47 protein-coding genes (1 of these 47 running past the window's edge) are annotated in these 52,312 nt (G+C 42.4%); 19 read left to right on the plus strand and 28 right to left on the minus strand.

Translation table 11 applies throughout. From position 1 onward, the window contains the following. The 5 genes from ACOYVE_RS03780 to ACOYVE_RS03800 form a co-directional block, all read left to right on the plus strand. Positions 1-1,184 carry the 3' portion of a GNAT family N-acetyltransferase gene (locus ACOYVE_RS03780; protein ID WP_422880862.1) on the plus strand. It extends 280 nt beyond the left edge of the window, so only the last 1,184 of its 1,464 coding nucleotides appear in the window; the start codon falls outside the window, past its left edge; it ends in the stop codon at positions 1,182-1,184. A gap of 4 nt (positions 1,185-1,188) precedes the next feature. Continuing rightward, entirely contained in the window at positions 1,189-2,223 is a 1,035-nt protein-coding gene (pseI, locus tag ACOYVE_RS03785) for a pseudaminic acid synthase (RefSeq protein WP_422880864.1), read from the plus strand. A 54-nt stretch (positions 2,224-2,277) separates the two neighbouring features. Further along, positions 2,278-2,571: a nucleotidyltransferase domain-containing protein gene (locus tag ACOYVE_RS03790; RefSeq protein WP_422880866.1), complete on the plus strand. Its 294-nt coding sequence runs from the start codon at positions 2,278-2,280 to the stop codon at positions 2,569-2,571. Further along, entirely contained in the window at positions 2,568-3,044 is a 477-nt protein-coding gene (locus ACOYVE_RS03795; protein ID WP_422880867.1) for a HepT-like ribonuclease domain-containing protein, read from the plus strand. Before ACOYVE_RS03790 ends, ACOYVE_RS03795 begins: the two co-directional genes overlap by 4 nt. Before the next feature lie 68 nt (positions 3,045-3,112). Further along, a complete protein-coding gene (locus tag ACOYVE_RS03800) occupies positions 3,113-3,877 on the plus strand; it encodes a cytidylyltransferase domain-containing protein (protein WP_422880869.1) in 765 nt (254 codons plus the stop codon). Between the two features lie 40 nt (positions 3,878-3,917). Here the strand turns inward: ACOYVE_RS03800 and ACOYVE_RS03805 are convergent, their stop codons facing one another. The 6 genes from ACOYVE_RS03805 to ACOYVE_RS03830 form a co-directional block, all read right to left on the minus strand. Beyond that, a complete protein-coding gene (locus ACOYVE_RS03805) occupies positions 3,918-4,163 on the minus strand; it encodes an FmdB family zinc ribbon protein (RefSeq protein ID WP_422880871.1) in 246 nt (81 codons plus the stop codon). Positions 4,164-4,175: 12 nt separating this feature from the next. Then, the gene (locus tag ACOYVE_RS03810; protein ID WP_422880873.1) at positions 4,176-4,835 is read right to left on the minus strand and encodes a fumarylacetoacetate hydrolase family protein; all 660 of its coding nucleotides are present in this window, start codon (positions 4,833-4,835) and stop codon (positions 4,176-4,178) included. Positions 4,836-4,877: 42 nt separating this feature from the next. After that, on the minus strand, positions 4,878-6,368 hold the full coding sequence (locus ACOYVE_RS03815; RefSeq protein WP_422880875.1) for a serine hydrolase: 1,491 nt from the start codon (positions 6,366-6,368) through the stop codon (positions 4,878-4,880). A 79-nt stretch (positions 6,369-6,447) separates the two neighbouring features. Next, positions 6,448-6,912, minus strand: a complete 465-nt coding sequence (locus tag ACOYVE_RS03820) for a YbhB/YbcL family Raf kinase inhibitor-like protein (RefSeq protein WP_422880877.1) — start codon at positions 6,910-6,912, stop codon at positions 6,448-6,450. A 65-nt stretch (positions 6,913-6,977) separates the two neighbouring features. Continuing rightward, positions 6,978-7,727 carry an AAA family ATPase gene (locus ACOYVE_RS03825; protein WP_422880879.1) on the minus strand — a complete coding sequence of 250 codons (750 nt, stop codon included), beginning with the start codon at positions 7,725-7,727 and terminating at the stop codon, positions 6,978-6,980. 154 nt (positions 7,728-7,881) lie between these two features. Further along, positions 7,882-8,937, minus strand: coding sequence for an alpha/beta hydrolase family protein (locus ACOYVE_RS03830; protein WP_422880881.1), 1,056 nt, complete (start codon positions 8,935-8,937; stop codon positions 7,882-7,884). Between the two features lie 1,477 nt (positions 8,938-10,414). Here ACOYVE_RS03830 and ACOYVE_RS03835 point away from each other — a divergent pair. Continuing rightward, positions 10,415-10,759 (plus strand): gamma-butyrobetaine hydroxylase-like domain-containing protein, encoded by a 345-nt coding sequence (locus tag ACOYVE_RS03835; RefSeq protein ID WP_014855847.1) that lies wholly within the window; start codon positions 10,415-10,417, stop codon positions 10,757-10,759. On the opposite strand, the gene ACOYVE_RS03840 is transcribed toward ACOYVE_RS03835, so the two are convergent. Both ACOYVE_RS03840 and ACOYVE_RS03845 read right to left on the minus strand, forming a co-directional pair. After that, a complete protein-coding gene (locus ACOYVE_RS03840) occupies positions 10,753-12,195 on the minus strand; it encodes a pyridoxal phosphate-dependent decarboxylase family protein (RefSeq protein ID WP_422880883.1) in 1,443 nt (480 codons plus the stop codon). The genes ACOYVE_RS03835 and ACOYVE_RS03840 overlap by 7 nt on opposite strands. A 1-nt stretch (position 12,196) precedes the next feature. Then, positions 12,197-13,036 carry an alpha/beta hydrolase family protein gene (locus tag ACOYVE_RS03845; RefSeq protein WP_422880885.1) on the minus strand — a complete coding sequence of 280 codons (840 nt, stop codon included), beginning with the start codon at positions 13,034-13,036 and terminating at the stop codon, positions 12,197-12,199. A gap of 260 nt (positions 13,037-13,296) precedes the next feature. Between ACOYVE_RS03845 and ACOYVE_RS03850 the strand changes: the two genes are divergently transcribed. The 3 genes from ACOYVE_RS03850 (at position 13,297) to ACOYVE_RS03860 (ending at position 16,375) form a co-directional block, all read left to right on the plus strand. Continuing rightward, the gene (locus ACOYVE_RS03850) at positions 13,297-14,988 is read left to right on the plus strand and encodes a proline--tRNA ligase (RefSeq protein ID WP_422880887.1); all 1,692 of its coding nucleotides are present in this window, start codon (positions 13,297-13,299) and stop codon (positions 14,986-14,988) included. A 60-nt stretch (positions 14,989-15,048) separates the two neighbouring features. Then, the gene (gene rsmI, locus ACOYVE_RS03855; protein WP_422880889.1) at positions 15,049-15,726 is read left to right on the plus strand and encodes a 16S rRNA (cytidine(1402)-2'-O)-methyltransferase; all 678 of its coding nucleotides are present in this window, start codon (positions 15,049-15,051) and stop codon (positions 15,724-15,726) included. 103 nt (positions 15,727-15,829) lie between these two features. Further along, positions 15,830-16,375: a NifU family protein gene (locus ACOYVE_RS03860; protein WP_014855852.1), complete on the plus strand. Its 546-nt coding sequence runs from the start codon at positions 15,830-15,832 to the stop codon at positions 16,373-16,375. 720 nt (positions 16,376-17,095) lie between these two features. Here the strand turns inward: ACOYVE_RS03860 and ACOYVE_RS03865 are convergent. The 8 genes from ACOYVE_RS03865 to ACOYVE_RS03900 all read right to left on the minus strand — a co-directional run bounded on the left by ACOYVE_RS03865 (position 17,096) and on the right by ACOYVE_RS03900 (position 24,914). Further along, on the minus strand, positions 17,096-17,962 hold the full coding sequence (locus ACOYVE_RS03865; RefSeq protein WP_014855853.1) for a prohibitin family protein: 867 nt from the start codon (positions 17,960-17,962) through the stop codon (positions 17,096-17,098). A gap of 9 nt (positions 17,963-17,971) precedes the next feature. Then, positions 17,972-18,565, minus strand: coding sequence for an aminotransferase class IV (locus ACOYVE_RS03870; RefSeq protein WP_014855854.1), 594 nt, complete (start codon positions 18,563-18,565; stop codon positions 17,972-17,974). After that, positions 18,549-19,514 carry an aminodeoxychorismate synthase component I gene (locus ACOYVE_RS03875; protein ID WP_014855855.1) on the minus strand — a complete coding sequence of 322 codons (966 nt, stop codon included), beginning with the start codon at positions 19,512-19,514 and terminating at the stop codon, positions 18,549-18,551. Before ACOYVE_RS03875 ends, ACOYVE_RS03870 begins: the two co-directional genes overlap by 17 nt. After that, a complete protein-coding gene (locus tag ACOYVE_RS03880; protein WP_014855856.1) occupies positions 19,511-20,383 on the minus strand; it encodes a MauE/DoxX family redox-associated membrane protein in 873 nt (290 codons plus the stop codon). Before ACOYVE_RS03880 ends, ACOYVE_RS03875 begins: the two co-directional genes overlap by 4 nt. A 1-nt stretch (position 20,384) precedes the next feature. After that, positions 20,385-21,752 carry a DNA repair protein RadA gene (gene radA, locus ACOYVE_RS03885; RefSeq protein WP_014855857.1) on the minus strand — a complete coding sequence of 456 codons (1,368 nt, stop codon included), beginning with the start codon at positions 21,750-21,752 and terminating at the stop codon, positions 20,385-20,387. After that, positions 21,753-22,484 carry an ABC transporter ATP-binding protein gene (locus ACOYVE_RS03890; RefSeq protein WP_014855858.1) on the minus strand — a complete coding sequence of 244 codons (732 nt, stop codon included), beginning with the start codon at positions 22,482-22,484 and terminating at the stop codon, positions 21,753-21,755. Positions 22,485-22,604: 120 nt separating this feature from the next. Next, a complete protein-coding gene (locus ACOYVE_RS03895; protein ID WP_014855859.1) occupies positions 22,605-24,116 on the minus strand; it encodes a NapC/NirT family cytochrome c in 1,512 nt (503 codons plus the stop codon). 138 nt (positions 24,117-24,254) lie between these two features. Continuing rightward, on the minus strand, positions 24,255-24,914 hold the full coding sequence (locus ACOYVE_RS03900; RefSeq protein WP_014855860.1) for a hypothetical protein: 660 nt from the start codon (positions 24,912-24,914) through the stop codon (positions 24,255-24,257). A gap of 146 nt (positions 24,915-25,060) precedes the next feature. Between ACOYVE_RS03900 and ACOYVE_RS03905 the strand changes: the two genes are divergently transcribed. The 8 genes from ACOYVE_RS03905 to ACOYVE_RS03940 all read left to right on the plus strand — a co-directional run bounded on the left by ACOYVE_RS03905 (position 25,061) and on the right by ACOYVE_RS03940 (position 33,038). Further along, positions 25,061-26,560 (plus strand): sensor histidine kinase, encoded by a 1,500-nt coding sequence (locus tag ACOYVE_RS03905; protein WP_422880893.1) that lies wholly within the window; start codon positions 25,061-25,063, stop codon positions 26,558-26,560. Beyond that, positions 26,557-27,228: a response regulator transcription factor gene (locus ACOYVE_RS03910; protein WP_422880894.1), complete on the plus strand. Its 672-nt coding sequence runs from the start codon at positions 26,557-26,559 to the stop codon at positions 27,226-27,228. The genes ACOYVE_RS03905 and ACOYVE_RS03910 overlap by 4 nt, the downstream gene beginning before the upstream one ends. Positions 27,229-27,323: 95 nt before the next feature. Further along, positions 27,324-28,133 carry a tRNA pseudouridine(38-40) synthase TruA gene (gene truA / locus ACOYVE_RS03915; protein WP_014855863.1) on the plus strand — a complete coding sequence of 270 codons (810 nt, stop codon included), beginning with the start codon at positions 27,324-27,326 and terminating at the stop codon, positions 28,131-28,133. After that, entirely contained in the window at positions 28,130-28,783 is a 654-nt protein-coding gene (locus tag ACOYVE_RS03920; RefSeq protein WP_422880897.1) for a mechanosensitive ion channel family protein, read from the plus strand. The genes truA and ACOYVE_RS03920 overlap by 4 nt, the downstream gene beginning before the upstream one ends. A 20-nt stretch (positions 28,784-28,803) precedes the next feature. Beyond that, positions 28,804-29,052, plus strand: a complete 249-nt coding sequence (locus ACOYVE_RS03925; RefSeq protein ID WP_422880898.1) for a hypothetical protein — start codon at positions 28,804-28,806, stop codon at positions 29,050-29,052. Positions 29,053-29,061: 9 nt separating this feature from the next. Beyond that, on the plus strand, positions 29,062-29,922 hold the full coding sequence (locus ACOYVE_RS03930; RefSeq protein ID WP_014855865.1) for a DMT family transporter: 861 nt from the start codon (positions 29,062-29,064) through the stop codon (positions 29,920-29,922). A gap of 8 nt (positions 29,923-29,930) precedes the next feature. Next, positions 29,931-31,646, plus strand: coding sequence for an amidohydrolase (locus ACOYVE_RS03935; RefSeq protein ID WP_422880901.1), 1,716 nt, complete (start codon positions 29,931-29,933; stop codon positions 31,644-31,646). Positions 31,647-31,661: 15 nt separating this feature from the next. Further along, positions 31,662-33,038, plus strand: coding sequence for a M20/M25/M40 family metallo-hydrolase (locus tag ACOYVE_RS03940; RefSeq protein ID WP_422880903.1), 1,377 nt, complete (start codon positions 31,662-31,664; stop codon positions 33,036-33,038). A gap of 3 nt (positions 33,039-33,041) precedes the next feature. Here the strand turns inward: ACOYVE_RS03940 and ACOYVE_RS03945 are convergent, their stop codons facing one another. Genes ACOYVE_RS03945 through ACOYVE_RS03965 form a run of 5 tightly spaced genes read right to left on the minus strand, consistent with a single transcriptional unit; the run spans position 33,042 to position 42,236 of the window. After that, entirely contained in the window at positions 33,042-33,731 is a 690-nt protein-coding gene (locus tag ACOYVE_RS03945) for a potassium channel family protein (RefSeq protein ID WP_014855868.1), read from the minus strand. Between the two features lie 15 nt (positions 33,732-33,746). Further along, complete coding sequence (locus tag ACOYVE_RS03950) at positions 33,747-35,507, minus strand: TrkH family potassium uptake protein (RefSeq protein WP_422880905.1); 1,761 nt, start codon at positions 35,505-35,507, stop codon at positions 33,747-33,749. Next, complete coding sequence (locus ACOYVE_RS03955; RefSeq protein ID WP_422880907.1) at positions 35,504-36,508, minus strand: mechanosensitive ion channel family protein; 1,005 nt, start codon at positions 36,506-36,508, stop codon at positions 35,504-35,506. Before ACOYVE_RS03955 ends, ACOYVE_RS03950 begins: the two co-directional genes overlap by 4 nt. Beyond that, positions 36,508-40,995 carry a cation:proton antiporter gene (locus ACOYVE_RS03960; RefSeq protein WP_422880908.1) on the minus strand — a complete coding sequence of 1,496 codons (4,488 nt, stop codon included), beginning with the start codon at positions 40,993-40,995 and terminating at the stop codon, positions 36,508-36,510. The genes ACOYVE_RS03955 and ACOYVE_RS03960 overlap by 1 nt, the downstream gene beginning before the upstream one ends. Beyond that, positions 40,992-42,236, minus strand: coding sequence for a hypothetical protein (locus ACOYVE_RS03965; RefSeq protein ID WP_014855873.1), 1,245 nt, complete (start codon positions 42,234-42,236; stop codon positions 40,992-40,994). The genes ACOYVE_RS03960 and ACOYVE_RS03965 overlap by 4 nt, the downstream gene beginning before the upstream one ends. Before the next feature lie 221 nt (positions 42,237-42,457). On the opposite strand from ACOYVE_RS03965, the gene ACOYVE_RS03970 reads away from it, so the two are divergent. After that, positions 42,458-42,886 (plus strand): SufE family protein, encoded by a 429-nt coding sequence (locus ACOYVE_RS03970; RefSeq protein ID WP_014855874.1) that lies wholly within the window; start codon positions 42,458-42,460, stop codon positions 42,884-42,886. Here ACOYVE_RS03970 and ACOYVE_RS03975 read toward each other — a convergent pair whose 3' ends face one another. Next, positions 42,887-43,795, minus strand: a complete 909-nt coding sequence (locus tag ACOYVE_RS03975; protein WP_422880910.1) for a cation diffusion facilitator family transporter — start codon at positions 43,793-43,795, stop codon at positions 42,887-42,889. Between the two features lie 46 nt (positions 43,796-43,841). Between ACOYVE_RS03975 and dgt the strand changes: the two genes are divergently transcribed. Then, a complete protein-coding gene (gene dgt, locus ACOYVE_RS03980; RefSeq protein WP_014855876.1) occupies positions 43,842-45,107 on the plus strand; it encodes a dGTP triphosphohydrolase in 1,266 nt (421 codons plus the stop codon). Here the strand turns inward: dgt and ACOYVE_RS03985 are convergent. The 6 genes from ACOYVE_RS03985 to ACOYVE_RS04010 form a co-directional block, all read right to left on the minus strand. Beyond that, positions 45,080-46,315: a 4-hydroxy-3-methylbut-2-enyl diphosphate reductase gene (locus ACOYVE_RS03985; protein ID WP_014855877.1), complete on the minus strand. Its 1,236-nt coding sequence runs from the start codon at positions 46,313-46,315 to the stop codon at positions 45,080-45,082. The genes dgt and ACOYVE_RS03985 overlap by 28 nt on opposite strands. Position 46,316: 1 nt before the next feature. Continuing rightward, a complete protein-coding gene (locus tag ACOYVE_RS03990; RefSeq protein ID WP_014855878.1) occupies positions 46,317-47,156 on the minus strand; it encodes a DUF2911 domain-containing protein in 840 nt (279 codons plus the stop codon). Between the two features lie 150 nt (positions 47,157-47,306). Further along, complete coding sequence (gene pruA / locus ACOYVE_RS03995; protein ID WP_014855879.1) at positions 47,307-48,944, minus strand: L-glutamate gamma-semialdehyde dehydrogenase; 1,638 nt, start codon at positions 48,942-48,944, stop codon at positions 47,307-47,309. Between the two features lie 467 nt (positions 48,945-49,411). After that, positions 49,412-49,552 carry a hypothetical protein gene (locus tag ACOYVE_RS04000; RefSeq protein WP_157867312.1) on the minus strand — a complete coding sequence of 47 codons (141 nt, stop codon included), beginning with the start codon at positions 49,550-49,552 and terminating at the stop codon, positions 49,412-49,414. Positions 49,553-49,773: 221 nt separating this feature from the next. Continuing rightward, entirely contained in the window at positions 49,774-50,529 is a 756-nt protein-coding gene (locus ACOYVE_RS04005; protein WP_041355936.1) for a hypothetical protein, read from the minus strand. 208 nt (positions 50,530-50,737) lie between these two features. Then, complete coding sequence (locus ACOYVE_RS04010; RefSeq protein ID WP_014855881.1) at positions 50,738-51,367, minus strand: hypothetical protein; 630 nt, start codon at positions 51,365-51,367, stop codon at positions 50,738-50,740. Positions 51,368-52,312: the final 945 nt, after the last annotated feature.

Raw genomic sequence — 52,312 nt, forward strand, 5'->3', positions numbered from 1 at the left:
TTTGCGAACGTCTACTTATAATTGACGATAATCTCCGAATCGATTATCCCGAATCGATTATATTGAACGGAACAATCAATGCGGAGAATTTTCCGTATCAAAAAAAAACGGGCTACGATTTTCTTCTCGGTTCCGAATATATACCGATTAGAAAACCGTTCTGGGATTCCGCGCAGCGTAAATACAATAAAGAAATAAAAAACATTCTGATTACATTCGGCGGGCAGGATGTTAGGAATCTTACCATCCCCGTTGTGAAATTAGTCGGGGAAATTAATCCGGAAGCGGTAATTCATGCGGTATTCGGCAATAAAGAAAACGGCGAAATCGAAAAGTTGAAAGAGCTTTATAAAGACGTAAAATTTTATAACCTGCTGAACGCCCAACAGATTAAAGAATTGATGCTGACCGCCGATGTTGTTATTACCGCTGCGGGTCAAACATTATACGAGCTCGCCGTTACCGGAACTCCGTCAATCGCGGTTGTTGTTGCGGATAATCAGAAAAACAATATCCTCGAATGGAGCAAATCCGGCTTTCTGATTGAACCGATTTTTTACAATGAAATTAATTGTATGAAAAAAATTGCCGAACAGCTTCAAAAATTCAAGTCGATCGGCATCCGCAAAAAATGCGGCAGCGCCGGCAGAAAAAAAGTGGACGGACAGGGCAGCCGCCGGGTCGTTTCCTATCTTATCGAAAGAAAATGCGCTGTCGATAAATTTTATTTGAGAAAAGCCGTATCTGAAGATTCTGAAATTGTATACGAATTGTCGAACGATCCGTCGGTAAGGTTGCAGTCGATTAACAAAAAACCGATAGCGTGGGATGAACATACGATATGGTTCGACGGAAAAATAGACGATAATAATTATTTGTTTCTGCTGGCGTTCGACCGCGAGGATAATTTTATCGGACAGATTCGCTTCGAAATAGAAAACAATTCCGCCGTTGTAAGCATAAGCCTGACGGAAAATTTCCGCGGGAAAGGACTTTCCAAAAAAATTATTAAAGAAGGTTCGCGCAGATTATTCAATGAATATCAAAATGTAGGCTCGATAACCGCATACATACTGCCTCATAACAGCGCGTCCCTGCGGGCGTTCGAAGCCGCGGGATATAAACCCGACGGCGAAGAATTGATTAATAACGAACTGTTCAAAAAGTTTCTACTTGAGAGGTGACAAAGTGATTATAGAAAATTTCGACACGGATAAAAAAGTCTTTATCATTGCCGAGCTTTCCGCAAATCACAATCAGAATTTTCAGACGGCAATCGACTCAATCAAAGCAATCAAGGAGTGCGGAGCCGACGCCGTAAAGCTCCAAACGTACACGCCCGACACAATCACAATCGACTGCGACAACGAATATTTTCAAATAAAGCAAGGCACTATCTGGGACGGAACCACATTATATCAGCTTTATCAAAAAGCTTATACGCCGTGGGACTGGCAGCCGCATCTGAAAAAAATTGCCGGGGAACTCGGACTTATCTGTTTTTCGTCGCCGTTCGACAAAACGGCGGTTGATTTTCTTGAAGAGATGAATGTGCCCGCCTATAAAATCGCTTCATTTGAAATAACCGACATACCGCTGATCGAGTACGCCGCATCGAAAGGAAAGCCGATGATAATTTCGACGGGCATTGCAACCGAAGAAGATATAAGAGACGCCATCGACGCTTGTAAACGAATGAACAACGATCAGATTGCGCTTTTGAAATGCACTTCTTCCTATCCGGCTCCAATCGAGGATGCAAACCTGAATACAATTCCGTATATGAAAGAAAAATTCAATACGGCGGTCGGATTGTCCGACCACACGATGGGAACCGTTGCGCCCGTAGTCGCTGTGGCGCTCGGCGCCAGAATTATAGAAAAACATTTTATCCTGGATAGAAACTTAGGCGGTCCGGATTCGGCATTTTCGCTTGAACCCGACGAATTCAAAAAAATGGTTGAAGAGATCAGAAACGCCGAAAAAGCCCTGGGCAAAGCCTCGTTCGAAATTAATGAAAAAATAAAAAAAAGCAGAACGTTTGCGCGCTCGCTCTTTGTCGTAAAAGATATAAAAGCCGGCCAGCCGCTTACGGAAGAAAACGTCCGATCGATTCGTCCTTCCTACGGATTGCATCCGAAATATTTGAAACAAATTTTAGGAAGAAAAGCTAAAACGGATATAAAAAAAGGAACTCCTTTGAAGTGGGAGCTATTCGAATGAATGATTTGTCGTTTGTTTTGCTAAATTAATGGAGAACTAATTTTATCGAATCATATGCGCTTGAGCGAAAGAGATATTGAAATTATTAAAAAGGCAACGAAAAAATTTTTCGGAGAGAATGCTTCTGTCTATTTGTTCGGCTCGCGTACGGACGATTCAAAAAAAGGGGGCGATATTGATTTGTATATCGAAACAAATGTCTTTCAAAATATAATAGACAGAAAAATAAAAATGCTGGCTGAACTACACAAAGAACTGGGCGAACAGAAAATCGATATTATAATAAATAATTTTTCAAGTAAAAAATTTATATATCATGTGGCAAAAAGCGAAGGTATACGGTTGTGAGCAAAAACAAATTTATACTCGAATCCGTAATCAAAGAGTGTAATCTGCATCTTAAGAGAATGGATTATGCTTTTAGAAAGCTTAAACTGCGTTTTCCATATTCTACCGACAATTTGTCTCAACTTAACGACGATGAAATTGCGCTTATGGATCAGCTCATTTACAGGTTCACTAAATTGCAAGATGCAATTGGCAATAAACTATTTAAATGTGTTTTGATTATGCTGGACGAAGAAGTTGCAAATAAATCTCAGATAGATATTTTCAATCGTTTAGAACAATTGGAAATCATTAGCGATTATGAACGATGGAAAAGTTTGAGAGAACTAAGGAATGAATTATCGCATGAGTATGGAGAAAATGACAACGAATCAGCTGAGAAAATTAATTTATTGTTTGAAAAAATACCCGACTTGAAAAATTATCTCGATGAGATAATGAAATATTTGAATAAGAGGCAATTTTTGCAGTGAATATTTAGCGCAAAAATTTCCATACGATTCATATCCTAAATAAAGTGGCAAAATAAAAAAAGGAATTTATGAGAAGAAAAACCGTTACAAATTACGTGTGCGCCATAGTTCAAGCCCGCATCGGTTCTACGCGGCTGCCGGGAAAAATTTTCAAAGAACTCGAAGGCAAACCGATTTTATGGCACGTTGTTAATCGCCTTTCGCACTCGAAAAAAATTAAAAATATTATTGTGGCGACTACGGACTTGCCCGAAGACGACGCTACCGAAGAATTTTGTGAGAAAAATAAAATCGATTGTTTCAGAGGAAGTTCCGAAGACGTGCTTTCAAGATACTACCAGGCGGCTGTAGACTATGAAGCCGATACGATTGTTCGCGTCACTTCCGACTGCCCCGCAATCGATCCGGTCGTAATCGACAAAATGATCGATAAATATTTGCGTCTGAATGAGACTGAGAAAGTCGACTACTTGAGCAATACAATCAAAAGGACATTCCCGCGCGGATTGGACGCTGAAATATTTTCTTTTGAAGCGCTTGCCGAAGCTTTCAGGTGCGCCAACGAAAAATACGAGCGCGAACACGTAACTCCGTATATTTATCAGCGCCCCGACATCTTCAAAATAGTCAGTTACGAAAACGATCGGGATTTTTCTTTTCACAGGTGGACGGTGGATACCGCGGATGATTACGAACTGATGAAACAAATTTATAAAAATCTGTATAAGCCGAATAAGCTCTTTTATTTCGAAGACGTACTCAAATTATTTGAGAAGAAGCCGGAGCTGATTAAAATAAATCAAAAAGTGAAACAAAAGAGTCTGGGCGAATAACTTGAAAGGCTTCGCCGGATAAACGACGAAGCCTTTAAAATTAATTGAGTCCGCAAGTTCCAGTTGTGCAGCCGCCGAATGAAGGCACGCCGCAGCTGCCGTCGGAACACCCCGCCGAAGAGTCGAATGAAGCGCTTTCGGTTGAAGCGCTGAATGAAGAAAGGAGCTTTTTATAATTTTTGGAGTTGCAATCCGGGCATTCAACCTCGCCGGGATTGGTTATCGACTTATGAAAAATTTCATATTTTTTTCCGCAGTCATTGCACTTGTATTCGTAAACTGGCATGGATGATTCTCCTTATTTGATTATTTCCGTATCGATGGTTCCGATATTTTCGAGTTCTGCGTGAATTTCATCTCCCGGCACAACTCTGCCGACTCCTTCCGGCGTGCCTGTAAATATAAGATCGCCTTTTTCGAGAGTCATTTTAGACGAGATGTATTTTACTATTTTTACCGGGTCGAACATCATATTTTTTATGGATGAGTTTTGTCTTAATTCTCCGTTGACCGAAAGTTTGATGGTTTCGTCGCCTCTAAGTTTATAATCTTTTTTCAATACAAATTCCGACAGAACCGCGGCGGTATCGAAACACTTGGAAAGAGTCCACGGGTCGCCTTTCTCCATAAATTCTTTTTGAAGGTCTCTCAACGTCATGTCGAGTCCTGCGGCATATCCCGCTATAGCTTCTTCTGCGGCTGAATCGTCGGCATTTTTGACCGTATTACCGATTAAAAGAACAAGCTCCGCCTCATGATGAAGATTTTCGGAGTAATCGGGATGAATTACTTTCTCGCCCGAGTAAATTACATTCGATGCCGCTTTCAGAAAGATAACCGGAAATTCAGGCGCTTCATTTCCGAGTTCCAATGCGTGCGCTGCATAGTTTCTGCCTACGCAGACGATTTTTCCAATCGGAATTTCGTCGTTGCTGTTTTTGATTTTTAAATATTTCATGACTACCGTTAGATGATTGTTGATTAAATTGGTTTCAGCGTATTAATTTTTCTTTTCGAACAATAATTCCGTGAAAATAAAATCGGGGGAATTGGGAACTTCCAGAGTGAACCGCTTTACGTTTCCTTCGAAGTCCATGTCGAATTTTATCCAACCGCGCGTCAAAAATTCGTCTTTCCAATCGATAAAGAAAGTGTCGTAATGATAATGATTCAGAACGCCTCTGAAAGTAGGCGTGGGAATAAATTGCAAAAAGAGTTTGCCGTCTTTCATGCTTACTTCGGCTTCGCCGTACATTTTATCTTCGTATTTGCCGCAATATTTTTCGAGCGGAAGCGAAGGCGATGTGTTTTTAACTCTGACTTCTTCCCGTCTTTTGAGTTCGTCTTCGTACTTTTGAAGGCGTTCGTTCCATTTTTCTATCATAATTTTATTATAATCCTTCGGCTCTGCGCCCGTAAACAAATCGACTATATAATCGCGTATGGCGGATACCATTCCCGTTTCCATATTGCTCAATACGGCAAAGCCGACATTTTCTTCGGGTATTAGCGCCACGGTCGAAATCATACCCGGCATTCCGCCACCGTGATAGAGCATTCGTTTCCCGTTGCGGTATCTTATAAACCAGCCCAAACCGTAATTCATTTCGCCGAATGCAGTCTGATTCGACCACATTTCTTTCGACTGCTCTTCGCTAAATATTACGAGACTGTCGATTTTACCTCGATTAAGTTGAAGACGAATCCACTGAGCCAAATCGTTAACCGAAGAATTGATTCCGAGCGCCCCGCTTGCATTGTCTTTTTGAATGTCGGTATAAACTTTAATCTCGCCGTCTTTTTTGTAATGAGCCCTCGCTTTGTTTTCGGAAACGGCTAGTTCTTTGTACGACGTGTTTGTGTTGACCATTTTCAAGGGAAGCAGGAAATGCTCTTTTATAAAATCTCCCCACGAAGTATCGGTTACGGCTTTGATAATTTCCGCCGCCGTAATAAACATAATATTTTGATATCCGTATTTCGAACGAAAACTCGAAACCGGTTTAAGGCGCCGCGCTCGTCGAACGACTTCCTTCCGATCGTAATTCGAACCGAGCCACAAAAAATCGCCGCTGAATGTAGCCAATCCGCTCCGGTGAGTTACAAGATCGCGAATTGTAATTTCATTTGTAACCCACGGGTCGTACATCTGAAAATCGGGAAGATAGTCGATCACTTTGTCGTCCCAATTTATTTTCCCTCTGTCTACCAGAATTGCAAGCGCTGCGGTTGTAAATGCTTTCGAACAGGAAGCTATTACAAAAAGGGTGTTTTGATCGACTTTCTCGTCTTTGCCGAACTCTCTTACTCCGTATCCTTTGGCAAAAATAACCGAATCGTCTTTTACTATCGAAACCGCAAAACCGGGCATCTCCCAGTCTGCCATTGAATTTTGGATGTATTCGTCTAGTTGTTTCAGCTTGTCCGTTTGAGCATGTAAAACATACCCGGACAGAAAGAGGAGGATTAGCAGAAAGTTTCTTGTCTTCATTCTAGTTCCGATAAATTGTTCATTAGTAAGTGAAATATAAGAATAGCGTTACTTTTTTAGAAAGGGGATATTTAATTAATCAACGAGCTCGCTTGTATTTTCCCATCAGTACGGCTTCGCCTAAAATATGCCCTTTCATCAATCCGAGCAGTTTTTTCTTCGTCATTTTATCGTCGGCTGTTAAAACCGTATCGAGCGCGTAGATTTTGAAATAGTAACGATGAATTCCTGAAGGCGGACACGGACCTCCGTACAAATTGAGTCCCCAATCGTTCAGTCCTTCGACAGAATTCGGAGGAATTTGTTTCTTGTTCGAAGCTCCTTCGGGAAGATAATCGAGCTCGGGAGGAATATTATACAATATCCAATGTACCCAGTCGCCTGCAGGAGCGTCGGGGTCGTCGTTTATCAATGCAAGCGATTTGGCGCCTTCGGGTATGTTGTTCCATTTCAAGGGAGGCGAAACGTTTTCTCCGTCGCATGTATAACGAACGGGTATTGTGCCTTCGTTTTCGAAGGCCGGCGAAATCAATTCGAATTTCATTGCCACCTCCGTATTGTAATTGTCGCCGAGAAAGGCTGTTAAAATAATTGTTAGTAATTATTTCGTCATGCCGAGAGCGATAATATTTTTTCCTTAGAAAAGAAATTCGGAAATTTGCGCACGATGCACTGACCGATCATTTCGGCTATTTCGTCCGGGTTCATTAAATTGGTGTTAATAACTGCATGATAAAGAAGCGGGTCTTCGATATTTTTATGGAAGAATTTCCAGATATACTGTTTGCGCGCATCGTCTTCTTCGCGAATAAAATCCGACGCTTTTTTGTAATCGAGATTATAAAGGCGGCAGGCGTTTTCAATTCTGTAAGACAAAGGTGCAACCAGTCGAATGTGAAACGCGTTTTTTCTTTTGGCGGTAATGATGTTTGCGCCTCTGCCCACGATAATTACATTGCCGAAGTCGGCTAATTTTAATATTGTCTGGGATATTTTTCTGTGCAAAAGAATTTTCGAAGGCGTAACTCCTAGCAGTTCGCCGAACCACGTTTCGATTTTGGGAGGTTTTTCTTCGTGTAAATATTTTCTGAAATGATCGGGCAGTTGATGGTCTTCCATTATTTTTTCTATCAATGCTTTGTCGAAATACGCCCAATCGTCGTAACCCTCGATTGCTCTTTTGTTGAAATATTCCACGAGCTTTTCGCAGATTACCGCGGCTCCAACTCCGGTTTCCCTCGAAATTGTGATTGCCGGACCGGGATTTAATTTCCGGTGATGAATTCGCGCCTCTTCCGAATCCCTGTAATGCTTTTCAATATAAATGCGAGCTTTTTCGTATGCCCCGAGAACCTTCATTGTCCACCCCCTTGTTTTGTTGGAAATCAGGATGTGGAGAGTTCGCCTAAAATCTAATAAAAAGTCAGGTCAAAGTGAATAGAAATATCAAAGGATAAACGCACACTGTATCCCGAATATTTAATAAATATCAATAAAGCGGCATACGGAAAACTTACGGTAGATACGCCGCTTTGTTGATGTCCTCTAATCTTTTTATTTTGACCGGCGGATCGAGATATTTATCGAGAAAGCCGTAAATCTTAATTCTGATTTGGCGCGCAGCTTTTGTATCGAGTCGGTCAAACGAATGTCCTCCCGGCATATCTTTGAAAATTTCGTACTCGAATTTTTTACCGGCGGCTTTTAACGATTTAATAAGATGCTCCACCTCCAGAACGTTAACGTCTTCGTCGTTTGTATTCGTATGAATCAAAAGAGGCGTTTTTAATTTTTCCGCATTCCACGCGGGCGAACGTCGTCTGTATTCGTTAACGTTTTCATCGGCTGTTTGTCCGATATGATAGTCAGCCGAATAGAGAGCTCTGTAGCTGTCGTCTTTGTATCCCATGCGTGCAATCAAATCGCTTACGGGAACGCCCGCAAAGCAGACCTTATAATTTTCCGGATGCTCGAAGACGTTCATCAATGCAATCAATCCGCCGTGGCTCCAGCCGATAATACCGACGCGGTCTTTGTCCGCAAAGTCGTAATTTTCCAGAACAAATTGCCTGCTGGCGTTAACGTCTTCGATTTCGAGTCCGCCGTAATCGATTTTTTCATAAAAAGATTTTCCGTATCCGGTGCTGCCGCGGTATTCCGCAGCCACTACGATATATTTTTGATAGATCAATTCTCTAATGATATGCGTGTAGTAAGTGCTGAAATTTGCATGAACTCCGCCGTGCGGAAATACAATTACGGGATACTTTTTGGAATAATCGATTCCTTTTGGGATGAAGATATAAGACCAGAATTTAACGGGATTGCCGGCGCCCTGTCCTGTCGGATTCTTTTCTTTCCAAAGAGGAGGTCCGGTAAGGAAGACTTTATCGATAAACGCCACATCGCCCACTCGCTGGAACCATATAATATCGTCAATCTTTTTTTCGAGTACATCGAGACGATGATCCAACGATTCGCTGCTGCTTTTGAGAGCTTTCAGTTCTTCTTTGACATCCTGAGCGAATAACGTCGTAAATGAAATTAATATCATAAGTAAGATTTTCATGACTGCCCCTTTAAATAATTATTGGTAACAAATTAAAGAATTAATTCAAAAAAATGAAGGAGGGCTTTTCGTTCTGACGTTTTGGGGTTCAACGTTCTTGGTTTTGGGGTTCTTGGTTTGGGCGTTCAATGTTCTTCGTTTTGGAGTTGGTGGTTTGTCATTCAGAGTTATACAACAAAGAACGACAGTACTTCCGCACAACCGCACCTCAGCGCTTCTAACGCCCGCACCTCAGCGCTCCTAACGCCCGCACACCCGAACGACGAACGCCCACGTCTTTGCGACCCCAGAATGCGGGGGAAACAAACTCTAAACAAAACTTCGTCTTTGCGAGGAGCGAGCAAAGCGAACGACGAAGCAAACTCTGATGAATTCCAGTGAGATTACTTCGCCCGCTGAAAGCGGGGCTCGTAATGACAAATAGCGATACACCCACTACGGGAAAAAGAAAACTCTGAAAGGACAGCCAGCTGTCTTTGCGACACCGCAGAATGCGGGGGAAGCAAACCTAAATGAATACAAGTGAGATACTTCCCCCGCCTGCGGCGGGGTCAGTATGACAAAATAATGCATAGGAACATCGGGAAGGAAACGCAGTGAATTTAACAAGTCCCGCGCCTTGCACTGCGCCGCTTACGGTTAACGCCGCGGGGCGATGGCTCAAGAGCCGCCGTAAGGTCGGTAAACAAATCTATTGTTATACTTCATTAAAATCAAATAGAGGATAACTGAGAAGGCATTGCGATTTGCTTTCTCCCGACTATGCCGGTATTTATTCGGAATTAACTTTTAGACGTTATAACAAAGTATGCTCTGAAGGAATAAAACCAAGTGGGAGATTATTAAGCGTAGCCCTTTTGCAAGTCCCGCGCCTTGGGCTACACCGCTTACGGTTAACGCCGCGGGGCGATGGCTCAAGAGCCGCCGTAAGGTCGGTAAACAAATCTATTGTTATACTTCATTAAAATCAAATCGAGGATAACCGGGAAGACATTGCGATTTGCTTTCTCCCAACCTTGTCGGGATTTCTTTGACATACCTGTCCGTCTCTGACGGATTAAAACCAACCCAGCGCCTGATGAACATCTTTCTTCAAATAATGTTCTGGGTGTGATTGCAATAAACAATTCCGGAGAAGCTACATCAAAGAGTTCAATCGTTGTCGTAATCGCGGAAGGAGTCCGGTTCGCTCGGCTTGATAATTCTGTTAGCAATTTTAACGGCAATTATCAACGCTATCAAGAATAATACTGTTTCCATGTAATTCATTTTAAAAATCTGTCGGCAATACAAACGGATATAACTTTCGGTCGAATAATAGCAAACATTTCACGAAACATCCAGTAAAATTCCGCGTGTCTTCATAAAGCGTTTTTATCAAACATAAAATAAGCGCGTTTTACCGCCGCATATTGACACGGTAATTTTTTATTTCTATTTAATAACATATTTTTGTCTCAAACAAATTTCGGATAATATGAGACCATTAAGGATAGAATTACACAAGCAGGATTATTTGGAAATCGAGTGGGACGACGGAAAGATTCATAAATATCCCTTGAAATTTTTGAGGGACGAATCGCCCGACGCCGGCAATAAAGGCGAAACGATTTTATGGAAGCATTACGCACCGCCGCCGAAAGGTCCGGAAAAACCCGGAATGTATGAGATCGAAAGTATTACTCCCGTCGGCAATTACGCAATTCAAATAAAATGGAAAGACGGATACGACTACGGTATCTACTCGTGGGAAGCGCTGCGTAAATTCGGCGAATATCTCGAACTGAAAGACAATCTTCATCAGGATTTCGATAATCACTGATAATTCAAGAGTGTTTCGTATTCCCTCTTGATTATTTTGCGCGCTTCTTCGACGTGTCTTTCTTCCTGACGGATTCCCGAAACTACGAGTCGAATTGTAAATTTGTCGTTCAAAACCGTATGAGTAAGAAATAATTCGCCCGTAGAATTTATACGCTCCAGCAAAAGTTTGTTGAATTTGTTCAAATCTTCTTCTTTCAATCCCGGAGGAACCGCTCTGAAACAAACGGCGCTGAACGGAGATGGCGCCAGCAATTCGAATCCGGGCGACTCTCTTATCCAGTCGGCAAAAGATTGAGCCAGACGAATATGTTTTCTTAAAATTTCCTTCAATCCTTCGACGCCGAAATATCTGATTACGAACCAGAGTTTAAGAGCGCGGAATCGTCTGCCCAGTTGAATGCCGTAATCCATCAGATTTTCAACTTCCGCATCGACTTCCGTTTTGAGATATTCCGGCACAAGCGAAAACGCCCTCTTCAGTGTTTCGGGGCGTTTTGTATAAAACACGCTCAGGTCAATCGGAACGAAGAGCCATTTATGAGGATTCGTTACTATCGAATCGGCGTTTTCGATGCCCTTGAAATGTATTTTCATTTCCGGCAGCATGGCGGTTACTCCGGCATAGGCGGCGTCGACGTGAAGCCACAAATCGTACTTACGGCATACCGAACTTATTGCATCGACAGGATCGACGCTCGTTGTGGAAGTAGTGCCGATTGTGGCAACGACGCAAAAGGGTTCGATCCCCATTGCAATGTCTTCGTTGATCGCTTTTTCCAGTTCTCCGGGAATCATTTTGAATTCCCGATCGACTTTAATTTTTCGAATGCCGTCAATTCCGACACCGAGAGCAATCGCGGCTTTTTCTATCGAAGAATGCGCTTGTTCGGAACAGTATAATCTCATAGCCGGAAGCGAGCTCATTCCTTTTGTTCTCGATTCTGGAAATTTATAATCCCGCGCCGCGGCTATACCGTGAAAAGAACTTATCGACGCCGTATCGTAGATTATTCCTTTAAAATTCCCGGGCAATCCGAGCATCGAACGATACCATTCGAGCGTTTTTGCTTCCACTTCGGTAAGCGCGGGAGAAGATTTCCAGACCATTCCGTTCGAATTGAATGTCGAACTTACGATATCCGCCAGGATTCCCGGACCGCTGGCGGTCGACGCGAAGTACGCCATGAATTTGGGATGCTGCCAGTGCGTAATTCCGGGCATTACAATTCGATCGACGTCTTCAAGAATCTTATCAAACTCTTCGCCGAAGTCAGGCGGCGAGTCGGGCATCCGTTTTTTAATTTCGCCCGGTTTAATATCGGGCAGCACGCGATACATTTCGATATCTTTTAAATAATGTTCCGCCCATTCGATTACCCGTTTGCCGGCGGCGGAAAATTCTTCCGGCGTCATGTCCGATATTCTTTTGGGCATTCTAAAACCTCGCTTTTGTAAGCCAATTGGAAATTATTCTCGCCAGTTCAATTCTTCTGTCGGCAAACGAATGACCGCAGTGGAGAATATGTTCTTCAAGCAACTCGGCGCCCGTCATTTTCAGCGAGGCTATTAGCGGCAGGTGATGGATTTCCAACGGCGCCGTTGTATCGTACTCCGCTCCGATAATCAGAAGGTTTTTCAAGGAAAGTTTGCTCGAATATTTCAACAGATTCCAGTCGTCGATATGATTTATCAACTGATTTAGAAGACCTTCGGCCGATGCGTTATTAACTATCGTAGCGGCAAATTTTATTTTCTCGACGCTCAGATTGTAAATTTCCTTATTAATCTTAAGCAGCTCCCCGAATGCCCCGGCGTTAAATCCCGCCATCGAAATTACGTTTTTTATTTCATCGTGAAAAACCGAATAATAGAGCGAAGCAAAACCTCCCATGCTGTGCCCGGCGAGTATAATTTTGCCGGTATCGGCTCTTAATTTTTCATTACCCCGGTTCGTCTTTATGAATTCTATTGCGGCGTCAAGATCATCCGGCAGGTGTTCCCAGGAATAGTCGCCCTGACTTCCCCAGCATCCTCTGTAGTGGAACGTCAGCACGTTAAATCCCTGCCGCCTGAAAACATGAGCCAAATCAAAATTATTTTCGTTGCCCGGGAATCCGTGAAGCAGAACGATAACCGGATGCGGTCCTTTTCCCGCTGCCGTAAAATACGTTCCAAGCAGTCTGGAACCTTTACTCTCAAAAGCTACCGGAATCATCGACGAGGGATATTCCGGATCATAATGTTTCGGGTCGTTTATAACCGGGTCGAAATTCATAACAATCTTTCCGTAATTATTTTATCGCTAATATAATAATTGAGAAGGAAATAAACGGGTCCGTTTAACGGCGACTCAATCAAAATTACTATGACGCCGCGTCTGCCGGATTTATACTCTCCTCCCGGCTTATTAATAAATGTAACGCTTTGGCTCTCATTGCTTATGCTTCCTCAACGGATTTATTAAAAAATATTAAACTCCAATTTCCATTTATTTTTTATCTTTGCACTTAAGTTTTTCACAAGGAACGGAATAAAATGAAATTCAGCAAATCGTTTTTGCCCACATTGAAAGAAACGCCCGCCGAGGCGGTTATACCGAGTCATATTTTGATGATACGCGCCGGTCTTGTCAGACAGCTTTCAGCAGGCATTTATACGTGGCTACCGCTCGGATACAAAGCGCTCAGGAAAGTTATGGACATTATCCGCGAAGAGATGAATGCCATCGGAGGACAGGAGTTCCATTATCCGGCATTGAATCCGAAAGAGATATGGGAACAGACAGGCAGAGTCGAAGCTTTCGGCGATATTATGTTTCACATTAAAAACAGAGATTACGTGCTTGCGCCCACTCACGAAGAAATAGTAGCATGGCATGCCAAAGGCGCGGTCGCATCATATAAAGAACTTCCTCAAATCTGGTATCAGATACAGACGAAATTCCGGAACGAGCCCCGTCCGCGTAGCGGCGTTATTCGGGGCAGGCAATTTATTATGAAGGATTCTTACTCGCTCGACCGTTCTTTTGAAGACCTCGACAAGTCGTATGAAATGCACGACAAAGCATACAGAAAAATATTCGACAGGTGCGGACTGAAATACTTTGTCGTAGGCGCGTCGAGCGGAGCCATGGGCGGAAGCAAATCGGAAGAATTTATGGTGCGCAGCGACGCCGGCGAAGATACAGTCGCTTATTGCGAAAAATGCGGATATGCGGCAAATGTGGAAGTGGCTCAATCGATAGCCGCGCCTGCCAAACGCCACGAAGAATCGAAAGAAATTTACGAAATTCATACGCCCGGCGTTAAATCGATCGACGAACTGTGCGAGTTCCTGAAAATCGACGAACACGAAACCGCCAAATCGAGAATTTATATCTGCGACGGCAAACCCGTCCTGGTATTAATGCTCGGCAACGACGAAGTTAACGAGACCAAACTTCAGGCTGCGCTCGGCGGAAACGTACGACCGGCTCATCCCGAAGAACTCAAAGAGATAACCGGCGCCGATGCCGGCTCGATAGGACCGGTCGGATTCAAACACAGAATCATTGCCGATAATTTGTTAAAAGACGCCAACAATTTATACAGCGGAGCAAATAAAAACGATTATCACATCGGCGGCATCGATCTTAAACGCGACGTTCCTCAAATAGAATATTTCAATCTGCGCACGGTCGAAAGCGGAGAAAAATGCGTCCGGTGCAATTCCACTCTCGAAGTCTTTAAAGCAATCGAGCTGGGCCACATATTCAAACTCGGCACAAAATATTCCGAAGCGCTCGGCGTGAATTATCTCGACGAAAACGGAAAAGAACATCCGGTTGTAATGGGAAGCTACGGCATCGGAGTCGAACGAGTTCTGGCTTGTTTCCTCGAACAGAATTATGACGAGCGCGGTATCATCTGGAAAAAACCTCTCGCTCCTTTCGACATACATCTTATCGGATTGAATATGAAAAACCAGACCGTGTCGGAAACTTCAGAGCAATTGTACAACGAACTTTCAAGCATGGGCTACGAAGTGCTTTTCGACGACAGACTCGACGCCAGCGCGGGATTCAAATTCAACGACGCCGACCTGCTGGGTATGCCCGTTCAATTAATCGTAGGCGAGAAGAATTTGAAAAATGGAAATGTGGAAGTGAAAATTCGTCAGTCCGGCGAAAAAATTATTGTTGAATTAAGCGAACTGAAGGATAAATTAAAAGAATTGCTCGACAAATAAATTTTATTGCGGGAAGATTAATGCGTCTTCCCGTTTTCCCTCTCCCGTTCAAAAGGCAAAATGAAACCGAAATTATATATTGTTTCGACACCTATCGGCAATTACGAAGACATTACGCTTCGCGCGTTGAAAATACTGCGCGGCTGCGATTTTATTATATGCGAGGAATACAGGGAAGCCAATCGACTTCTTTCGGAATATGACATTAAGAAAGAACTTTATTCGCTAAACGAACATAACGAAGAAGAAAACTCATATACGCTTTTGGAGAAAATACGGCAGGCCGAATCGGTTGCATTAATTTCCGATTGCGGTACGCCTTTGTTTTCGGATCCCGGAACTTTACTTGTTCAGCTTGCAATAAAAAACGGAATCGAAGTTATTCCCGTACCTGGCAGCAATTCTCTTATGGCGGCATTGGTCGGTTCCGGATTCGACTTCAAAAAATTTTATTATGCGGGCTGGATTTCGCCCAAAAAAGATTTACGCCGTCGCGATTTGATGAGATTGAAAGAAATAAAAGAATTGATAGTTTTGATGGATACTCCTTACCGCCTGGTTAAAATACTGGAAGATGTAAAAATGCATTTCGGGAGTTCCAAACAGGTCGTACTGGCGTATAATTTAACTCAAAAAGACGAAGAGTTTATAAGAGGCACTGCAGGAGAAACGCTGAATGTCGCCAAATCGCGTAATCTCAAAGGCGAATTTGTCTTGATTATTGATAACAGAAGATAATTCCTTGAATAGGTGTCCGATTTTTCATATGATTGCAGTTAACGAAATGAGAACTTTCGCACAATTGCGGATGTTTATTTAGTATAAAAAACGGAGAGATAAAATGTTAATGGTTCAGGACGTCGATTTAACGCCGAATCCGCAAGCGCTTAAATTCATATTGAATGAAAAACTACTTCAAAAAGAAACGCGCAGTTTCCAGAGCAAAGAAGAAGCCGAGAACGACCCGCTGGCAAAGGGGATATTCGAAATTCCGGGCGTCGTTTCGGTCTTTTATATGGATAAATTCATTACTATCGAGAAAGAGCCTTCGGCATCTTGGGGACAAATCCAGAAACCGCTGGTTGAATTCATCAAGAATTTCGACAAATCCCTGATTCCGCCGGAATCGGAATTGCCGGGAGTTAGTTCGGAAGAAGAAACCGAGCTTTTGAAAAAAATTAATGATGTAATCAACACGCGAGTTCGACCCGCGCTTGCAGGCGACGGCGGAGGATTAGAAATAAGAGGATTGGAAGGTTATACGCTTAAAATCCGTTATCAGGGCGCTTGCGGCAGCTGCCCGAGCGCAATTCGAGGCACTTTGATTGCAATCGAAAACTTACTCAAACGAGAAGTCAATCCCGCAATCGAAGTCGTTTCCGACTGATAAATTTCAAATACAGAATTAATAAAAAGTCCCGCTCTAGCGGGATTTTTTATGCCATTCAATTTTGCCCGATATTTGACTCGTCTCTGTAATGTAATCGAATTACTGAAGTAATACACGCAGACGGAATAACGAAGAATCCGCACGACAGATTTTTGAGATTCTTCACCCGCCGTTGGCGGGTTCAGAAAGACAGCGCGTCATATTATTTTAGTTTTGGCGGATTCAGAAAGACTGTGTCCTTGGCGTCCTTGGCGACCTCAGCGGTTAATTAGAGTTTGCTTTTTTCAGTAGCTGGCGCCGGCATAATTTCTTTTCGCTATTTGTCATTACGAGCCCCGCTTTCAGCGGGGCGAAGTAATCTCTGCTGACATTAATTTGAGTTTACTTCCCACATACCACTCGTCCGTAAAGACCTACTCGATCCCTAATTTGTCATACTGACCCCGCGTTCTGCGGGGTCGCAAAGACGTGGGCGTTCGTTGTTCGGAGCGCTGATGTTCAATGTTCTTCGTTAAAAAGAGGCGCATATTATACGTCAAAACTATCAGCCATTGTATATCTACATATAACAAAGAAAAAATAATTTCTGGCCAAGAATCCCTAACCACTAATTCCTAATCCCCGCCTCCTAATTACACAACGAACGTTGAACTCCAAAACCAAGAACATTGAACGCCGAACCGAACAATCCTAATATACTTCTTGTCTTAATTATAATTACGGATTCAAAATTACAGGAAGTCCCGATTTACCCGAGCCGATAATAATAATTTTGGAATTTTGAGATTTCGACAGGTTTTCCGTAGCTTCGATTCCTTTCCATTTCAACAATTGATCGCTGATGCCGCGCGATACGATATCCTGAAAGTCAGCTATTCCTTTTGCTTCGATTCGTTTGCGTTCGGCTTCCTGTTCTTCGCGTTTGAGTACGAACTGCATCCTCTGGCTTTCCTGCTCGGCTTTTAATTTTTCTTCAATAGCGGCTGTAAGACCGGAGGGCAGGACTATCTGTCGCAGCGGAGAAGCTTCTATCCTTATTCCGCGGGGAGTAACGAGTTTTTCGAGTTCGTTTCTAATTTCCGTTGCAAGAAGCTCTCTCGAATCCGTATAGAGGGCTTTGGCTTCGTACTTGGCTGTAATTGCACGGACAACCGATCTGAACTGAGGAATCAAAATTATATTCGTATAATTCTCTCCTACGGTACGATAAATTTTCGACGCGTTTTCAGGATCGAGACTGTAAAGCAAACTTATTTCGAGTTGAACGGTCAAACCTTCTTTTGATGGCACGTTCATCAGCTCTTTAATTTCCTGAGTTTTAATGCTGAATTTAATTACGTTAGCCAAAGGATTGACGAAATTTACTCCCGCTTTCAGCGTTTTTTCGCTTACGTTTCCGAGGAAATCGACTACGCCGACTGTGCCCGCGGGTATGACGGTGAACAATTGCGAAAATGCAATTACAATTCCGAGCGCAAGCGCTCCGAGTGAAAATCGCGATTCCTGGTAACGGCCTGTCTTGCGCATGCTTTGGTAGACAAAAAACGAAGCGGCTGCGATTAATAATGAAATTACAAATAACATTTTTACCTCCTATTGTTTAACCGACTCTGCCGATACCGTAACTTCGTTCAGATCGGTCAGAGCGTTTATGAAATGAATTCTTTTAAATCCGGATATGTCATCCGGCTCTATATCGCTTTCAATCAAAAATCCTTCTGCGAGCAATTTTTCTCTCTTTGTTCCTTTCAAAAGCGGTTGAGCGGGAGTATATAATTTTGCTCCGTCGTCGAATACAAGGTTATATATCGAAGCGTCGGTAACTTTGTTGTTCTTTACGACTATAATTTCGTCGCTTTCGGCATTTTTCAAAAGCGCGTTGAGCCCGCTTCTGTCTTCGTATTTTAATTTATAGTCGATATCGTCATTGAAGATTATTTTGACGGTATTAATTGCCTTCCTTTTATACGGAATATATTCTACGGAATGAATTTTATCCGAATAAACAATTCGGCATTTATATAAGCCATCGGTAATATCTTCCGGTATAGTCAAAATTTCCTCAAGATATATTTCGTTCTTAATGCCAAAGAGAAAATACCGAGAGGAATTAAATCGCCGGTTGTGGTAATCGATATTGAAAAAATTCTTTTTATATACTTTTATGGTTTCAATTAATCGGGACATAAATTTTCTTTAGTAATTCCTCGTATTCCGATTCAACATTGCTCAAGTGAGTAATGCCCCCGCCGCTTTTATAAAATAGTTTTCCGTCGATCGATTCGATAAACCGGATTAAAACGCAACTGTCGAGCGATTCTCCGTCAAATATACCAAATATTCCGGTATAAAAACCGCGTTTGTAGTTCTCTGCCCGTTTAATTATATCCACGGTTCGCTTTTTAGGCGCCCCGGTAACCGAGCCAGCGGGCAAAAGAGAGAATATTATGTCGCCTAAACGGCGTTTGTAATCGGGCGGCAATTCTCCCGTAATTTCCGAACTCACCTGCAAGAGCGTCTTGTCGTGTGTTTCGATTATATCGATGTAACGGAATTTTTCAACGCGTACGTTCTTAGCCGTAATCGACAGGTCGTTTCGGATTAAATCGACAATCGTATTGTGTTCGGCGGTTTCCTTTTCGTCGCTTAATATCAATTCTTCAGCATTCGGAATCGATGCGTCGATTGTGCCCTTCATCGGATAAGAAGAAATCTTGTCGTCTTTAATTTTTACGAAGATTTCGGGCGAGAAGCAAACAAAGCGGTCTTTAAGCAAAATTTTATACTTGGCGCGGCTCAGTTCGTAAATTTGATCCAGACTCAAATCCGTTTTAATCAGAGTGGGAAAGGTAAGATTCAACAAATAAGTGTTGCCGTCGTAGATTTCCTTGAATACAATGTCGAATGCTTTTTTGTAATCCCCGAAAGAAGGCGGAAATTTTTCGAGTTTTATATTTTCTGATAGTGCGTCTCTTTCTTGTTTTTCATTTATGGAATATTTTAATCCGAATTTATCGGCTTCTTCCGGTTTGCAGACAATGGTATTATTCATATCGAAATCGATCAGAAAAACGAATGGTTCGGATGCGCCTCCGTACATGTTCATTAATTTAATAGCTTCGCTCTTGCACTTCATTTTTGTAAGGTTTCTATGAATTCATCGAAATTATCGTCCAGGATATCTTTTACAACTCCGTTGCGGATGACATAAATTCTCGGCGGGGAAGAACCGATTAAGTCGAAAAATTCATCGGCGTCGATTAATCTGTACGGATAATCGTAACCGGTCAATGTTTTAAATGAATCGACGTTTACCTCGCCTTCTGAATAAAAGAGAGTAAAAAGTTTCGAAGCGAATTTGCGGTCTTTGTCCGAGCCGGCAATCTCTCTCGCCAATTCCTGGCAGTGTTCGCATTCCGTATTAAACACCGCTACAAATTTATCGCCGCTCGAAAGGTCTGCTCTTCCCGCGCCTTCGAAATGCGTGTAATTAGAGAATGGGAAATCGTCCGCAGATTTAACGGGAACCGCAATGAATGTAACCGCGACGGCAATAATTAACGCGGCTGCGGGCACCATAAGATTTTTCCGGGATGTCTTCTCATGTCTGTGGACGATATAAACGAGAATAAGCAGCGCAGCATTTTTAAATGCCGATTCAATGGGCGACATTGCAATCGTGCTGCCGAAACATCCGCAATTTTGCGAGTCGCCGAGGACAAATTCCGTATAAAGCAAGTAGAAGGTAAAAACAGTCAGAAACAGCGCGGCCAGGGGCAGAGTGAATCTTTTGATTTCGTACGGAAGAAAGAATAAAATACCGAGCCCGAATTCAAATCCTATTAAAATGCGAGTAAGCGCCGCTGCAATTTCGCGGCTGTCCGTTAGTCCGTGGTCAATAAGAATAATTTCGATTAAGCCGGGTCCGACGGCTTTGGAATAAGCGGAGAACAAGAACACAACGCCGAGCAGGTATTTAATCGCAACGGAGATTTTATTGTTCATATTATCTCTCGAAACTGTGTTGAAGAGCTTTATTCAAATCGTCAGTAAAATTAATTTCTAGTTTGTCCCTTAGATCGGAATTTAGCGAAGAAAAATTCTTTTTATTTCCCGCCGGGAGAATAATTTTGCCGAATCCCAGCTTAGCCGCTTCGTTAATTCTTTTGTCGATATGGGTAACGCTTCTGATTTCGCCGCCGAGTCCCACTTCTCCGATAATTACGAGACCGTTTTTTGCAATTCGGTTCTGGAAGCTCGAAACAATTGCGACGCATACGGCCAGGTCGATTGCCGGTTCGTCAATTCTCAGACCGCCCGCAATATTCAGAAAAACGTTCTGCGAGAATAGTTTCAGTCCGGCTCGTTTTTCCAGAACGGCTAAAAGAATCGCAAGGCGGCGATAGTCGAAACCTGTGGCCACTCGCTGAGGATTCCCGTAATATGACGGTGTAACCAAAGCCTGGACTTCGATTAATAGGGGTCTGGAACCTTCTATGCTTGCCGTTACTACAGTTCCGCTAATGTCGGTGCTTCGTTCGTTCAAAAAAATTTCGCTCGGATTTTTAACTTCCTGCAGACCTGTCTCGAGCATTTCGAATATCCCGATTTCGTTTGTATTGCCGAAACGATTTTTTTGCGAGCGAAGAATCCTGTACGAGTGACTCTTTTCGCCTTCGAACTGCAATACCGTATCAACAATATGTTCGAGAATTTTGGGTCCCGCAATAATTCCTTCCTTTGTAACGTGTCCGATCAGAACAACCGAGCAATTTTGTTTCTTGGCGACGTTCATCAACTCGGAAGCGGATTCGCGGATTTGAGTAACGGTTCCGGCGGTATTGTCGAGTTCGGGTTTGTATACCGTTTGAATCGAATCGACGATAACAACATCGGGTTTTTCTTTTTCGACGGCAGTAAGAATATTTTCCAGGTTTGTTTCGGTAAGAACGGAAAGGGAATCCGAGTTGATCCCGAGTCTTTTTGCGCGCTGGCTGATTTGATTAATCGATTCCTCGCCGGTAACGTATAGCACATTACCGTTTATCCGGGACGCCGCCTGAAGAACGAGCGTCGACTTTCCGATGCCCGGGTCGCCGCCTATCAGAATAACGGAGCCCGGCATCATGCCTCCGCCCAGAACGCGGTCGAATTCATTAATGCCTGTCTTGATGCGCTTCTCGCTTTCGGCGATTGTTCTGCTCAATTTAAAAGTCTTATAACTGCCGCTGTGTTTTTCTTTCCGGTGTTTGCCCGTTTCAATTATTTCTTCGGTAAACGAATTCCAGCTTTCGCATTCGGGGCATTTCCCGATCCATCGAATCGTTTCGTATCCGCAATTGGAGCAGACGTATTTTGTTTTCTTTTTACTCATTTAAAATCCAGTCCTTTTAACGAAATTCTTTATTACCGGATCGTTCAATCCGAGCATTTCTTCAATGTCGCCGGAAAAATAAATTTTTCCTTCGTGTATCATGGCAATCCTCTCGGCGGTCTTTTTTACGCTGAACATGTCGTGCGTTACAATAATCGAGGTGACGTTCAATTTAGCGTTGAGCTCTTTGATCAACTCGTCGATTGAATCCGATGTAACCGGGTCGAGTCCCGTTGTCGGTTCGTCGTAAAGAATATATTCGGGATTTGTAATCAACGCTCTGGCGAGTCCCACGCGTTTTTTCATACCGCCGGAAAGTTCGGAAGGTTTTAAGTTTTCCGTTCCCGGCAAGCCTACGAGAGAGAGTTTTTCTTCGACCAGTTTTTCGATTTCTTCCCCGGTAAAGTTATAATTGTTTTCCACAAGCGGCAGGCTTACATTTTCGAATACGGTCATCGAGTCGAATAGCGCGGCTCCCTGAAAAAGAAATCCGAAACGCTTCCGTATATCGTACAATTTTTCTTTCGGGAGATTAGTTACGGAATTACCGTCGACAATAATATCGCCTTCGTCGGGCATTATCAGTCCTACAATATGTTTTAACAGTACCGATTTGCCGCATCCGCTCTTGCCGATTATGGCAATCGACTCGCCCGTATTGATAGTCAGGTCGATTCCTCGAAGCACTTTATTACCGCCGAATGATTTGTGCAGATTTTTTATTTCAATCATAACAATAAGAATTATTAACCGAATTGAAATATATAAAAGTATGTCGAGTTTATCGAATGGCGACGGGTAAATGTAGGCTGCGCCGGCGCAATGAACGACCGGCGCAGGGTGGAGTAAATTTTATGGATTCAAACCGGTATGGCAGTCGACGCACAACATCTCTTTCCATTGGTCGCCGACGTCTTCTCCCGGATGTCTGAATTCGAGCGAAGAATTTACCGCTGCAACTTCGAGATTGTCGGGCGGGCCCTGTGCGTTAATCGAATGGCAGATGTTGCAGTCCTTGCTGATAAGCTTGCCCGCGTCGGTTTTGTGACGGTCGTTGTGACAGCGGAAGCACCCCATAAATTCCAGGTGTCCGATGTTGTTGGGATAAACCGACCATTTGACTTTCATTTCCGGAAAAATGTTTTTGTCAAATGTTTTCAGTATTCCGTTTAAGGCTTTATCTATTTTATCTTTTTGATTGGCATATACTTCGGGATAATTGTCCTTGTAAAAAGTATAAATATAATCCGTTATTGCTTTGTGAGCCGAATCCGTCGTCGGAAAGTCTTCGCCGAGAATATCCATCGATGCGAATTTAATCATCGGTAAATCCCGGGGTATGTCGCCGGCCGTAATTGCATCGTTAATGAAAAACGCAGGCGGTCTGTAATTGTGCGAAGGTCGATTGTGACAGTCCATGCAATCCATTGTACGGGTTTCAAGAGTATCGAGTTCCGATTGAGAAAGCGGATTGTCTTCGTCTTTATAAATAAATACTTTGCCGGTTTTTTTGTTCGTGTATTTCACCCACGGAATCGACTGGCGTTTTTCGTCCGCTGCTTTATATTCGATTTTAATGTCGGGATTAATATGCCAGTGTATGCCTTCCTGCAAGCCGAGCGCGCTCAGATTGGCTCCAATTTTCATTGTAAGAGTAATATCCCATTCGGAATTGTTATAATCCGAAAGATAATGCCGTTCGTTGCGGAGTTTACGGGCGTAGAATTTCTGAGGCCAGTGGCATTCCTCGCAGGTTTCTCTTGCGGGTCGTAAATTTTTAATCGGCGTTTCGATAGGTTTCGGAACGGCGCCCAATGTAACGGCGTAGACCTGATAGAGTCCGGACATTTTGGATCGCACATACCAGCTGGCTCCGGTTCCCACGTGGCATTCGACGCATGCAACCCGAGCGTGGGGCGAATTTTGATAGGCGACATATTCCGGTTTCATAACCGAATGGCACACCTTGCCGCAAAACTCGACCGATTCGGTGTAGTGAAACGCTTCATAGCTCCCGACTGCGGAGGCCAGCAGAAATATTGCCGTGCCTACGGAAAAAATCATAAAAGCGTTTCTCGTTCGTAAATCGTTAAAATCGATTGTCGGCCAATCCTTGGTTTCTTTTACCCCGTAGCGCTTTTCCTTTCGTATCTTTAACCACATGCCGACCGGAATCAAAATCAATCCGAATACGAGTACTGCAGGCAAAGCTATATATATTATCAGACCGAGGTAAGAATTATCTTTCCCGATAATCGAACTGACGGTGAACAGAAAGACTATCATAAAAAAACTGATTAGAGCAATGGTGGCGCCGACAAGCGAAACCCAATTCTGGGTCGAATGAGGAAGTTTTAATTTCATAAACCCGCTCTTTTTATCCTATTATGAAGTGAAAGTTAAAAAAATCAATTGTATTTGAAAAGAAAAAAATGGGACTGTCCGAAAAACGGCGGGAATTAATTCCGGACAATCCCATTATAAGGAGTAAAGATGCGTTAATTATTCTTTTTCTTTTCTTTCTTTTTCGATGATTACCTTCTTGTTAATTTTTTTCGGATTCGGTACGATATGGTCGTGATGCCGACAGCAACAGCATTCGCATCCGCCCATGAATGGAGGTTCGCCCAATCGAATTCGGAATCTCTTTTGCATGTTTTCTTTCAGGAAATCTTCGGCTTCTTCGCCTTCATAAACTTTCGTCGTTTCCTTGCCGTCTTTTTTTGTAGTAACTGTTACTTTTTTTACTCCGTCTTTAATTTCAATCTTGACGTCTTTGTCGGTCTCTGCCTCGGATGAATCGTCAGAATACCAGAACATCATGCGTCCGGGCAGGTCGATGTCGATATCCGGCTCAAAATCGAAATCGAATTCGTCGATTCCTTCCCATTCGAATTCATTTGGATCGATATTGATTTTAATCTTCTGCGGAATCATGCCCATCAATCGTATTCTGTCTGCAAGCATTTGCGCTTCGTCGCCTTCGAATACGACTTTCCCTTCGTCGGTTTCTACCGTAATGCGTTCCACTTCGCCTTTGAGCTTTTTTAATTTGGAACGGAGTTCATCTCCGGTGTCCTGGGCTTTTAGCGTTATTCCCAGAAGACCGAACAATAAAAGTAAAACGATTAAAAATAATTTTTTGTTGTTTTGCTTTTCCATAGAACAAATCCTCCTTGTTGAATGTCTAATGCGCTGTATGATACATCATGTGTCCGTTAAATGATTCTTAAAGAATGTTAAAAAATGTTAAAATCGTTTAATTTTTTGATTTCTTCGATTATTATAGACGTATGAAAGAGAAAAAAGTGAAAATATTGATTGCCGTGATGACCGCTTCGTTAATCGGAGTGGCGTTTGTACAATTTTATCTTATCGGGAAGTCTCTCAAAATTGAAGAGGAAAAATTCGACCGCAACGCCAGTTATGCGCTAATGAGAGCGACGGACAAACTTGAAAAAAGACATGCGGCCGAAGCGGTTATAAAAAAATTCGACGACGATCATTTTATCCCTCCTCCCGATTTCGGAAGAGATACGGCGTTCGTTTTCGAACACGGAGATGACTTCGACTTCGATATAAACGTGATAGTGAAAGACGATTCGAACAGAATTAAGATAAATGCAAGAAACATCCGGAAACTTCCCGCGCCTCCTACCGCCCTCTGGATTCAAAAAGTCGATACCATTATTCAAAAAAAACTCGTAGCGAACGTCTTGAAGGATTTGCTGGCAGACAGGGACAGTATCGAAAATAAATTGAACAAGGATGAAATAGAAAAATCTCTTAAAGAAGAATTATCGGACGGTTCGATCGAAACGGATTTTTATTTCGGCGTTCATAAACTTAACGAAGACAGGTTAATTCTTGTTAAAGAAGGCGCGGACACGACCGAACTGATAAAAAGCAAGTACAGAGCGCCTCTGTTCCCGCGCAGAATCTTTGCCTCGCCGTACGAATTGATTGTATATTTCCCCGATAAAGATTATTACATTTTCAAATCCCTCGCTTTAATGCTGGCGATGTCTTTTGTTTTCATTGCGGTTATTGCGTACGCTTTTTATCTAACAGTGCGTATGTTCATAAGGCAGAAGAAATTAACCGAAGTAAAGAACGATTTGATAAACAATATAACGCACGAATTCAAAACGCCGATATCGACAATTTCGATTGCGTGCGAGGCGCTGGGCGACCCCGAACTTGCCGTTAACGAAAAAATAGTAATAAGATATTCCGGTATTGTAAGAGAGGAAAACGAACGTCTAAAGAGACTCGTCGAAAGTTTGCTTACTACCGCAGCGCTCGAAAAAAACGGAGGTTCGTCATTAAACCTCGTTAAGAAAGAAGTCTCCATCGACGACGTCGTCAACGAATGCGTAAAGAGTTTCAGAGAAAGAGGACGCGCGGATAATTTCTCAATCGAAACGATAGGAATTCCTTCCGGTATTACTATTAACGGCGATAAGTACCATTTGATTAATGTAATCGGAAATCTGATCGATAATGCGATCAAGTATAATTTGAGAGCCCCGGATATTAAAATATCGGTTTCGACAAACGGCGATTATTGCAAAGTGGAAGTCAAAGATAACGGTATCGGCATACCGCGAAATGAAATCGATAAAATCTTCGAGACATTCTACAGAATTCCCACAGGGAATATTCATAATGTAAGGGGAAACGGACTGGGTCTAAGTTATTGCAAAAATATTGTGGAACTTCACGGCGGGAAAATTAAAGTGGAAAGCAAACCGAACGAAGGAAGCGCGTTCATTATTTTATTGCCAATAGCAGGAAAGAAATCATGAAAAAAATTCTTCTCGTCGAAGACGACAATAATCTAGGCGCCATTCTTTCGGAATTCTTGGCGTTCAAGGGCTTTGAGGTTAGTCGTCATATTAACGGGGAAGATGCATGGAAAGCTTTTAATTCCGATAAATACGATATCTGTATAATCGATATTATGATGCCAAGAATGGACGGGTTTACTCTGGCAAAGAAAATAAGAACCGCCGGCAATGTCCCTTTCCTTTTTTTGACGGCAAAATCGATGATCGAAGATAAAATAGAAGGATTCAAACTGGGCGCGGACGATTATATTACAAAACCCTTCAGTATGGAAGAGCTGATGATGAGAATTAATGCTATTTTGAACAGATATAATAATGCGGTCATTAACGGCAGCGCTACGCTCGGCAAGTATGTTTTTAATTACGACGAACGCATTCTGAAAACGGAAGACAATATCAAAAAACTGACTGCAAAAGAGGCGGACTTGCTAAAAATTCTTTTCGACAATAAAAACAAGGTAGTCGAAAAACAATTTATCCTGAAAAAAATATGGGGCGAGGATTCCTATTTTGCGGCAAGAAGTATGGACGTATACGTTTCCAAACTCAGAAATTACCTCAAAGACGACAATTCGATAGAAATTTCCACTCTATACGGAACGGGCATTAAATTGATTGTCAAATAAATTATTACATTTCCCGCCGCTCAAATCGAACGGCAAAGAATTCCGTTAATAATTAATCATCTTTCTGATTATATTGCCTTCAAAAAATAAAATTTATGGGCAGATTCAGACTCGATATAGAATACGCCGGCACGCGTTACAGCGGATGGCAAAAGCAGAAAAACGGCAGGACGATTCAGGGCAAATTGATCGAAGCGGCCGAAAAAATATTTAAGGGCGAAAGAATCGATATTCAGGGGTCGGGCAGAACCGACGCCGGAGTGCATGCGTTGAATCAAGTCGCTCATTTGGAAGTTAAAACGATGCTTGCGCCAGAAATAATAAAAATGAAATTAAACGATTTACTGCCTGCCGACATAAATATTCTGGAAGTATCGAAAGCCGGCAAAAATTTCCACGCGCGACACGACGCCGTTTCTCGCAGTTATATCTATCAAATATCAAGAAGAAGAACCGCATTCGGGAAACAATTCGTATGGTGGATTAAAGACGAACTCGATTTCGAGTATATGAAGCGTGTCGGAGGTTTGTTCGAAGGGATGCACGATTTCGCTTCTTTTGCCGATAAAGATTCCGAAGACAAATCCACTAAAGCGCTTATAGAATCGATTCAATTTAAGGAAGTGGGGGAGCTAATCCTGATTCGTATTGTCGGTTCGCATTTTTTATGGAAAATGGTCCGAAGAATCGTAGGGGTTCTTGCCGAAGCGGGACGGCATAAGTTAAACGAGAATGACGTAGAATCATATTTGAATGTTTTTTCGCGCGAACCGGCTAAGTATACCGCCCCGCCGTCGGGACTGTTTCTCGAAAAGGTGATTTATGAAAAAAATTATCAATGGGAAGAATTAGAACCTGTTATTAATCTCATACCGACAATAAAATTCGGAAGGAGGGAAAAATGAGCGAGGTTATTCACAGATATCTCGGAATAGACGCGGCTACTCAAATAAAACTTTTGAGTACGTTTATTTTATTTCTCATCCTTTCTTTTATTTACCGGATAATTTCAAAATATATTATAGGCAGGCTGGACGACGTTAAGCAAAAATATCAATGGCGGAAAATCGCTTTATATCTGAATGCGTTTATTGGTTTCTTATTGTTATTAAGAATTTGGTTCGGTACGGTTCAAGGATTAACTACTTATCTGGGACTCCTTTCGGCGGGCGTTGCAATTGCGTTCAAAGATCCGCTTGTAAATCTCGGCGGCTGGATTTTTATTGTAATAAGAAAACCGTTTAGGCTCGGGGACAGAATTCAAATAAACAATGTTATAGGCGATGTGGTGGATATCAGAATCTTTCAGTTTTCGGTGATGGAAATCGGCAATTGGGTGGACGCCGAACAGAGCACCGGCAGAATAGTGCATATTCCCAACAGCGTTGTTTTTACTACTCCGCAGGCTAATTATCAGCGGGGTTCGAATATATCTGGGACGAAATACCGGTTCTTGTCACTTTCGAAAGTAATTGGAAAAAAGCCAAGAAAATACTCGAAGATATACTCGACAAACATACCGAGCACTTCAGCGAAGCTGCGGAAAAACAGATAAAAGAAGCGGCAAAAAAGTATTTGATTTATTACACCAAACTGACTCCGATTGTTTATGTGTCTGTCAAAGACAGCGGGGTAATGCTTACTTTGAGATATCTTACGCGCACGCGCCAGCGAAGAGCTACGGAAAATGTCATCTGGCAGGCAATACTCGATCAGTTTGCATTGCACAACGACATCGATTTTGCTTATCCCACGCAAAGATTTTATAATAATCTGTTGGAAGGCAAACCCGGTACGAAACCAAGCAATCAATCAGGCGAGTAACTCAAAAAAATGAAATCGTATTGGAAACCCCTTGCGTCTGTAGTTATCTGGGGCGCTTCGTTTATTGCAACCAAATACCTGCTCGACAGTCTGAAACCCCTGACGATCATTCTGGCGCGTCAAATTCTGGCGGTTATGCTGTTGACCGTCATTGCATTGAAAAGAGGAAGAAGCTTCAAAATCAATCTTCGCGACCATTCGTGGATTTTTGCGCTCGCGTTGATCGCTTCTTTTCATTTGTGGATTCAGGTAACGGGAATGCAATTTACTTCAGCCTCCAATACGGGATGGATAATCGGTATAACGCCTGTTTTTATGGCGCTGCTCGGAATGATCTTCTTCCGGGAAAAACTTACCGGCGGGCAGTGGAGCGGTATCTTAATTGCATTTGCCGGTCTGCTTCTTTTGATAAGCAACGGGAAAATTTCATCCGTAAGTTTAATTGAAAATAAAGGAGATTTTTTAATACTTGCCAGCGCATTTACGTGGAGCGTCTATTCGCTTGTGGGAAAAAAAATTACTTTGAATTATCCCGCCTTGATGACAATTCTTTATTTATTCCTTTTTATGTCGCTTATACTTGCACCGTTTACGATTAACGCAGAAAATATTAACGCCATTGTTAATTTATCGGTTGAAAGTATTGCGGCTCTATTGTTTCTCGGATTCTTCTGTTCGGGCATAGCATACGTGCTCTGGGCGGAAGCTATGAACGAAATGCCTTCGTCGCACGTGGGAGCGTTTTTATATATTGAACCGTTCGTTACCGTATTCACGGCTTGGATTCTTCTTTCGGAAAGAATATCTTTATTAACGTTGATAAGCGGAATTATCATTATTATCGGAGTAATCATAGTCAACAGAAAATGAGAATGAGAATGATTAAAAATATTTTTGTATTATCCGTTTTGATCGGTTTGCTCTTTGCCAGCGGCTGCGGGGAAAATAAAAAGAACGACAACTGCGATCTGGTTCTCCTGAACGGAGAAATTTATACGGTCAACGATTCGATTCCCTGGGCGGAAGCCCTCGCCGTTAAAGGAGACAAAATCTATAAAGTCGGGTCGAACGAGGAGATTGAGATGTATATCGGCGATTCGACTGCGATAATAGATCTGAACGGCAGATTCGTTATGCCCGGGTTCATCGACAGTCACGCGCACTTGATTGGAATCGGCGAAAATTTGATCGATGTCGACCTAAGAGACGCCCAAAACTGGGACGAAGTGATTGCCGCCGTGGCAAAAGCAGCTTCGGAACGAAGACCCGGCGAATGGATTGTGGGACGAGGATGGCATCAGGAAAAATTCGATCCCGAGCCCGAGCCGAATGTGGAAGGCTATCCCGTTCATAATGCGCTGAGTAATGCCGTTCCTTATAATCCGGTTATGCTTGTGCACGCCAGCGGACACGCAGTCTTCGCCAATGCAAAGGCAATGGAAATTGCGGGCGCGGATACTATTACGTCAAACCCGCCGGGCGGCGTTATTGTGCGCGATTCTACGGGCAAGCCGATAGGAGTATTCGAAGAAAACGCTGAAAATATAATCAGAAGCGCATACGAAAGATATCTTAACGATAGAAGCCTGGATGAGTTGAACGCAGAGGTAATTAAGAAAATTAAATTCGCTTCCGACCTCTGCTTGAAAAACGGCGTAACTACTTTGCACGATGCCGGAGAAGATCTCGAGACAATAGAGCTTATAAAAAAATCGGTCGACTCGAATTATGTTAAAATCCGTCTCTATGTAATGATAAACGATGCTTTGGATAAATTGAAAGGTAAATTAAAAGATTATAAACTCGTCGGCTACGGGGAGAACCGGTTGACCGTGCGGGCAATAAAACAGTATATCGACGGAGCGCTCGGTTCGCGAGGAGCCTGGCTGCTTGAACCGTACTCGGATTTGCCGGACAGCTACGGCTCGAATGTTACTCCTATTAAAACGCTCGACGACTACTGCAGACTGGCGGCGGAAAACGGCTTCCAAATGTGTATTCATGCAATTGGCGACAGGGGCAACCGCGAGGCGCTCAACTTGTATGAAAAGTATTCAAGGCAATATGAAAATTTCGACCAAATGAGATGGCGTATTGAACATGCTCAGCATGTCACGCCGTTCGACATTAAGAGATTTGCGCGCCTGAATGTAATTGCCGCTATGCAAGGAATTCACTGCACTTCCGATGCGCCGTTTGTAATCGAAAGACTCGGGAACGAAAGAGCGGCTTCCGGAGCTTATGTATGGCGCAGCATGCTCGACCGCGGGGTTGTAATTTGCAACGGCACCGACGCTCCGGTTGAATCTGTTAATCCGATAGCTTCGTTTTACGCGTCGGTTACGAGAAAAAACAAAGACGGCGTCGGATTCTATACCAAACAAAAAATGACGCGCGAAGAAGCCATTAAAACCTATACGATTAACGGAGCCTATGCCGCTTTCGAAGAAAATTTGAAAGGCTCGCTCGTAGAAGGAAAACTTGCCGATATAGTCGTATTGTCGAATAATTTGATGAAGTGCTCCGAGGACGATATTCTTAAGACCGAAGTCCTTTATACGATTGTCGGCGGTAAAACTGTATATAAAAAATAAAGCCGGGAGGCAAAGATGAAAAAGATTTACCGTTTGATGATTTTGCCGGCAATTGTAACGCTGCTTACGGTACAGACAGCAACGGCTCAAAATGCTATTGTAAGGGATATGTCGATAACTGAAATGATAAACAAAATATCGGCGGACAGTCTGAGAGCTTATGTCGTACGATTGACGGAATTTAAAACGCGTCATTCTCTCAGCAGCCGCTCCAGTGAAAAGGAAGGAATCGGCGCCGCTGCAAGGTGGGTAAAAAATAAATTCGAACAGTTTTCAATGAAATCAGACGGTCGCATGACAGCCGAAATCGATTATTTTGAAGTTCTACCCGACGGCAGAAGAATAGATCGTAAAATAAATCTGATGAATGTTGTGGCTACGTTAAAAGGAGTTGACGCCAACGATAAACGTTTGATAATTGTGGGAGCTCATCTCGATTCGCGCGTGGCCGATATAATGGACAGCACGTCGTACGCTCCCGGCGCAAACGACGATTTGTCGGGAGTTGCCGCCGTGCTGGAATTGGCGAGGGTTATGTCTTCTTCAAAATTTCCCGCCACAGTAATGTTCGCAGCTTTTACGGGCGAAGAACAAGGATTATACGGCTCGAGTCATCTGGCAAACAAAATTAAATCGCTCGAAAAGGAAGACAAATATCGTTTGATTGCAATGCTCAATAACGATATGATCGGAAATACGGTTTCGAGTCAAACTAAATTGAAAGACAATATAAACGTAAGAGTTTTCAGCGAAAGCGTTCCCGCCGTAGAATCGGAAGAGGAAAAGAGAAATCGTATATTATCCGGCTCGGACTACGACGGGGTATCAAGACAACTGGCAAGATATATTAAAGAAATTGGCGAGAGATATGTCGACCAGATAAACGTAAAATTAATATTCAGACGCGACCGCTTTTTGAGAGGCGGCGACCATACTCCTTTTAATCGCATGGGCTTTGCCGCCGTTCGATTTTGTGAAATGAACGAAAATTATTTTCATCAACATGAATACGTTCGAAATGAAAACGGAATTCAGTACGGCGATCTGCCCGAATTCATCGATTTTGAATACGCGCGCAAAATAACCGCAGTTAATTGCGCTGTTATAGCAAATTTGGCGTCGGCTCCGCCTCAGCCGGAAAACGTCAAGGTCGACGTTAAGCAATTATCGAACACGACAAAACTTACGTGGGACGAACCCGAGGGAATTGAACCCGCAGGTTACTATGTCCTTGTGCGGGAAACTTACATGCCGCTCTGGGAAAAGAAAATTTACACGGAGTCGAACAGTATCGAACTGCCGTATTCCAAAGATAACTATTTGTTTGCGGTTCAGTCCGTAGACAAGGATGGGCACGAGAGTCTGCCGGTTTTCCCCGTGCCCGATTTTTAGTTGTCAATCGATAACTTTTTTGATGTCTTTTTCTTTGCCGAAGAGAACAAGGATGTCGTTTTCTTCGACGATTGTTGTGGAAGTGGGAACTCCGTAAATTCTTTGTTTTGTTAATTCTTCGCCCGTCGCTTCGTCGACCACTTTATATTCTCTTTTGATTGTAATCAAATTCAGATTGTAGCGGATACGCAAGTCGATTTCCTGAAGCGATTTTCCTATAAATGCTTTCGGGGCGCGTATCTGGAAAATGCTGTACTCTTCTCCGATAGAAACAAAGTCGAGAATATCGTCGCTCATTAAAGTATTTGCTACTTTATTGGCAATTTCGAAATCCGGCGAGATTACCTGATCGACGCCGAGTTTGGTCAAAATCTTCTCGTGAATTTTCGATGTCGCTCTTGCAATTACTTTTTTGACTTTCATCTGCAGAAGTAAAACCGATGTAAGGATTGTATCTTCGAAATTCGTTCCCATCGAAATGATGACTGCGTCCACTTTATCGACGCCGAGCGATCTTAGGGCTTTTTCGTCGGTAGAATCCATTCGTACGGCATAAGTTACTTTATCTTTGATGTCTTCGATTATTTCCATATCGCGGTCGATGGCAATCACTTCGGCGCCTTTTTCCGCCAGCGAAAGGGCAACGCTCAATCCGAAATCGCCAAGACCGATAACTGCAAATTTCTTATTCATGTCGATACCTTTTAATTAGAGTATTGAAATGTTTTCATGAGGCAATTCGTAATAATCTTCCTTCGCGCCGCTCATAAAAGTATAAAGAAAAGCGAGGGGACCGACTCTGCCTATAAACATAAGCAGAACAACTATTATCTTTCCGCCCCACGTTAGCTCCTGTGTTAATCCCATAGACAGTCCAACAGTGCCGAATGCGCTGAATGCTTCAAAAGCAACTTTTGTTAAGTCAGCGCGCTCGGTTATGGTCAAAAGAAAAATACCGAAAGTAATAAAAAAAATCGAGAGACCGGCTTTGATCAGCGCTTTTATTATTATTTCGTTTGGAATCGCTCTGTTGTATATGTAGACTTCTTTTTTGTTTTTTAGTATGGCAATCGAACCGTAGAACAAAAGAGCAAACGTTGTGGTCTTAACGCCGCCGCCCGTACCGCCGGGAGAAGCTCCTATAAACATCAGTAGAAAAAACAACACGGCGGTGGGCGTGGTAATCAGTCCGAAATCGATTGTGTTGAATCCGGCTGTGCGCGCCGTTACCGACTGAAAATATGATGCGTTTAACTTTTCGAATAAATTCAAATTCTTCAAAGTGTTGTGCTGCTCCAGAAAATAAAACGAAGCCGCGCCGAAAACTATCAATAAAATTGTGCTGACGACTACGATGCGCGTTTGAAGAGGCAGCTTGATGGATAGTTTTCCCATCTTGCTGGTAATATTTTTGAATTTTAGAAAGGATATAATAGTGGGAAATCCCAATCCGCCCAGTATAATCAATATTGATATGGTTGTGGTAAAAACATGATTGTAGCGTACGGCGGGGTCCATCAAGTTCATTGTAAAGAGTGAAAACCCGGCGTTGCAAAATGCGGAAACGGAATGAAAAATCGAAATGAACGCTGCGTTCTCTATGCTGTCGAAAGAGTTTCTTGAACTGTAAAATAAAATTGCCGCGCCGACCGCTTCGATTATGAAAGTGATGGCAAGCAGATAAGTTAATACTTTTGTTATAGCGCCGATATTTTCTTCTTCGAGTAAATCGTGGAGTAATATCCTTTCTTTAATTCCAAGTCCTCCCGATAAGAAGATTGCAAAAAACGTTGTGAACGTCATCAAACCGAGTCCGCCGATCTGGAATAACGCCATAATCGTCATTTTTCCGAAAGTGGTAAAATAAGTAGCCGTGTCGACGGTAATTAATCCCGTAACGCATACCGCGCTGGTCGAAGTAAAAAGCGCATCGACAAATGAAATTTTCCCTTCAACTGTGGCTGCGGGGAGCATTAACGCGAAAGTGCCGACTATTATTGTAAATAGAAAGCTGAATATGAAAAGTCGCGACGGGTGAATTTGCGACTGAAGCAATTTAATGTTGTAACGGAGCGTTCCGGAAATTATCCCGACGACAATAAATATTTGAGCGAAGACTATATATAAATAGGTAATGTCTTTGAGTTTTAAAGCCGCTCCTATTCTCTCTACCAGACTTAAATTGAAAAAAGAAAGCAAACCTTCTATAAAAATGAAGGAGATAATAATCATTTCGAACTTGTGTGATTTTATGTGGGCTACCTTGTCTTCGGCAATGTATAATTGGAGGATATGGTAGAGAATGAATACTATAATAACGCCGATAGTAATAAAATGAAGCGTTCCGGCATCGCTGCTCTTTATCCGGAAACCATATTCCACAATAATCGAAGCAATGCCGAGTAAACTCGAAATGATTACGATTATTTTGGAGAACCTGGCTATATTTTCACGAAGTTCTTTTTTCAATTAACGATTTTAAATTTGTTTGCCACAATTTGATTAAAATGATTTACGGTTTCTTCGTAAAATTGCCTGTCAAAAATATAAAAATTTACTTCATATGTATAGGTGTTTTTTAGAGCGTCGAATCTTTTAAGAAACACTTCCGTTTTCTTGCGCGTATATAAATAAGGATTGGAGAGCGAAGCTTCCCTCAAAATGTTCATAACAGAGTCGTTCTCAATCGACGTAGGAAGCTCTATTTCGAGCGTAATCAGTTGCTCGCGATTGCCGATATTTATATTCTCCACCGGATTACTCAAAAAAACCGAATTGGGCAGCGAGACGTTCGAACCGTTGTCCGTTACAATTATTGTGTGTCTCCAATTAATGTCCGTAACTTTTCCGGTATATTCGCCGACTTGAATTATATCCCCTTTTTCGAAGGGCGGATTGTAAGTCAAAAGAAAACCCCCGATCAGATTCTTTATTACCGGCACCGAAGCGACAGCCAATGTGACGACGATAATAACTAAAAATGCCAGCAGTATTTCCTTCGAAATTCCGAAAATCAGATTAATGAGTATATATAATACCAGCACAACCGTTATTGCCTTCAGCGTAGGAACGAAGCGCGTCGAGTAAAACGGGAATCGCCGGGCAAAAGTCGATTTGTTGCTTCTGTTAAGCAATCGGAAAATTGTAAATGTAATAAATATCAGAAGCAGAGCTTCGAGTATAGTTATCAAATCAACTGATTTGAAAATATCAACAACGCGCTTTGATTGTAGGAGTTGCGTGTGATTCGTCTCTTGAGCCTTTACCTCTCCGACTGTATCTTTTACGGCATAAACGGAATCTTTCGGCTCTCCGATTTGATGAACGGGCGCGGATTTCAGCACTGTGTCCTGAGTATAGACCGCCGGATTTAGCGCGCGCATTGTGTCCGGCGTGTATGAGCTGTCCTGCGAAAAAGCATTGCCTGCGATTAGCAGCGCCAATAACGTTATGTAATATTTTGTCTTCACTATATGATGTTTCTCTTCTTTAATTCTCTTTCGATTAATTTGAAAAAGAAGCGGTTGATGAAAAAGTGCGCCGAGCTAATGCTCCATTCGTGTTTTTCGATTAAGTTTTTCGTGTGCAAGTAATCGAGTATTTCTTTCGACTTGCTTACCGGCAGATTAAACAGGGTGGCGTGCTCGTCGTATGTCAAAGTTCCGTGCAAAATTATACTGAACAGGGAGAGCAGATAAATATCTTCGAGTTTTCCGAGAAGCGCCGACTCTATTTTCCTGGGCACTTTAATGAATACTTTGTTGTCTTTGATTCCTTCGATGGAAAGCAGCCAGAAAAACATGGCGGCGATAATATTGCCCTCCGCAAATTTTTCGAGTTTGTCGAAGTAGAGCGAAGAGAGCTCTTTTTGCTCGTCTTCGAGCGATTTCGGTTTTACGAATTTCGACTTGAATTTGTATAACTCCGAGGGTTTGAATACAAGGTTATAACCGGTTGCGTTATGCCTGGTTATTATGATTGTACGCAGGTCTTTTTTATGAAGGTCGTTTGCAATTATTTCTCTTTCGAATACGTGTCTGTATTCGAAATTGTCCCTTATAAATTCCCAGCTGTATTTATCCGAAGTGCAAATCCACAATGTGTTTTCCGAAGTCGAATTTATGAGATAACGCAATGCGTTCAGGGCGTCGTAACCGGAAAGCTTGCGGAGGTATAGTTCGTTTAGATTCTCCAGAACAATAACTCTCTTGTTGCTCTTGTCGTTTAAGAGAAATACGAGTTCGTTTAGCGAATAAGTGTGATTATATCCCAATTCCCTGCATAATAATCCCAGCAATTCGCGCTCTGCGGTGACTGTATTTGTAAATTCATAACGGACGATGCTATATGGCTTTAAATAATTGTTGATAATAAAATTCAACAAACTTGATTTCCCGCTGCCTGTTTCGCCTGCAATAAGGAGCGAAGATTTTTCATTTCTTTTATGTCGTTCTATAATATATTTTATTGTCTTTTCAACCTGGTCGAGCCCGACAAACAGATTGTAAGTTTCGATCGGAGTGCCGTCGAACAGTTTTTTATAGATAAAGGGAAGTTTCTCGATTTTCGATTTATCGAACAGGGATTCCGAATCGGCGTCGCCTACTTCGATCTTGATAATATTGTATTTAACCAATAAATCGTTGATGACGTACTTGAAATACAGGTCGTAATTACGTTTTAAGATTACTTTATATTTTCTGAAAAAGTAGTTTAATTCGTCGCGTATGTGATTGTATGCTTCTAGCAGTTTACCCTTTTGCTCGGTTTTAACAAGGTAGGCTTTGATGTCGCCGTACGATTTTTTCATTATTAAATTGTTAATCGACTCGAGGCTTGCGGAGACTCTTTCCGTAAGGCGTTTGTTGATATCCGTTTCAATGCGGTCGATTAACTTGTTGACCTCGTCGATACGGAAGGACATTTTTTCGTAAAATGAATTGGCGAGATTAATTGCCAGCTGTCTGTCCGGTTCGGGTTTCTCCAATTCCTGAATTGCGGTGTCGAAGTGGAAATTAATGATAAGCAGATAATTTTTTACCTCTTCCGTTATGAGAGAAAACTGGTTTACCATCAACTCGTTAATTTCGCCGATATCGACTGAAAGTTTATTGTGCAGAATAGTATTGGCTATTGAGCGAATCGGAACCGCCTTTAGGGATTGAAGTTTGGGAATCCTCTCTTCTAAAACAAGATCTTCTTCTTCGAGGAGTTCGATCGTTTCTGGCAGAGCCGCGGCAATACTTTTGAATCTGCCTATAAAATGGTCGAACAGGAAATCGATTTTCTTTCCTTCGTTGACTTCCCTTAATATTTTAAGCTGCCGTTCTATGACATTTATAAAGTGGGAATATTTTTCCTCGTGAAACAGCTGTTCGAGCTCCTCGTTGTTTAACGAATCGATGTCGGTTAATTTCTGCCTGAAAAATTTTAATTCTTTCTGGAGCAGCGCGTTTGTCTCGCGTATGTCCTTGTTGATTTCTTCCGATACGCTAATAAGCGATTCTGCGAGCGTTACGTCGATATCGACTTTCATTTTGTCGATATACGCTTCTTTCTGGAAAAGCCCGATAATTCCTGCGTAATAGATTGTCCAATAGCGTATCGATTGAAGAGCCAGCTCTTTTGCCTGCTCGCTCTTTTCGAATACTTTCGAAAAACGGTACTGCCGTTCGTTGAATTTGTGCGTGCCCGCTATATGAAGCGCATCAATCAATTTGTTGAAAGGATTGGCGACTGCATAGAAAAGACGCCTTCCTATCTCTTCTACGGTGGCGTTTATTTCATTTGTATAAACGGTTATGGAAGAGGTCATCTGTTGATGAATTTCGTCGAGTTTTTCGACCAGAAGCATAGGAAGCGCAACGTTGTCCTTTTCGTTCAACGCCGTTTCGAGAAGTTGGTCGAGCTCTTCGTTTGTCTGTTTGTAGAAAGTCCTCAGAATTTTCAACGTGGTAAGTCTTTCAATTCCCACAAGATTTACCGATTCGAGAATTTCATGGGAAGATTCGCCTACAAGATAATATTTTGTCAGGTTGCGATACTTAACTCTCCTTTTGAGCTTGTATTCTTTATTAAAGAACCTGTTGATATAGAGTTTGGAGCGCAGTAAAAACTTTCTCAGTTTGAGTATGGTTCCGTCTTCCGGCGACGGAGTGTATTTTTCTTCTTCGAGATCGATGAGATATTCGTATTTCAAACCGTCTGTCAGATCGATGAAAGCATAAAAGAGGTCTTTTATTAACGGTTCGAGGTTAAGAATTCTTTTTTCGGTTTTCTTTCTTTCCTCGCAAAGGGAGATGAGCCACTCGGAAAGATTCTTTTTAGCCCGCAATATTTCCATTCGTATTTTCGAATGAGTTATTGCCGGATCGCTGAGAAGCTTTTTGAGCGACTGATATTCGTCGGAATATTTTTCCGTCAAACTGACGAGAAGTTCGAGAGATTCTTCTCCGCGCACCTGAATAAACTTTTTATCGAAATCCGTCAGAATGTTGTTTGCTTTGATTAATATATTGTAGAGCGATTTATTGAGTTCGTCATGTCTGAGGTCGGGCTCTCTGAATTTTGCTTTAACTTTAGCGGGTTTTATAACCTTTTCGATTTCTTCTTTTGGGAGTTCCGCCGTTTGAGCCTCGTCGGCTTGAGAATACGATTTTGCTTTTGCAATTCCGATTTTAAATAATACGGGACCGATAAAAATATTCAACGCCACGACAGAAGTAATCAGATTTTTCAGTTCGTTTCCAAGTCCCGGCAATTTTTGACTTATTATAATTGCCAGCCCGAGCATCAGTCCGCCGATAGAAATAAATCCCATCCAGCTGAATTTGGTTATTTCAACCGGCTCGCGGGTCGTTTTGGCTGCCAATGTAATCGAGAGATAGAAAGCGAGCGCTCTGACCGCCACGATTATTATACCGATTACAATCGCTTCGGAAACCGAAATAAGATTGAGAGAGGCTCCGGCTATAGTGAAAAATGTAATAAATATCGGCAGTGAAATTTTTTCGAGTGGTTTGTGTATCTGCTCGCCGAAATCGCTGAAATTTTGAATTATAAATCCTGCGGTTACAAATGTAACAAGCATTTCAAGATGAAGCATGGTTGCAATTTCGCTGCCGAAGACCACGAATGCAACTAAAAATAGCAGCAATTCCTTGTTAATATATTTCATGTAGAGCAAGCCCGCGCCGCCGAGAATTCCCCCGAAAAGTATCGAGAAAAGAAGCTCTTTCCCGAGCGCAATAAACGGGGACTCGCTTCCTGTTGAAATCGACAGAATGGACGCCGAAATCGTCAGCACGACTGCAAGCAAAAGTATTACTAATATATCTTTCAGTATGGCGGTGCTCAATATCAAATCGACAAACCTGCCTTTTGCATTCGATTCGTTGGCTACTACAAGCGTAAGTTCAATCGACGTGCCGAGCGCTATTACGGAAAGTAACAGTCCCGAAGCCAATTTTGGAGCCCAACTTTCGCCTGCCAGGAACGGAATGAACGGCGACAACAGATAAACCGTTCCGGTTATCAATATAAATATCGTAATGGTTTTGAAAAGGAGAATAAGCAGCGAGGATTTCAAAAAAGATTTTATCGCATTGACTTTCAATTCCAACCCTGCGGTAAGAGCGATAAGCGCAAGCGTGACGTTGTTGACCAGACTGATGTCTTGGATTACCTGATTGTTAAAGACCTGAAGAAGTTTGGAGCCGAATATAAAGTAAGAATACGGACCGAAAATTATGCCGATTAAAAGATATCCGATTACGCGCGGCAGTTTAATCAAAGCAAAGATTTCGCCGAGCGCAAACGAAGCTATAATCAGAAATCCTAGAACGGCGAGCGTTTTGGGATTTATAATACCCGTCGATTCTACCTGAATAGTTTCGACAAACAGAAATATCGAGAATAAAATCGATATAACAATAATTCTTCTTAGAACAGAAATCATTTTGCCGCTCCCCTGATTTCGCCGGCGTCAATCAACAATCGCTTGGACAATCTGTAACTGATCAATCCGAAGAAAATCATGGATGTTAATATACAGCTTACAACAAGATTTGTGAACTCGTTCTGATATACGTTTATGTAATCGACTATCATTGCGCATACGATTATATCCTGAGGCAACAAGCCGAGTCCGATGTTAGGTATCAATTTATCCTTTTCGAACGACGAAGCGTAAGCCAGATAGCCCGAAAATCGTTTCGATACAAAGCGAATTAATATGAACGCCGCAGCGGCAACAATAAAGAATATCGGCGGCAACGGAATCCAGTTGAACCCGGCCATAATTACAACAAGTATTCCGACCGGATCGCTTATTTTTGTGAGCGGCTTTTCTATTTTACCCGCTATTTTGGAAAAATTTGCGAGTATAAAACCGAGAATGAAATTCATAAAAAGTGGAGAGATGTTGATGAAATAACCGATTCCGCTCGTAAATACTATTGTGCCGATAATTGCCACAAAAAATTTTTTTTCGTCTTCCTCTCTGCCTAAAAATAAATTGAGTAAAATTCCGATTAACAAAGCAAGCAGTATGCTCGTTACTATCCACTCTATGGGCGATTTGATAAACGTATTCGTCGAGCCGATGTGAATAATTCCAAAGAGAAGTCCGAAGAGAAAAATGTTTATGTCCAGATTGATTTTTGTAGATACGTCGAGCGCGGATGTGATTTTACCCGTGATCTGATATCGATTCATAATCGATTTGATCAATGAATTCGAAGAAACCGAACCCATAATGCCGAGCGCCGCCGAAGCCGCCAGAATATTCTCTATTTTGGAGCCCGGAAAAAGATAAAAATAGAAAACGAAAAAGGATATCCCGCCAATTACCAATACTGAAATAATAATATCGAAAGTAGCTACGCGAATGTGTTCCGAGTCGGCGTTTTGGAAATCGCTTACTTTGAATCTGAGTCCGTATACCAAGCCGATTATACCGGTGGCTGCCGCAATGCCGGGCGCCATCTGCCGCAGCATGTTGTCGTCTACCAGATTGGGTATGTTTAACCCGAAATTGACGTTCAACCAGCCGGAAAACGAAGGACCGAGCAGTATTCCGAGCAATATATATTCCAAACCCGCAGGCAGGTAAACTTTCGTTAATAGTTTTTGCCTGAATAGGTTTGCGCCTAAAAATCCAACAACAAGAACAATTAAGAAAATAAAAAGAGGCGACATAGCCTTATCGTATTATTCTGAAAAATCATCCGTTAATTTAACGAAAAAAGTTGTTTTTTCTGAATAAAACATTTTATCCCATACCCTAGACAGGACGCAATTTAAAAGCGCTTTTTACATTTTTTTTAGTCTGTTGTAAAATTGCCGGAACAAGACCTGCTCTTTTTAACGAAATCCGTAAACTTAATTTTTTATATTTGTGTCAAAAAAAAACAATTGTTATGACGATAGCCGAAAAACAGAAAAAGTTAGTCGAGGAGTTCGAACAATATACCGACTGGGAAGAACGCTACAAACACTTAATTGAACTGGGGCGGCAGATGCCCGAAATGAGCGAAGAACTGAAAATCGACAAATATAAACTCGACGGATGCCAGTCGCAGGTTTGGATTAAAGCCGAATTGAAAGACGGTAAAATTTATTTCGTAGCCGACAGCGACGCGGCAATAGTTAAAGGCTTGATTGCGCTTCTTCTGAAAGTTTATTCGGGGCACACGCCAGATGAAATATTGTCCAATCCTCCCGAATTTTTAAAACAAATAGGTATCGACAAACACCTTTCGCCAACTCGCAAAAACGGTTTGGCTGCAATGATGAAGCAAATTCAGATGTACGCGGTCGCTTTCAAAACCCTTGCTGGAAAGAAATGACTATCTGTGTTGTTCGATCAGATCGGATTCCGGGCACTGATTGCATTCGAATTGCAGCGTAATATGGTGAATGTCGAATCTGTCGTGCAGCCGATCGATTATCTTTTTTCGAAGCCTGTCGCTTTCGCTTATTTTCATATCCTGAACGTTAACATGCGCTTCGAGGTGTATGTCGTTTTCGCCCACCATCCACATGTGTATGTGGTGGATGTTTTCCACTTCCGGGAATTTTTCCACTTCCAGTTGAATTTCTTCGATTGAAATATTGGTCGGAGCTCCTTCCATCAATACGTGAATCGCTTCGAGAAGTATCGAGTAGCTTTCTTTAATAATATAAACGCCGATGAGTATCGTCAAAAGCGGATCGATCCAGTGAATTTGCCAGAGTATTATTGCAATACCGCCGCCCAGCACCGCCACCGACGAAATTGTATCGCCCAGTAAATGCAGATACGAAGACCGGATGTTCATGCTCGATTTGGAATCTTTTCTGAGAAGCAATACGGCCAGTAAATTTGCCAGCAATCCCACAAGCGCAACTATGCTCATTATTCCCGGTTCGATGACGACCGGCTCTGAGAATCTCTTTACGGCTTCGTAAAAAAGATAGAAAGATATCACAATCAACACTGCCGAGTTAATAACTGCGGCAAGTATCTCGGCGCGTTTAAGTCCGAACGTATGACGGGGCGAGTTTTGGCGATGTTTCAGTTTTAATGCAATGTAACTGATTACAATCGAAATACTGTCGGAAAAATTGTGAAGCGCGTCGGATATCAGCGCCAAACTTCCCGATATCAATCCCCCTATTACTTCCGCCGCGGTAATGACGAGATTCAGCAGTATTACGAAAATCAGTCTTCCTTTGGTAGCCGTAAGTACGTCGCTATGTGAATGATTGTGTCCCAATTGTAATTATTTATTATTTTAATGTACAAAAATCAACATAGACGAGATGAAAAACAAATTTTACAATAATTTCGATATCAAACGTCTGAAAGAGAGCGAGCGTTCAAACGACTATCGAACGCCGTTTCAAATAGACAGAGACAGAATAATCCATTCCTCGGAATTCAGAAGGTTGCAGGGCAAAACTCAGGTTTTTTTGCCGGGCGAATACGATTTCTATCGCACGCGCTTGACGCATTCAATTGAGGTGGCTCAGATCGGCAGGTCTATTTGTAATTACTTGTGCAAATCGCAAAAAGAGTTTTTCAATGATGAATTTCATATCGACTCCGACCTGGTCGAAGCAATTTGCCTGGCTCACGATCTCGGGCATCCGCCGTTCGGACACGCAGGCGAGAGAATATTGAATAAATTGATGCTTGACTACGGCGGTTTCGAAGGGAACGCTCAAACTTTGAGATTGGTAACCGAAATCTTTTACCGCGACGGAAATCGTTACCGCGGTATGAATCCCACGCGCGCTTTCCTCGACGGCGTATTGAAATACAAAGCCCTGTTCAGCCAATTCGAAAGACCGGAGAATCATTTCCTTTACGACGAACAGGCAATCTATATCGATTTTATCTGGGAAAACGGATATGAATCTATTAAGAATGATACGGAGCTATTGAACAACTTCCGCAGTATCGAATGTCAGATAATGGACTGGGCAGACGACACGGCTTATGCTGTAAACGATCTGGTCGACAGCATCTCGGGCGGATTCATCAATATTGCCAAACTTTCCAAGTGGAAACAAATTAATTGCAAAACGGACGAAGAAGAAAAAATCGTCGAGGAAATAATTGATTGGATAAAAGAGGATAATTACAAGCAAAAATTCGGAGCCCAAATCGGCGAGTTTATTGCGGCGTGCTCGGTCAAAAAAAGAACCACTTTTATGGACGATTATACAAACAGATACGGGTTCGAACTCGTCGTTCCCGAAGAGATAAAAAAGCGGGTTGAAATTTACAAAAAGATTTCGGTCGATCTGGTATTCCGTTCGCCCACGCTCCATCAAATCGAATTCAAAGGTAATTCGATGATCGAAAAAGTGTTCAAACTGCTCGAAGAAAATTATATCGTAGAGCCGGGCTCGAGCAAACTTCTGCCCGATTTCAACGACAGAATAATTCGAACCGAATCCGAAAAGAACCGCAGGGCTCGTTTGGTTTGCGATTATATTGCCGGCGCTACCGATTCTTACGCGATGAGGATTTACAGAAGGCTCTTCGACCCGGACTACAGCTCGCTTACAGACCTTGTGTAATTGCTCAAAATATCGGGAGTGAATTCGGCGTCGTAAAAAGAGAGTAGTTTTCGGATAACCGCTTCTACGAGCGAGTCGGGACACGACGCGCCGCTTGTTATTGCAATAACGGGCGGTCTGTCCTTCGGCAGAAAATTCTTGCCGGTCGCCTCTTTCTTTTGTTCAATATCGAAGTACAGAATTTCTTCTTTCGAAATTATTTTGGAAGGGTCGGAAATAAAATAGGTGGGGAACTTGGCCGAAAGTATTTCGACCAGATGCGATGTGTTCGAGCTGTTATAACCGCCCACAACAATTGCCGCATCGGCGTTTTGTTTTGTAAGTTCGTATGTAGCCGATTGATTGTCGTTTGTGGCATAGCAAAGAGTGTCGCGAGTGTCCGCAAAACGCTCTTTCAGATTTTCCTCTCCGTATTTTTGCAGCATAGTTTGTTTTAGGAGGTTTGCAATTTCTTCGGTCTCTTCCGCCAGCATTGTTGTTTGATTGACCACGCCGATTCTTTCCAGATCTTCCGGAAATTTGAAATGCGGAGTAAGTTTGCCTTCGAAAAACCGGTAAAATTCTTTTTCGTTTTTATATCCCAATATAAATTCGGAAAGAATGCGCGCTTCTTTTAAGTCGCGCACGATAACCGAAGGCGAATTAAGCGAAGTGTGCGAAAATGTGGCTCGCGTTTCCTCGTGATAATGTTTGCCGTGAATTACGATCGTATAGCCTTTGCCGCCAAGGGCTGCCGAACGGTTCCAAACTTTCTCTACAAACGGACACGTAGTGTTATACGTTACAATGTCGATGTTTTTGCTTTTGAGCAGGTTTTCGGTTTCGACAGTGGTTCCGAATGCGGGAATAATTACGATATCGTCGCTCGTTATTTCATCCCACGGCACAAATTGATTGCCGTGGTTATCCATAATAAAATTGACGCCGTTGCTTTTTAAATCTTCGTTGACGTGAGGGTTGTGAATCATTTCGCTCAGCAAAAAAATTCTTTTGCCCGGATTCGAACGCACTGTTTTGTAAGCTATTTCGATGGCGTTTTCGACGCCGTAACAAAAGCCGAAATGACGCGCAATTAATAGAGTGATATTACCGAATTCCAGACGCGTCGGCGAAAAATCCTTTTTCAACGGGTCGGCGGTTTTGCGGTATGCTTTAATTGCCGAAATAATCGGACTTCTGTAAAAATCGGGTATATCGAACTTTTTCATATTAATTCAGCTTTTCACGAATTCTTTTTTCGAGAAGATCGACTTCGTAAACGTACCCGGGATAGTCGTCGTTGTTTCTTCCGGCTTCTCTGCAAAGCTCAAGCGTATCGAGCGCTTCGGCAAATTTTCCCTGGCGGTAAAGGAGTTTTGCTTTTATCAGGTACGTATAGAAATTTTTTGTAATCGAGAGAGCCTTTTCTATCCATTCCCCGGCTTCGTCCAGGAATACGCCGTTTTCGGCGGCGTAACGAGCGGCAACCAGATATACCTGCCAGTCGTCCGAACCGGCTTTTGCGAGAGCTTCTTTGATTCGTTTATAAACTTCTTCGTTTAATTTAATTGTGATGTCGAAAGAAATTTTAAGATTTTCCCAGCGCATTTCGACTGTGCAAACGGAATCCGAAATTTCGGGAATTAGAAAGAGGAGACGCTCCGTAAAGTCCGTCTTTTCGGGTTTTACTTTAAATCTCATGAGATCTAATTCCGGATCGTAATCGAGTCCCCAGCCCAGCTTTTTGTTAAGGATGACCGTCCATTCGTTATGAGACGGAATCGTAAAAATCGAATAGATTCCGGCAGGAACCGTTTGACCGTTTATAATAACGTCGGTGGTAAATTTGATTCTGGTCGACTCGTTTGCGCCCGTTCGCCAAACTTTGTCGTAGGGCACCAATCCGCCCCAGATTTTACGTCCTTTAACGCTGGGACGAGAATATTCGATTGAAATGTCGGTATAACCGATTCGTTGATAAACTTCGGCTTTCGGACTCAAACGCGGAAGTTCCAGTTGACCATATATTATGCTCGAGGCTAAAATTAAAATGGATAATATCTTTTTCATCGGGTTACCTTTCCAAAAAATTAATCGGGTTATCAATAATAATAAAGTTTCGTAAAATAAAACAAACGGCGGAGTATTTAAGTTCTTATAAAATGCGGTTGAAGTTGAATAATAAAAAAGAGGCTGCCTGAAAGGCAGCCCCCGGATAAACTATTTATCCTGCATAAAAGGATATCTGTAATCCTTTGGCGGAATGAAGTTTTCCTTGATTGTTCTGGCCGAGACCCATCTGAGCAGATTTAGATAGCTGCCGGCTTTGTCGTTCGTGCCGCTGGCGCGCGCGCCTCCGAAAGGCTGTTGACCGACCACCGCGCCTGTCGGTTTGTCGTTTATATAGAAATTGCCGGCTGCATTTGTAAGAATTTGGTCCGCAAGTTCGATTGCTTTTCTGTCCTGCGCGAAGATTGCGCCCGTCAGCGAATAAGGCGATGTCTCGTCGCAAAGATGGAGCGTCTCTTCGTATTTATCGTCGTCGTAAACGTAGAGGGTCAAAACCGGACCGAATATTTCTTCTTCCATAGTTTTGAATTTGGGATTCGTAGTAAGAACAACAGTCGGTTCGATGAAATATCCGATTGAATCGTCGTAGTTTCCGCCGAACAGAATTTCGGCTTCGTTCGAATTCTTGGCGTACTCGATATAACTTGTAATCGAATCGAAAGCGTTTTTGTCGATAACCGCGTTCATAAAATTCGAAAAGTCCTGAACGTCGCCCATCCGCACTGTTTTAAGTTCGTCTATCATAAATTCTTTAAGCGAATTCCAGATCGATTTTGGGATATAAGCTCTCGAAGCCGCGGAGCATTTTTGACCCTGGTATTCGAATGCGCCTCTGATGAGCGCCGTTCCGAGCGCTTTGAGATCCGCGCTTGCATGAGCAAAGATGAAATCCTTTCCGCCTGTTTCGCCGACAATACGCGGATACGATTTGTATTTCGACAAATTATTGGCAGCTGTTTTCCACATCGACTGGAATGTGGGCGTGCTGCCGGTAAAATGAATTCCGCCGAAGTCGGGCGAATCCATGACTATTTTGCCGACAATGGAGCCTGAGCCGGGTATAAAATTGATTACGCCTTCGGGTAGTCCCGCCGCTTCAAGGAGCTTCATAATCCAGTAGGCAGAATAGACCGAGCTCGAAGCCGGTTTAAGAAGCGCTACGTTTCCCATCAACGCAGGCGATGTCGGCAGATTTCCGCAGATCGACGTAAAGTTGAAAGGAGCCACTGCAAAAATAAATCCTTCGAGCGGGCGGTATTCCATTCGGTTCCACATGCCGGGCGGCGAGTGGAGCGGCTGGTCTTCATAAATTTTCATGGCGTAATATGCGTTGAACCGGAAGAAATCCGCCAGCTCCGCAGCCGAATCGATTTCAGCCTGGAATACGTTTTTGCTTTGACCGAGCATTGTGGCGGCGTTGAGTATATAACGCCATTCGGTTGAAGAAAGAAGATCGGCGGCTTTAAGGAATACAGCAATTCTGTCGTGCCATTCCATTCTCGACCAGGCTTTGTGAGCCTTCATCGAGGATTCGATTGCCATTTGAATCTCTTTCTCGCCGGCTTTATGGTATTTAGCCAGTACGGTTTTGTGGTCGTGCGGACAGACGGAATCGGCGGTGTCGCCTGTTTTAATTTCTTTGCCGTCGATAATCAACGGAATTTCGATTGTCTGCCGCGCCATTGAACTGAGCTGCTTTTTCAAGGCGTCGCGTTCCGGGGTGCCCGGAGCATAACTTTTTACCGGCTCGTTGGGTGGCGCCGGTACGCTGAATTTTGCATTTGCCATAACATCCCTTTTTATTGTGAAAGGATAATTTAATTTATGCCATAAAATTAGAAAAAATATGACAATTAAAAACCGGAATCGACAGGAAAGGAAAAGATTTGGATTGTCCAATGCCTGCTTGAAGAAACATTTTTGAGGTGGACTAAAAGATTGTCTTTGTGAGGAGTCCTGACATTGGTGGGACGACGAAGCAAACTCAAATTAATGTCAGCAGAGATTACTTCGCCCGCTGCAAGCGGGGCTCGTAATGACAAATAGCGAATAGAAATCGCCGGCTACGGAAAAAACAAACTCTGAAAGGACAGCCAGCCGTCTTTGCGACCCCGCAGAATGCGAGGGATACAAATTCTAAACAAAGCTTCGTCTTTGCGAGGAGTGAGCTTTATGCGAACGACGAAGCAAACTCAATTTAAGCCGTAGATCGCGCGAAGAGCGCAAAGGACACAGTCTTTCCGAATCAGCCAAAACTAATGGAGATAATATTCCACGCTGTCTTTCTGAACCCGCCAACGGCGGGTGAAGAATCTCGAAAAATTGTCGTGCGGATTATGCGTCATTCCGTCAGCGGCGGGTGAAGAAACTCTGTCTTTTCCCTTATCATTCAGCATGTAGCGGCATTCCTCAAAATTGTAAGAGGATGTGTTTGTTGATGTGAGTCGGAAAATGAAGACTACTCAAAAGCTACGGCAATTTATTTTGAAATATATAAGCAAAGTAAAACAAATTCCGTATCATACCCCTTCTTTTTTCAAAAAAGAAGCGGCTCGCACGCGTATTTTAAATGGACGGATATCCATTCAAAATGTAAGCGTAGGAGCCGCGACTTATTTTATTCATATTGATAAGTCATGCTCAAAGAATGTTTTCCGTCGCCTGTAAAAATTGTTTCGGTTAACGGAAAACCGTCCGGGTCATATGTGTATGTAAAACCGATTCCGTTTGATGAGCCTTCTGACGTAGTAACTTTATTGATAATGTTGTTTTTACTTTGCGTTGCAGGTTCATACAGAATATCTTTAAAATTATGCCAGGGATTAATTTTGTCGTCGTATTGCATGATGTGCCGGGAAGTCAATTTATTAGAGTAAAATTCTCTTATTTCGACTACGTTGTCAGCGTTATCATAATCATATTCGATGTAATAAAACAGGCTGTCCTGAGTAAGATACTGTTCTTTTTTAATCAGTCTGTTTTGATCGTCGTAAATGAATTTAAGATAGCCGTAGGGAGTGGAATCACTTCCTATATACAAATCCTGTTTATCCAGTCTGCCGTTCGAATCGTAGATAAACTTTTTAAGTATTGGGGTTCCGTAATTGTAGTGTAATTCATGTTGAAGTTTGCCGTCGTCGCCGTATTCGAATTCGATAGAAGTAGAAATTTCCGAATTGATAATCTGTTCGTATTTTATCAGGCGGTTGTCTTCATAATAGAACGCGGAATAGTTTTGTTCATCCTGAACTATTTTTGAAAGGCGTTTTGATACGAGTTCATTCTCGGGCATAACGCTATGGCTTTCTTTGCAGCCCTGGAATAGAACAGCCGCGAGAAGAGATATAAAGAAAAATGATCTTGTGCGTAACATTTTACTACTCCTTTTTTTGTATGTTGAAAAAAAGAAGTAGAATTATTTCATTTTATCCTCGTTATTAATTATAGAACATTCTCTTTTCATAGTCGTTTCGAAATACCGGTTCGGGATCATCGCGAAGCCGGTAATTTCTGACCGGCTTCGCTGTCTAAATTTATTTCCGTTCGATTTCTTGAATTATAATATCTTACTTAAACGAATATTAGAAATAAACGCTTAAACCGAATAACACCAAAGTAGTCATTGATAAAGCGTTCGATTTTTCTTTTACCATCGGAAGTTGTTGACCATTGGCAGTTAATTTCCGTTCGTTTTTATTCCAGCTATACGACAGATACATTAAGTATTCGGCGTGCACGCTTATATTCTTACGTATGAACCATTCTGTTCCCAGGATTCCTCTTAATCCGGCAGTAAAGCCGGTTCGATCCTCTTCATTTTTGTTGTTGGAAAAACTGCTTTCATTGCTATAACTTGTAAATGAAAACATTAGCCCGCTGCCGCCGTACATAATTAAGTCGCCTTTTTTTATCAGTTGCCATATATAATCCGTTCCAACGCCCAGAACAAAGCCTTTTAAGTCGTTTTCCGAAACGAGAACGCTGTCTTCCACTGAAGAGTTATATGTATCAATCGAGGGGGAAATAAAAAATCTTAGTTGATTTGAATTTTCCAGCATTTTCTTCAAAGCAATATCCATATGGAATTTGCTCAGAGTGAAATTATCCGAAATGCCGAAAGTAAGCGCGTATCGTGAATTCGACGTATCGCTTTGAGCCGATACAAATGACGATAACAACAAAGAGACAATTACTCCTAATGCGGTTTTCATTTTCTGCTCCTCTAATTGTGGTATAATGATTTTACTCATACGCTTTCTTAAAAAAGAAAAAGAAAGACGTATGAAAGAATCCGGACCCATAAATTTTAAACCCTTCCGTTTTAATCAGCGCAAGAAATAAAAATAGAAACGTAATGCTGCCGCTGTATTTGTCGAAATTAAAACGGCTTCTTATTGAATCCGGTAGAAATTTTTTGTACGGTAAACCCTCGTTAAATATTTCTAAAGTATGAACGTCTTCAAAATATTTGCATTGAATATAATTTAACCTAATAAAAATGTCAAGAATAATGTGTAATTAATACGGAGGTTATTCACTATCAAAAGTAAGATGGAAATTTTGCGGCTTTCCCGCGTTCCATGCCGGGCCCCTGCATTCCCTTGTTTCAAACACAAATTCGTATTTGCGACCCCGCAGAATGCGGGGGGATACAAACTCTAAACAAAACTTCGTCTTTGCGAGGAGGTCCGAAGAAGACGGAACGACGAAGCAAACTCAAATGAATACAGGTGAGATACTTCCCCGCCTGCGGCGGGGTCTGTATGACAAATTAGGGATCGAGTAGGTCTTTGTGGACGAGTGGTATGTGGGAAGCAAACACATATTAAACCGCTGAGCTCGCCAAGGACACAGTCTTTCCGAATCAGCCAAAACTAATGAAGATAATATTCCACGTTGTCTTTCTGAACCCGCCAACGGCGGGTGAAGAATCTCAATTCTTGAAAACCGAAACGCCTGATAAGCTGCAGACAAAATAACGAAGAATAAAAAACAATAAATTTAAACTAGAGAGTTGATTTTTTTTTTCTGGTGTAAATTCATTTTTAGTTGAAAATAAAAAAGAGAGACTCCTGAAAAATTAGTAATTTTTGGTTTAGGCAACTAAAAAAACTAAAAGGAGTCTCTTATGCAAAATACAAATAATAGGAACAAAA

The organism is Melioribacter sp., assembly GCF_049325435.1.
Classification (GTDB): domain Bacteria; phylum Bacteroidota; class Ignavibacteria; order Ignavibacteriales; family Melioribacteraceae; genus Melioribacter; species Melioribacter roseus.

Coding starts and splice junctions, on each gene's coding strand:
- ACOYVE_RS03790 (WP_422880866.1), top strand. CDS start 2,278: ATGCGCTTGAGCGAAAGAGATATTGAAATTATTAAAAAGGCAACGAAA.
- ACOYVE_RS03800 (WP_422880869.1), top strand. CDS start 3,113: ATGAGAAGAAAAACCGTTACAAATTACGTGTGCGCCATAGTTCAAGCC.
- ACOYVE_RS03805 (WP_422880871.1), bottom strand. CDS start 4,163: ATGCCAGTTTACGAATACAAGTGCAATGACTGCGGAAAAAAATATGAA.
- ACOYVE_RS03810 (WP_422880873.1), bottom strand. CDS start 4,835: ATGAAATATTTAAAAATCAAAAACAGCAACGACGAAATTCCGATTGGA.
- ACOYVE_RS03815 (WP_422880875.1), bottom strand. CDS start 6,368: ATGAAGACAAGAAACTTTCTGCTAATCCTCCTCTTTCTGTCCGGGTAT.
- ACOYVE_RS03820 (WP_422880877.1), bottom strand. CDS start 6,912: ATGAAATTCGAATTGATTTCGCCGGCCTTCGAAAACGAAGGCACAATA.
- ACOYVE_RS03825 (WP_422880879.1), bottom strand. CDS start 7,727: ATGAAGGTTCTCGGGGCATACGAAAAAGCTCGCATTTATATTGAAAAG.
- ACOYVE_RS03830 (WP_422880881.1), bottom strand. CDS start 8,937: ATGAAAATCTTACTTATGATATTAATTTCATTTACGACGTTATTCGCT.
- ACOYVE_RS03835 (WP_014855847.1), top strand. CDS start 10,415: ATGAGACCATTAAGGATAGAATTACACAAGCAGGATTATTTGGAAATC.
- ACOYVE_RS03840 (WP_422880883.1), bottom strand. CDS start 12,195: ATGCCCAAAAGAATATCGGACATGACGCCGGAAGAATTTTCCGCCGCC.
- ACOYVE_RS03845 (WP_422880885.1), bottom strand. CDS start 13,036: ATGAATTTCGACCCGGTTATAAACGACCCGAAACATTATGATCCGGAA.
- ACOYVE_RS03850 (WP_422880887.1), top strand. CDS start 13,297: ATGAAATTCAGCAAATCGTTTTTGCCCACATTGAAAGAAACGCCCGCC.
- rsmI (WP_422880889.1), top strand. CDS start 15,049: ATGAAACCGAAATTATATATTGTTTCGACACCTATCGGCAATTACGAA.
- ACOYVE_RS03860 (WP_014855852.1), top strand. CDS start 15,830: ATGTTAATGGTTCAGGACGTCGATTTAACGCCGAATCCGCAAGCGCTT.
- ACOYVE_RS03865 (WP_014855853.1), bottom strand. CDS start 17,962: ATGTTATTTGTAATTTCATTATTAATCGCAGCCGCTTCGTTTTTTGTC.
- ACOYVE_RS03870 (WP_014855854.1), bottom strand. CDS start 18,565: ATGTCCCGATTAATTGAAACCATAAAAGTATATAAAAAGAATTTTTTC.
- ACOYVE_RS03875 (WP_014855855.1), bottom strand. CDS start 19,514: ATGAAGTGCAAGAGCGAAGCTATTAAATTAATGAACATGTACGGAGGC.
- ACOYVE_RS03880 (WP_014855856.1), bottom strand. CDS start 20,383: ATGAACAATAAAATCTCCGTTGCGATTAAATACCTGCTCGGCGTTGTG.
- radA (WP_014855857.1), bottom strand. CDS start 21,752: ATGAGTAAAAAGAAAACAAAATACGTCTGCTCCAATTGCGGATACGAA.
- ACOYVE_RS03890 (WP_014855858.1), bottom strand. CDS start 22,484: ATGATTGAAATAAAAAATCTGCACAAATCATTCGGCGGTAATAAAGTG.
- ACOYVE_RS03895 (WP_014855859.1), bottom strand. CDS start 24,116: ATGAAATTAAAACTTCCTCATTCGACCCAGAATTGGGTTTCGCTTGTC.
- ACOYVE_RS03900 (WP_014855860.1), bottom strand. CDS start 24,914: ATGGAAAAGCAAAACAACAAAAAATTATTTTTAATCGTTTTACTTTTA.
- ACOYVE_RS03910 (WP_422880894.1), top strand. CDS start 26,557: ATGAAAAAAATTCTTCTCGTCGAAGACGACAATAATCTAGGCGCCATT.
- truA (WP_014855863.1), top strand. CDS start 27,324: ATGGGCAGATTCAGACTCGATATAGAATACGCCGGCACGCGTTACAGC.
- ACOYVE_RS03920 (WP_422880897.1), top strand. CDS start 28,130: ATGAGCGAGGTTATTCACAGATATCTCGGAATAGACGCGGCTACTCAA.
- ACOYVE_RS03930 (WP_014855865.1), top strand. CDS start 29,062: ATGAAATCGTATTGGAAACCCCTTGCGTCTGTAGTTATCTGGGGCGCT.
- ACOYVE_RS03935 (WP_422880901.1), top strand. CDS start 29,931: ATGATTAAAAATATTTTTGTATTATCCGTTTTGATCGGTTTGCTCTTT.
- ACOYVE_RS03940 (WP_422880903.1), top strand. CDS start 31,662: ATGAAAAAGATTTACCGTTTGATGATTTTGCCGGCAATTGTAACGCTG.
- ACOYVE_RS03945 (WP_014855868.1), bottom strand. CDS start 33,731: ATGAATAAGAAATTTGCAGTTATCGGTCTTGGCGATTTCGGATTGAGC.
- ACOYVE_RS03960 (WP_422880908.1), bottom strand. CDS start 40,995: ATGATTTCTGTTCTAAGAAGAATTATTGTTATATCGATTTTATTCTCG.
- ACOYVE_RS03965 (WP_014855873.1), bottom strand. CDS start 42,236: ATGTCGCCTCTTTTTATTTTCTTAATTGTTCTTGTTGTTGGATTTTTA.
- ACOYVE_RS03970 (WP_014855874.1), top strand. CDS start 42,458: ATGACGATAGCCGAAAAACAGAAAAAGTTAGTCGAGGAGTTCGAACAA.
- dgt (WP_014855876.1), top strand. CDS start 43,842: ATGAAAAACAAATTTTACAATAATTTCGATATCAAACGTCTGAAAGAG.
- ACOYVE_RS03985 (WP_014855877.1), bottom strand. CDS start 46,315: ATGAAAAAGTTCGATATACCCGATTTTTACAGAAGTCCGATTATTTCG.
- ACOYVE_RS03990 (WP_014855878.1), bottom strand. CDS start 47,156: ATGAAAAAGATATTATCCATTTTAATTTTAGCCTCGAGCATAATATAT.
- pruA (WP_014855879.1), bottom strand. CDS start 48,944: ATGGCAAATGCAAAATTCAGCGTACCGGCGCCACCCAACGAGCCGGTA.
- ACOYVE_RS04000 (WP_157867312.1), bottom strand. CDS start 49,552: ATGCTGAATGATAAGGGAAAAGACAGAGTTTCTTCACCCGCCGCTGAC.
- ACOYVE_RS04005 (WP_041355936.1), bottom strand. CDS start 50,529: ATGTTACGCACAAGATCATTTTTCTTTATATCTCTTCTCGCGGCTGTT.
- ACOYVE_RS04010 (WP_014855881.1), bottom strand. CDS start 51,367: ATGAAAACCGCATTAGGAGTAATTGTCTCTTTGTTGTTATCGTCATTT.